Genomic DNA, 54,202 nt, shown 5'->3' with positions numbered 1-54,202 from the left:
GTACCCCGAAGGGCCTTACCGCTCGACTTGCATGTGTTAAGCACGCCGCCAGCGTTCGTCCTGAGCCAGGATCAAACTCTCCGTTGAAGACTCTCGAAACACTCCCGAAGGAGCGAATCAGAATAATCTAAAGACTAGAGTCCGAAAACCTAGCAATGCCGAACACCAGCAAAAGTTTGCTGACATTCAAAATGTCCACTCCTCAACCGGGGGGTATGAGAAGCGGAACCAATAATAATATTGGCACTGACATTCATCGACACACTATTGAGTTCTCAAAGAACACACGCACAAGCATCCACCCGCAACATTTTCGTAGGGGCTTCAGCGAGGCAGGGTTCAAACTTAGCCCACGCAAGTGCCCGGACGCAAATCCGGGCTAAGTGAGCTGTCTTACTTGTTGTTGTCGGCGCTCATCGTCCAACCTCGTTTCCCTGGTACTCGGTACCGGGTCGGTGTCCGTGTCGCTCTGACTTGAATAAAGTTACGTGTCGACAATTGCAATGTCAAATTCCCTAGTCAGGGGTTGTTTCGCGTGTTCTTACCGGCGCGACATAGGCGGATCGGGCGAAACACGCCGGTGTGCGGCCGCGTGTGTCCGTGGCGAATCCGATTGCCGCGCTGGTAGGTCGACGGCCGGTACCGTGGCGCGGACAAGCCGAGGGCACGGAAGGGTCTGCGATGGCGGGGCGGAACGCGAGGCGACGGTGGGTTCGGCGGGTGGTGGGCGTCGGTGTCGTCGTCGCCAGTGGCGTGGTGGTGGTGACGGCCGCGGCGAATATGGCTACCTGGGCGCTGTCGTCGGGGCATCGCAGTGATGTGGCGGGAGCGCCGATCGTTCCCGTGGTGATCGTGCCCGGGGCGAAGGTCGCGGAAGACGGGACGCCGATGGCCTATCTCCGGGGTCGACTCGATGTGGCTATCGAGTTGGTGGCAGCGGGGAAGGCTGGGGAGATCCTGTTGTCGGGTGACGCCGGTGGAGCGTCTGGGGACGAGATCGCCTCGATGACGCGGTATCTGCTCGAGCGCGGGATCGATCCGTCGATCGTGAAGGCCGATGGGGAGGGACTGTCGACGCGGGAGACGTGTGAGCGGGCGCGGTCGATGTTCGGGGTCGAGCGGGCGATCATCGTCAGTCAGTATCAGCATCTGCCGCGGGCGGTGGCGTTGTGCCGGGCGGCGGGGATCGAGGCCGACGGGGTGGTCGCGTATTGCGATTGCCGGCGGAGTACCGAGGTGCGTAACAACGTCAGGGAGTGGCTGGCCGCGCCCAAGGCTGTCGCGGAGATGGTGCTGCGCTGAGGCCGAGTTGCGAATCTGCTCATCCGTGGCCGGGCGGTTCGTCGAGCCGCTGGTTCGCATCCTCTCGAGCGCGCTCTACTTCGTCCAGCCAGCTGGACTCTCCGAACCAACGTTCCTGGCCGGGGCCGGCGACCTCTGCACGTTGGAAGTCCTGGATTGGATCACCGTGCCGCCACTGTGCACGGTCGACGAGAGCGGAATCGACCTGCGGATAGCGGATGACGTCGGGTGTTCCGATTGCTGGGACCTCGGTCCGACTCACAGCATCTGCGCGGAGAAGAGTCTCCTGCCATGTTCCGCAATCGTCGATTCGGAACCCGACCTTGCTTCGGCAACGTACACAAGCGATGTTGGCTCCCCCCGAGCCTGTGATGCCGAGGCAGCCGAGATCGTCATCTGAGTTGACGAGCACCATCGTGTCGCAGGTATCGCCGGGATTCAGCACGTACTGCGCGCCGCCCGGCCCCCGATAGCGCCGTCCGTCCGGCCGGACGGAATCGATCGGCGGATATGTATGTACGGCGAAGGTGCCCGCCATCTGCCGCGCTGGTAGGAACTTCCAGATCAGGTGCGGAAGTTTGGGCAACTCCGCATCGCTCCGCCACGGGACTTCGCGGAGCGGGACGCTGACCGGCCCGTCACACACGGCGCAAACGAAGACCCACACCCTCTCACCATCTGCCAACGTCCTCAGCCGCGCAACTACAGCCACCTGGTGGGGGCGGGTTCCCGCTATCAGATGCGACGGCCGCCATCTGCCGCTCGCCGGAGGAGGTAGGAGCCGGTGGCGGCAACGGAAATTCGGTCGGGACGTTTCCTCGGCGAAAGATCGGTCAACCCTGTCGGTCGGTCCGGGAGGTGTGCGGACCGATTCCGATCATCGCGCTGATCAGCGCTTTTCAGGAGGACATTGTGCGAATCGTCAAGGCGGTAGCGGTTGGGCTGGCTGTTGCGGCCGCCACAGTCGCGGGGGTGGGTTCGGCTGCCGCGGAGCCGGAGCAGAAGGAGAACATCTATATCGATGTGTCGGTGCTGGGGTGTTCGGTGGGTGCCGGGCTGGGTGGGGACGTGCTCGTCGCGCTGGGTGGTGGGAGTGGGTCGAGTGCGCTGGTGAATTCGTCGCTGGCGGCGCGGCTGCGGGCCGCGGGGTGCCTGCCGCGGCTGTAGGACCTGCGCCGATGGTCTCGCCACGCGCGGCGGGACCATCGGGGTGCCGTGCTCGGGGAATCGCGATCGCGTACCGTGATCGGGGTTGTCATGATGGCCGACGGAATGGGGTGCATCGTGGGCGGATCCGAGCACGCCGCGCGGCTCGTACGTTTCTGGCAGACCGTGGAGTTGTTCGGTCCGCAGCGCGTTCCGGAGGTCGGGGCGCTGCCCGAAGACGGACTCGTGGTCGAGCCGGCGGCCGACGATCTCGCGCCGTGGGAAGACCTGGCCGCGCTTCCGCCGCTGCGGGCGGGACGGGTGTGGCAGTTCGTCGTGTACGGCGGGCTTTTCGGGATCGGGCGTGCGCGCGAAGCGCTGGTCCGGGCGTTCGGGGAGGACCGGCTCGAAGCCGATGCCCGACGTGCCGGGACCACTGCCGCTTTCGCGGTGACGTTGACCGAGGACGGGGTGGTCGTCGGCGGTTCGGCGAGCCTGTCGGGGTTGGCCTGGGCGGTGAATCGGTTGCGGTCGCCCGGGCCGGCGGACAGTGGGTGGGCCGAGGGGTTCGATCATGATTCGGCCGCGTTCACGGCGGCCTTCGATACGTTGACGCGCGAAGCCGCGGCCGCCGATCCCGAAGAGGTGCAGCACTCGCCCCGGTGGCGGGCGCTGGATGTGGCGGGGCGCGGTGTCGGCGCTTCGCTGATCGCGGCGGGCGCGGACGGGGTCATCTCCCCCGGGCTCGCCGGGATGTCCGCGCTGGCCTTCGCCGAGCGGCTCCTACCCCAGGACCCGGAGGAACCGGCCGAAGCGCCGCACCTCAGCGGGCGCGATCTCCAGACGTTCACCGGCGAACTGTGTGGGGCGCTGGGGATTCGGTCGGAATTGCGCGCGGGCGGGGTGCGTGTCGCGTGTGTGCAGGTCGCGGCGCGCGACACGGTCGCCGGCGAGGATCGGCTGAACAGTGGTCTGCGTGCGGACCTCGCCACGCTGGCGGCGGCGATCGAGCGCGGCGATGTCGGCGCGGCGATGCAGGACTATCTCGCGGCCACCGAGACGCTGCCGGTGCACGAGCGCATCGATGTGCGGGAGCGCCAGGACGTGGTCGTCGAAGGGCTGCTCCCCCATCTCGTTCCGGACGGACGCTGGCCGGGTGACCCGCTGGTGTCGGGTCAGCAGTTCGCGGTCGACAGCGCGCTGGCCGGATTGCGGGACGGCGCGGGGATTTTCGCGGTGCACGGCGCGCCGGGGACCGGCACGACGACGATGCTGCGCGATCTGCTGGCGGGGATCGTGGTGGAGCGGGCCGCGCAGCTGGCCTCGTTCGACAATCCCCTAGACGTGTTCACCGGGGTCACCGAGCAGGTGCAGGTCGCGAAGAACTACACGGTGGGCGCGCATCGGCTGGCGTCGAATGTCACCGGGTTCGAGGTGGTGCTGACGACGGGGAGCGAGGAGGCCGCTGCCGACGTCGTCACCGAGATCCAGCGACGTGACGCCATCGATCGCGAGTTCGACCATTTCACCGAGCTGGCCGACCTCGTCGGCGACGAGCCCGCGTGGGGTTTGGTCGCCGCGGCGCTCGGCGCGGAGCGGCGGACCTTCGGGGAGCGGTTCTGGTTCGGCGACCGGTTCGCCACCGAACGGTTCTCCGGCTCGACCGCGGGCGGCATGCTCGACATTCTCAAACAGGCCGAGGCCGATCCGGATTCGATCCCGGACTGGTCGACGGCGGTGCAGGATTTCGCGAGTCGGCGCGCCGAGGTGCGCAGGCTCGCGCAGGAGCGGCAGGACGTCGCCGACGCGGTGGCCGAGCTGCCCGGGATGCACGAGCAGCTGCGGTCGATCGCCGCGGATATCGCCAATGCCGATACCGCGCACGCGCATTGGCGGGAACGGCATCAGCTGGCGACCGAGCATCTGCGGGCGGCGCAGGCCACCCAGCATCGGGTCGGCAAGTTGCTCGGGGAGCACGGTGGGCAGAAGCCGGGGTTCGCGGCGTCGGCGTCGACCGGGTTCAGCGCGGGTCGGCGCTGGAGTACCCGGAGCAACGAGTTGCTGCGCGAGCGGCATATCGCCGAGTCGGAGATGCGGCGGCGGCAGACCGAGGTCGAGTACACGCGGGGGCAGTGGGCGGAGGCGGCCGAGCACGGGCGCGCGCTCATCCAGGCGCATCGGGAACTGACCGCGCGGCGCGAGGCGGCGCTGGAGATCATCGAGCGGGCGCGGGAGAACTGGGCCGACACCATCCCGTTCGGTGACGCCTCCGGGGACGACGAGCGGTTCCAGCTGTGCAATCCGTGGGCCGACGAGCAGTACTCGACCGCGCGGCGGGAGCTGTTCCTGTCGGCGTTGCGGCTGCATCGGGCGTTCCTGCTCGACGCGGCGCCGCGGGTGCGCGACAACCTGATCGTGGCGATCGCGCTGATCCGGGGTGAGCTGGCCGAGGAGCCGAAGCCGGAAACCGTGGCCGCGGCATGGCAGACGCTGTTCCTGGCGGTGCCGCTGGTGGTCACGACATTCACGGCCGCGCCGCAGTTGTTCGAGGGGCTCGGGCGGGAGGCGCTGGGCTGGTTGTTCGTCGATGATGCCGGGCAGGCCGCGCCACAGTCGGTGGCCGGCGGACTGTGGCGGGCGCGGCGGGCGGTGATCGTCGGTGATCATCGTCAGCTGGGGCCGATGGAGACGTTGCCGACCTCGGCGCAGGAGGCGCTGGTGCGGCAGTTCGGGCTCGACGCGGAGTGGATGCCGGATCTGGCGTCGGCGCGGCGGGCGGCCGATCGCGGGGTGCGGCACGGGACATGGCTGACGCCGGCCGATGCCGCCGAGCCGGTGTGGGTCGGTGCGCCGTTGCGGGTGCATCGGCGCAGTGACCTGCCGATTTTCGAGCTGACGCATCGAATCGCCTACGACGACGATCTGCTGATCTTCGGAACGCCGGAGCGGGCGGAGTTCCCCGGTCAGGATCGGTGGATCGATGTGCGATCGGCGCGGGCGGAAGGGAATTGGATTCCCGGTGAGGGTGAGGCGCTGGCCGAGTTGCTGGCGCAGCTGACCGAGGACGGTGTGTCGCCCGGGGATATTCGGGTGGTCAGTCCGTTCCGGGATGTCGCGCGCGGGGCGCGGGAGGTCGCGCGGGAGGTGCTCGGGGCGGAGTTCGCGGCGCATCAGGTGGGGACTGTTCATGCGATGCACGGGAATTCGGCCGAGGTCGTGGTGCTGATCCTAGGGACCTCGCCCGCCGCGGGTGGGTCGCGGCGGTGGGCGGCGACGAATCCGAATGTGCTCAATGCCGCGGTGTCGCGGGCGCGGCGGCGGGTGTATGTGATCGGCAACTACCGGTTGTGGAGCAGCCAGCGGTATTTCGAGGAGCTGGCCGCGCAGTGGACGGTGCAGGACGAGCCGGCGCGTCAGACGGTCAGCCGGTAGAAGCGCCAGAAACCGAAGTCCTCGATGGGGAGGACGTCGACGGCGGTGAAGCCCGCGTCCACGGCGTACTCGGCCAGTTTGGCGGTGCGCATGACGGTGCCGGTGCCCGCCGAGCCGGGGTGGGCCATGCCGTCGGGCAGGCAGATCAGCAGGCTGAAGCCGTACATCAGGCGATCGACATCGCTTGCCGGTGCGGTGAATTCGGCGTCGACGGCTTCGTCCATGACGATCACGACGCCGCCGGGACGCAGTGCCTTGCGCATGGCGGTGAGGATCTCGACGGGGTGGGGCATGTCGTGCAGGCATTCGAAGGCGAACACGGCGTCGAAGGTGGCTTCGGGCAGGTCGGTGGCGGCGTCGCCGTGGTGGAAGCGGACGCGGTCGCCGAGGTCGGCGGCATTGTCGCGGGCCATCGCGACCGAGGGCCCGTCGATGTCGTAGCCGTCGACCCGCAGTTCCGGGTAGGCGCGGGCCAGCGCGATGGACGACCAGCCGCCGCCCGAGCCGACATCGGCGGCGCGGGCGTCCTGGCCCGCGAGTTTCGCGTGTATGTCGGGCACGCCGGCCAGGTCGACGGCGAGGCGGTGCTCGAACCAGGGGCGGTTCATGTCGGACTGTGATTCGCGCATGTCCACGCCGTATTCGGACCAGCCGACGCCGCCGCCGTCGCGATAGGCGCGGACCAGGCCGGGCAGCTGGACCGCGGCGCCGGCCAGCATCCTGGCCAGGGGCGCGAGGTAGTTCAGACTGGTGGGGTCGGTGAGGACTTCCGCGGGACCGGCGGGGAGGGTGAAGCGGCCGTCATCGACGGTCAGCACACCGGTCGCGGCCTGCTGCTCGAGCCATTCCCTGGCGTAGCGCAGGTCGCCGCCGGCGCGCGCGGTCAGTTCGACGGCGTCGGCGGGGCCGTGCTCGGCCAGTGCGCGGTACCAGCCGAGCCGGTCGCCGAGGTGCACCGCGAGGATGTCGACGGCGCCGAGTGCCGCGCCGAACAGCCGGTCGGCGAACTGCTCACTGGTCTGCTCCGCTGCGGTCACGTCGATCCTCCTGGCTCGATCGCGGACCGGTCGGCCCGCTGTAGCGAAGTACGTGGTCGCGCGCCCCGTGGTTCATTCGAAGTCAACGATTCGGTCTCCGACCGGCCGGTTGCGGCGTGATTGCGGGACACTGGCCGGTGCTTGTGTCGAATGATCGGAGTAGTCATGCGAACAGCCGTCCTCGGATCGACCGCTTGCGCCGCGATCGCGATCGTCCTCGCGCTGCCGGTGGAAGCCGGTGCCGATCCGGTCACCGATTTCCTGTGCAACAGCGGGTCGAGCCAGTTCTGTCTGCCCGCGCCGCCACCACCTGGTAGCGACTGCCATCCGTCGTATGACCCGTGTGTGCCGATCGCCAGCGATGTCGACTGCGAGGGCGGTAACGGGAACGGTCCCGTGTACACCGGACGGGTCCGGGTGATCGGGCCGGACGAGTACGGGCTCGACAGCAACAACGACGGGATTGGCTGCGAGACCAGCTGACGCGCGGCGCGGACGTCGTGCCGCCAGCCGATAGCTGCTGCCCACGCATCAGCCGGGCCGGTTACGGCGAATCGAACAGCAGGGCGCCGGGGTCGACGTCGGTGCCGATGGCGGCGCTGGTGATCGAGTCCTTCGGGGAGTCCATGACGACGATCGGGCAGACCGGGGAGTTGCCGGTGGCGGCGATCTCGGTGGGGTCGAAGGTGACGATCGGGGCGCCTGCCTCGACTTCGTCGCCTTCGGCGGCCAGGAGGCCGAAGCCTTCGCCCTTGAGTTTCACCGTGTCGATGCCCAGGTGGACCAGGACGCCGACGCCGCTACCCAGGATGACGAAGGCGTGCGGGTGGAGTTTGAGGATCTTGCCCGCGAGGGGGGCGGTGACCGTGAGGGTGCCGCGGGTGCGGTCGGGGTCGATGGCGACGCCCGAACCGACGATCTGACCGGCGAAGACCGGGTCGGGGACGTCGGCGAGGGGGATGACCTTGCCTGCCAGCGGAGCGAGGACGGGCACGCTCACAGGATGTCCTCGATGTCCTCGGCGAGGGTGTCGGCCTCGGGGCCGACGACGACCTGGACGACCGAGCCCGCCTTGAGGACGCCGTGCGCGCCGGCGGCCTTGAGGGCGGCTTCGTCGACTTTGCTGCCGTCCTTCACCTCGGTGCGCAACCGGGTGATGCAGGCCTCGATCTCGACGATGTTGTCCGCGCCACCCAGACCCTTGACGATCGCTTCCGCTTTGGACATGTGTTCTCCCTTTCCGCGGTGGTTGCCGGTTCCAGTATGGGAGCCTCGAATGTGCGCCACGTCATATTTCGCGGTTGACATCCGGCAGCCACCTGGTCAAACTTACAACTGGTTATGACCGGACAGTACCCGTCAGGGTCACCGGTTCACAACAGTTAACCCGGACAGACTCGCAAGTCCGTTCGGCTCGCCGAGACCGCCGGGAACCCGGCACGAAGAAGGTCGACATGTCTGCCGTTACCGACAGTCCCAAGCAAGAATCGAAGGTGTTCGCGGGTTTGCAGCGCCTGGGTCGCAGCCTCATGCTGCCGATCGCGGTGCTCCCCGCGGCGGGCATCCTGTTGCGTCTCGGGCAGGACGATCTGCTCGGCCGGTTCTCCGCGCTGGAGAGCACGGCGGCGGTCATCTCGGCGGCCGGTCAAGCGGTCTTCACCTGGTTGCCGCTGATCTTCGCCGTCGGTATCGCGATCGGCTGGGCGAAGAAGGCCGACGGGTCGACGGCGCTGGCGGCGGTGGTCGGTTACATGGTGATCGACGGCGTGTTCAAGGCGATGTCACCGATCGTGCTGGAAGGCAAGACCGATCCGAAGGGCGCGCAGGCGCTGATCAACTACGGCGTGCTCGGCGGCATCGTGATGGGCTTGCTGTCGGCGATCCTGTGGCAGCGGTTCTATCGCACGAAACTGCCGGACTTCCTCGGCTTCTTCAACGGTCGGCGGTTGGTGCCGATCCTGACCGCGATCACCGGCCTGGTGGTCGGCGTCGGCATGGCGTTCATCTATCCGGCCTTCAACTCCGCGCTCACCTGGGTGGGTGAGACGGTCGCCGACAACACCGTCGTCGGCGGCGGTATCTACGGCGCGGCCAACCGTCTGCTCATCCCGACCGGCCTGCACCACATCCTGAACTCGACCGTGTGGTTCCTCGTCGGCGACTACACCGACGCCTCCGGCCAGCTCGTGCGCGGCGACCTCAACCGGTTCTTCGCAGGCGACCCGACCGCGGGCACCTTCATGACCGGCTTCTTCCCGATCATGATGTTCGCGCTGCCCGCCGCGGCGCTGGCGATCTGGCACAACGCGCGGCCCTCGCAGAAGAAGCTGGTCGGCGGCATCATGCTCTCCACCGGTCTGACCGCGTTCGTCACCGGCATCACCGAGCCGCTGGAGTTCTCGTTCATGTTCGTGGCGTGGCCGCTGTACGTGGTGCACGCGATCCTGACCGGCACCTCGATGGCGCTGGTGAACGCGCTGGGCATCCACGACGGATTCACGTTCTCGGCGGGCGCGATCGACTATCTGCTGAACTTCGGCAAGGCCACCGACGCGTGGCTGCTGATCCCGATCGGCCTCGGCTACGCGGTGATCTACTACGTGCTCTTCAGTTTCGTGATCAAGAAGTGGAACCTGCGCACGCCCGGTCGCGAGGAGGAGACCGATGTCGAGGCCGGCGTGCCCGATGTCGCCGCGGTCGAAGCCGAGGCGGCGCTCGAGGCGACCGGCGATACTCGGACCGACGCGCCGCTGGTCGCCGAAGTCGAATCGAAGCTGGACAAGAAATTGGAAGGTGAGTGAGGACATGACCACCCGCACAGTCGTCGTCGGATCCCAGGTGGGGCTGCATGCCCGGCCCGCAGCGAAATTCACCCAGGCCGTGCAGGCCACCGGCGTGCCGGTCCGGATCTCCATCGGAGACGGCGAACCGGTCGACGCGGCCAGCGTGCTCGCGGTGATGACCCTGGGTGCGGGCCACGGCACCGAGGTGACCCTGCACGCCGACGACGACGCCGTGCTGGACACCCTGGCCGCGCTGGTGGCCTCGGATCTGGACGCCGCCTGATGGGCGAACAGGTGATCCGCGGCCTCGGCGTGAGTCCCGGGGTGGTCGTCGCGCCGTGGTTGCGGTTCGGTTCGCAGCTGGCGACTTCCGCGCAGGATCCGGTCGGCGGCTCGGTCGAGGACGAGATGGTCCGGGTCAAGGCGGCGCTCGGCGGGGTGGCCGACGAGATGCAGGCCAGGGCCGGTCGGGTGAGCGGCGTCGCCGCGGAGATCCTGTCGATGTCGGCGACGATGGCCCGCGACCCGGGCATCGTCGCCGCCACCGAGAAACAGCTGGCCGACGGGATGCCGACCGCGCACGCGGTGCACCTGGCGTTCGAGGGATTCTGCGCCAAGCTCGAGGCGCTCGGCGGGTACATGGCCGAGCGCGCGACCGACCTGCGCGATATCGGCGGGCGCACCGTCGCGGTGCTGCTCGGCGAACCGATGCCGGGCATTCCCGAGCCGGGGTATCCGTTCGTCCTGGTCGCCCGTGATCTCGCGCCCGCCGATACCGCGATGCTCGGTGACAGCGATGTGGTCGGGCTGCTGACCACCGAGGGCGGGCCGACCAGTCACACCGCGATTCTCGCGAAGTCGCTGGGACTGCCCGCGGTGGTGAACTGTCCCGACACCGACCGGCTGGTCGAGGACGCGCCGGTGCTGCTGGACGGCGGCACCGGCGATGTCGTGATCGATCCGAGTCCGCTGCGGCAGCAGGCCGCGATCGAGCAGGCCGCCGCCGACGCGGCCCGGCTGGCGGCGGCGAGCGGGCCGGGGCACACCGCCGACGGGACGCCGGTGCAGATCCTGGTGAACATCGGCACCGTCGACGACGCGGAGAAGGCGGGACCGGTCGACAGCGAAGGTGTCGGGCTGTTCCGCACCGAGTTCATGTATCTCGGCAAGGCGACCGCGCCGAGCCTGGACGAGCAGATCGCTTCGTACACCACGGTTCTCGAACAGTTCGCCGGGCGCAAGGTGGTGGTCCGCACGCTCGACGCGGGCTCGGACAAGCCGCTGCCGTTCCTCGATCTCGGGACCGAGGAGAACCCGGCGCTGGGTGTGCGCGGGCTGCGGATCGGGACGGTGTTCCCGGACACTCTGGCCACCCAGCTCACCGCGCTGGCCAGGGCGGGCGAGGCCACCGGGGCGGATCTGTGGGTGATGGCGCCGATGGTCGCCACCGCCGACGAGGCCGCCGGATTCGCCGCGCTCGCCAGGGAATCGGGGCTACGCAAGGTCGGGGCGATGATCGAGATTCCGGCGGCGGCGTTGCGGGCGGCCGATCTGCTGGCGCATCTGGATTTCGTCAGCATCGGGACCAACGATCTGAGCCAGTACACGTGCGCGGTCGATCGGATGGCGGGTGGGCTCGCGCATCTGCTCGATCCGTGGCAGCCCGCGGTGCTCGATCTGATCGCGATGGTCGGTGCGGCGGGGACGGCGGCCGGGAAGCCGGTCGGGGTGTGTGGTGAGGCGGCGTCGGATCCGACATTGGCGCCGGTGCTGGTCGGGCTCGGGGTGACGAGCCTGTCGATGTCGGTGCCCGCGTTGCCCGGGGTGCGGGCGGCGTTGTCGGCGGTGGATATCGAGACGTGCCGGGACGCTGCCGATGCCGCCTGTGCGGCGCGGAATCCGCAGGTGGCGCGTGAGGCGGTCGCGGCGATCGTCGGGCGGGCATGAATCGGAGGAGGGTACGGGTGGTCGGGCCGCTGCACAGTGGGTGTGGCCGGGCTTCGTTCGCGCGTAGCACGAGGGTTCGCCCGGTGCGCGATGCCGGGCACAACCGCTCCCCCGCCTCCTGCCGACCAGCTTCTGAAATCACCTGCGCCACCGATGAGCGACCGGTCGATCGCAGCGAGGTCGTACGGGATACGGCGCGCGGTAGTTCGGCGACGCGGCCGAACCGGCAGAAGGTGGCGTGGTGACGGCACGGGGTGTCGTGCGTGGGCGGCTCGTGGGAACGCCCACCGGTGAGATCGCCGATGGGGTGGTCGAATTCACGGACGGGCGCATCTCCTGGGTGGGTGCGGCAGCGGGTTATCCTGCGGCTGAGCGGCTTCCGTCGGCGAGTGACGAGCTGGTGCTGCCGGGGCTGATCGACGTGCACTGCCACGGTGGTGGTGGGTTCGGATTCCCCAATGCCGAGGGGGCGGGTGCGCGGGTCGCCGCGGCGAATCATCGTGGTCAGGGCACGACCGGGTTGCTCGGGAGTCTCGTGTCCGCGCAGCCGGAGGTGTTGATTCGGCAGGCGGAACTGCTCGCCGATCTCGTGGATGACGGCGTGCTGCTCGGGGTCCATTTGGAAGGGCCGTTCATCAACGCCTGCCGGTGTGGTGCGCAGGATCCCGCTGCGATCATCCCCGGTGATCCCGCGTTGTTCGAGCGGATCTACGCGGCGTCGCGGGGCACAGTCCGGTCCATGACCCTGGCGCCGGAGACCGCGCACTTCGCCGAATTGCTCGCGGCTATGCGCCACCACGGTGTGCTGCCGAGTCTCGGGCACACCGATGCCGATGCCGCCACCACGGCGGCGCGGATCGCGGACGCGGCCGGTGGGCCGATCACCGCGACGCATCTGTTCAACGGCATGCCCGCCCTGCACCACCGCTCCCCCGGGCCGGTCGGTGCCTGCCTGGCCGCCGCTGGTCGGGGCGACATGGTGCTCGAATTGATCGCCGACGGTGTGCATCTGGCGCCCGAGACCGTGGCGATGGTGTTCGACACCGTGGGGCCCGAGCAGATCGCGCTGGTGTCCGATGCGATGGCGGCTGCCGGTCTCGGTGACGGTGACTATCAACTGGGCGCGCTCGATGTGCGCGTGCGCGATGGGGTCGCCCGGCTCGCCACCGGGGACGGCACGCCGGGGGCGATCGCGGGTGGGACCGCGCGGTTGCTCGATGTGCTGCGCTGGACCGTGCGGAACGCGGGAGTCCCGCTGGTCAACGCTGTCACCGCCGCCACCCGCACGCCCGCACGGGTTCTCGGTCTCGACGACCGCGGTGTTCTCGCCGTCGGCCTGCGGGCCGACCTTCTCGTCACCGACCAGTCATTGCAGCCGCGGCGGGTGTTCCTCGCCGGAACGGAAGGAATCTGATGGAAATCGTGATCCGGGCGGACGAGCACGAGGTGGCCACCACGGTCGCCGATATCGTCGGCGGCTATGTGGAGCGCGGCAACGCGATCCTCGGTCTGGCCACCGGGTCGTCGCCGCTGGGCAGCTACCAGGAGCTGGCGCGGCGGTATCGCGACGGCGCGATCGACTTCTCCACTGCGAGCGCGTTCCTGCTCGACGAGTACGTCGGGCTGCCGAAAGAGCATCCGCAGTCGTACTTCTCGGTGATCCGCTCCGAGTTCGTCGACCACGTGAACCTCGATCCGGCGCGGGTGCTGAGCCCGAACGGTGAAGCGGGTGACATCGCGGGCGAGGGCAGGCGCTACGACGCCGCCATCGCCGCGGCCGGCGGAGTCGACGTGCAGTTGCTCGGCATCGGCACCGACGGGCACATCGGCTTCAACGAGCCCGGCTCGGCGCTCACCTCGCGTACCCGGGTGAAGACGCTGACCGAGCAGACCCGGCAAGACAACGCCCGCTTCTTCGACGGGCCGCAGGACGTGCCGCACCACGTGCTCACCCAGGGGCTCGGCACCATCGGCGAGGCCGGTCATCTGGTGATGATCGCGCTCGGCGCGGGCAAGGCCGACGCCATCGCCGCCGCGGCGGAAGGCCCGCTCTCCGCGTTCTGCCCGGCCTCGGTCATGCAGTGGCACCGGCACGTCACCGTGGTGATCGACGAAGCCGCCGCGAGCAAGCTGAAGCTGGCCGACTACTACCGGTACGCGCTGGCGAACAAGCCCGCCTGGCAGTCGTTCTGAGATGACCGCGCTCGAGTTCGCGGTACAGGACGTGGCGGGCGCGATCGGCGCCCACCGAGTCGGCGCGGATCGGGTGGAACTGTGCGCGGCGCTGGGCAGTACAGGTGGGCTGACTCCGAGTATCGGGATGATCGAGGCGGTGGTGTCGACCGGGATGCCGGTGCACGCCCTGATCCGCTGTCGCGCGGGCGGTTTCGTGTACGCCGAGGACGACGAGATCGCGGTGATGAACGCCGATGCGAAGGCGGCGGCATCGGCCGGGGCGGCCGGACTCGTCGTCGGCGCACTCACCCCGGACCATCGGGTCGACGTCGACGCGCTGGAGCGGGTACTCGACGGGGTTCCGGTCGACGACATCGAACTCACCTTTCATCGGGCCATCGATCAGATCGCTGACCGAGCGGCGGCGATCGAGACCTTGATCGACCAGGGCATGACCAGAGTCCTCACTTCCGGCGGCGCGGCTCGCTGCTCCGCCGGCCTCGACGAGCTGGCCGCCATGGTCGAACAGGCAGCGGGCCAGCTCCAGATCATGGCCGGTGGCGGCGTCACCCCTGCCGACATCCCCGCGCTGCACCACCTCGGCGTCGACGCGATCCACCTCTCCGCTCGCCGCGTGGTCGCCGACGACGGCGGGCCAGGCGGCGGCACCGCCCACCATGAGCAACTGAATGACGAACTCGCCGCAGCGGTCGCGGCACAACTACGCACCGCGGCGGCCAGCTGATCAGCACCCGGGGTCGTCCACGATGAAGGCGACGACGGGTGGCGGCCACGGCACGGATCTCGCTCGCCGATCCGATGACAGTGAGCGGCGCTCGGGAGTCGACAGCCGATCAACGGTGGAGGCGACCGTTGATCAGCCGCCAGCGACGCCGCGACTACAGCGGACCCGGTGGTAACGGGCTTGATCACGAGCGCTGGACAACGCGCTCGCAACCCTCATCTCCGCGAGAGAGAGACATCCATTGACCGGCTTCTCGACGGTCCGGGGCGGGTACGGCCACTGCGCTGGAACGCGCGCTGTAGCCGGGCTTCGTTCCCGGTTCGCACCAAGGCTCCGGCGCCGTCCACCAGCGCATCGTGGTCAACCAGCCGTCGGCGAATGCGTTGGCGGGCTTGCCCCAGTGCTCTAAGGCCACGGGCTGCGCAGCAGGACCTCGCCGTAACAGCCCGTGGCCGACGTTCAAGAACGTTCGGCGAGAATGAGTTCCGCTTCGCCGGGGTTGCAGTCGAATGCCGCCTGGACCGCTGCGAGGGCTTGGGCGTGCTCCCCCGCCGCGACCAGACGATCGATCTCCGCCCACTGATCGGTGGGAGCGGCGACCGACAGGTCGAGCCGGCGTTCGAGGCGTTCCCACATGCGGGCCACTGTCGGGTCGCCCGCGAGCAGGGCGCCCAGGTGGGCTTTGAAGGTGGGGTGTTCGGTGCGGTACATGCCCATCCAGCTGCTGTCGGGTGGGCTGGCCTCGGCGTTGGCGGTGCGGTCGGCGAGCTTGAGGATGACGGCGGGTGGGTGGGCGGCGATCTTGGTGTAGGCGTCGAGGTTGCGGGCCTTGCGGTTCGGGCCGACACCGGTGACGGCCCAGACCAGGTCGAGAACCTCACGGCCGAAACGGGATTCGACATCCTCAGCGGTGACCGGGGTGTCCTCGATGACGTCGTGCAGCCAGGCGGCGGTGCCGACCGCGCCGTCGTAGCCGAAGTCGTCGAGCACGGCCCGGACCGCCGCCAGGTGCTTCACATAGGGATGGTCACCGTAGCGTTGGTCGCCGTGGGACTCGAGGGCGAACGCCCGCGCCTCGGATTCCCGCTGATCGAACTCCATACCGCACCCCCGTGCTCGATTCGGATCGTGACGAGATCGACCCTAGCCGAGGCCACCGACAATCAGCGCGGCTTCCGGGCGGTGAGGATGCCGGTCTGGTACTTGCTCTGGGTGAAGTCGAGCTCGGTGAAACCGGTCGCGCGCAGCTGATCGTTGTAGTGGCGGATATCGGCGTCGGCGAAAGGGTTGCCGCCGCCGAAGAACGGGGACAACACACGGCGCGCTCGCGGCGTGAGCGACGCGTCGGCCAGCAGCAACCGGCCGCCGGGGCGCAGGACCCGCCACATCTCGGCGATCGCGGCCGTGCGGTGCTGCTCGGGAATGTGGTGCATGACGAAAGTGCACGTGACGACGTCGAATTCGCCGTCGCCGAAAGGGAGTTCCTGGGCGGGTGCCTGCTCGTAGCGGTGGTGCGCCGCGCGATCGCGCCGGCGATTGTCGTCGACGGCGATCGCGGACGGGTCGACCCCGACCGCCGCGCCGGAAGACCCGGTCGCCTCGCCCGAGGCGCGCACGAGTTTGCCCGGCCCGCAGCCGATATCGAGCGTGCGCTGTCCCGGTGCGATCCCGGCGGCCGCGACGAACTCGGCGAGCAGCCGACGCTGCCTGCCGAGGAAGAACACCGTGGTGAACAGGTTGTAGCGGCGCAGGCCCGCGATGACGATGCCGGTGTCGCTGTCCTCGACGAACATGGGGGTGAGAAGCTGGTTTCTTGACATGGGTCCATGGTCGGGCGCGGCCACGGCGGCGACCAGGACCAGAACCGCCGGATCTGTCCGTTTCCGGACACATCCGGGGAAACCGTCCCGTGGAGGAACGATGGCCGAGCACACCGATCGACGGGTCCGCCGGACCAGGGACAACCTGCACCGCGCGCTGATCGAGCTGATGATCGAGCGCGGCTACGACCGGGTGACGGTCAGCGACGTCATCGAACGCGCCGATGTCGGGCGCTCCACCTTCTACGCGCACTATCGCGACAAGGACGACCTGCTGCTGGTCAGCTGCACCGAGTACCTGCGCCGCGAGATCACCCGCACCACCGTGCCCGGCTCCCCGCTCGCGCCGCTGCGGGTGATGTTCGCGCTCGCCGCGCAATATCCGGAGGTCTACAAGCCGCTGATCGGGCCGAAGGCGACCACGACGGTGCTGCACGCCTATCGGCAGTGCGTGGCCGAGCTGATCGGCGAACTCGCCGCGGAGCTGCCCGGCGACACCGTCGCCTTCCTGTCCTGGGGACTGCTCGGGTTCCTGGGTGGCGTGATCGACCCGGGCGACCCGGTGCCGCCCGCGACCGCGTGGCAGCGCTTCGAAACGCTCGCGCTGTACGGGCTCAGCGGCGACGCAGGTCGGGCCACGGTGGCCGGCGCAGCAGCGCCAGCGCCGCGATCACGCCCGTGAGCAGGCCGACCCATTCGCCGAGCTGAGCGATCCGGTTGGTGTCGACGGCGGGTGTCCAGTGCGCGCGGCCGTCGTGGATGACGAACACACCGACCGGACGCGCGGGCCTGCCGAATCCGCCACCGCGGGCGACGGTGATCACGGTCGCGCCGTCGGCGGCGGGCACCGGGTCGCCGAAGATGGTCGGCGGCGTGGTGACCGCCTGCTCGAGCCGTTCCCTGATCGTCATCCGAATCCCCGTCGGTCGTCGCGGCACTGCTGTCGAACATACGCGCCGGGAGGTGTGCTGCCCCGCCGTTCGCGAGCAGATCGCCCGAGACCGTGGGTGGGCTTGGCATGATGGGTGGGCCCAGCCACGACGAGAGGTGTTGCGCCCATGACCACCGCACCGGAGCTCGACATCCTGGCGACACCGTGGTCGCGTTCGCTCGGCCTGCGCGTGCCGGTGGTGAACGCGCCGATGGGCGGGGCGGCGGGCGGTCGGCTCGCGGCGGCGGTGACCACGGCGGGCGGGCTCGGCATGATCGGGATGGGCAGCGCCGGATCCGTGGCCGCGCTGGAGCGCGAGCTCGCGCTCGCCGGGGACGCGGTGTTCGGGATCGGGCTGGTCGACTGGGTGCGACAGCGCGAGAGCGGACTCCTCGACGCCGCGATCGCCGCCGGGCCGCGGGCGCTGTCGATCAGCTTCGGTTCCGATTTCTCGTGGGTGCCGGTGGTGCAGGACGCGGGAATTCTCGCGATCACCCAGGTCTACGACGTGCCGGGGGCGCATCGCGCGCAGGAGGCCGGGATCGATGTGCTGGTCGCGCGCGGGTGCGAAGGCGGCGGTCACGGGGCCGACCGGCTCGCGCTGCTGCCACTGCTCGACGCGGTCCTGGATACCGCGACCGTGCCGGTACTGGCGGCGGGCGGGATCGGTTCCGGGCGAACGCTGGCCGCGGTGCTGGCGGCGGGCGCGGCCGGAGCCTGGCTGGGGACATCGCTGGCCGCGGCGGAGGAATCCCTGCTGCCCGAGAACGCGCGCCGGGCGATGCTCGCGGCCGATTCGACACACACGGTGGTGACGACGGCGTTCGACGAAACCCTCGACCTGCCGTGGCCGCCGATCTATCCGGCGCGCGTGCTGCGCAACGACTTCACCGATCCGTGGTCGCGGCCGGAACCCGACGAAGCGCGGCCCGACGCCGACCTGCTGCGCACGGCCATCGCCGCCGACGACGCGACCATCGCGCCCGTCGACGCAGGACAGGGCGTCGGGCTGATCACCCACATCGAGCCCGCGGCGGCGATCGTCGACCGGCTGTGCCGGGACGCGGCGACGTTATTGCGGCGCTGAGGCGCGGCTCAGCGGACAGGATTGCGCAGGTCGACGGCGCGGGCGGGGTCGGTCAGCAGGCTCTGATCGAGCTGGATCGTTTCCTCGGTGCGCCAGCGGGCGTGCCAGATCGGTACGCCGCCGGGCAGATTCGTTGCGCGGGCGGTGGTGAGCAGCGGGAGTTCCAGGCGGGCCGAGGTCACCGTGACCGCCGCGTTGGCCGGGGTGTGTGACCAGACGTCGTCGACCACGTCGGTGATCCGGATGCCGAGGCGATGGCCGGCGGCCAGGCGGGCGTCCTGCCAGAGCAGGCGGATCGCGGCTTCCTGGCGGACCGGGGCGATGCCGCGGGTGAGCACGGTGGCGCGGCCGTCGGGGGCGATGTCGTAGAGCTCCAGGGCGACGGTCGCTTCCGGCGGTCCGGACAGGTTCACGGTCGCTGTCGCCCGGCCCGCCACGTGCAGTGCGTCGGTGACGGGTGCCGAGATCGACCAGATCTCGCGGTCGGGGCCGGGGAGCAGGCCGCGATCGGTGAAGGTGCCGGTGCGCAGGTCGACGGTCACGCGCTCGGAATCGACCGGCGGCCAGACGGTCTCGCCGCGCCAGCCGCCGTCGAACTGGCCGACGGTGACCGGCGGGCCGGGTACCTCGACGGCGGCCCCGGCGACGTGCCGATCCAGGAACGCGGCCAGTTCGTCGGTGAAATGCGGGGTACCGCAGCGGCTGCGGCAGTCGGAGTGTCCCCACTGGCCGAACCAGGCCCGATGCTCGCCGGGGCCCATCGCCTGCCAGGCGTCCAGGACGCGGTCGGCGCGGGTGTTGGAGTCGAGGAAGCTCTGGCCGAGGAACAGCGGGGTGGTGTTGCCGCGCAGGTCGTCGACGAGGTCGCGGTCGCGCCAGCCCGGGTTGGCGGCGTTGTGGTCGGTGGTGAGGGCGAGGTAGTTGTCCGTGCATTCCTTGGTCAGCGCGACGGCGTTGGCCTGGTATTCGGGTGAGTCGTCCCAGCGGCCGGGAGTGTGGGCGATGGCGAGGTGTTCGGGGCCGGCGAGGTCGGCGGGGCGAAGTCCGTCCTCGGTCAGCGGTTTTCCGCCGAACTTCCACGAGATGCCCTGCATGTACAGGTAGGTGTACGGATCGACGACCGGTTCGAACGCCGCGACGGCGGCCAGGCCCTGCGGTTTCGCGGCCAGCGCGAGCATGCCGGTCCAGCCCTCGTAGGAGGTGCCGACGACCCCGACGCGACCGGTCGACCATGGCTTGCGCGCCGCCCATTCGACGGCGGCGGCCACGTCGGACTGCTCCCCCGGGCCACCGAAATCCGGGCAGCCGTTGGAGCCGCCGTAGCCGCGCAGATCCACGATCACGTAGGTGTAGCCGGCCTTCAGCGCCCATTCAACCGGCAGATTGTCGGTCGACGGGCCGCCCTCGGGGCGCGGTTGGGTGAGGTAGGCGAGGTGCGCGCGGTACGGGCTGACCGTCAGCAGCACCGGGGTGCGCACGTCGTCGGCCAGGCCCTGCGGCCGCAGGATATCGGCGTGCAGGCGGGTGCCGTCGGGGGCGGTCAGGTACTCCTGCGTCCACTGGAACGCCACATTCACCGGCTCGGCTGACACCGGCGCCGCAGTCCCCAGCACCAACGCCACACCGGCGGCGACCCTTGCCACCATCACACCCCATCGCACGGATGGACTATGGCCGGTCGCGTCGTGCGAGTCCAGCCCCGAGATCCGGGGGCCGCGGCCTAGGGCTGGGGTTGCGGGCGGACGGTGAGGATCTGCTGGGCCACGCCGACCGGTCCGCGGACGTCGTGCAGCACGGTGCTGGTCAGGCCCTGACCGGTGTGGCCGAAGGTGACGCTGGTGTCGAGGCCGGTCCACTCGCCCTCGGGCTGCCGATACAGGTGGATCGTCAGGTCGACATTGGGGAACATCCACTTGGTCGGCTCCTGGCGGACCGCGATGCCGTTGGCGGTGTCGACCAGCGCGATGAACGACGCCAAGGGCTCGCTCGGTTCGCCGGACACCAGGTCCACGGGCGAATGGATCCACGCGGCGGTGCGCCCCGGCTGTGGGAGCCCGACGGGGCGGGTGTCGATGGTGGCGATGTAACCGCCGGGCCAGACCGAGCTCAGCGCCCACGAGGACAGGGTGTCCGGGGCGGGCAGCCGATCGGGTTCGCCGCCCGCGACGCTGTCGGTGTCCTGATCGCTCAGCAGCCAGGCGCGGGCGCTCACGACGTCGCGACCGGCGATGACGACCGTGGCCTCGACCAGTTCGATCGTGCGGCCGGGCCGGACCGTGCGGACCTCGATGTCGAACTCCTCGAAGCCGATGCGGCCGAGGATGTCGAAGCTGATCCGGCTCAGCGCCAGCGCGGGGCGTTGCTCGCGCGCTCGCGTGCGCAGGATCTCGTGCACGATCAGCCCGCCGAGGGGGCTGAAGTGCTGTTCGTCGCGGGCCCAGGCGCCGCCCGCGTTGGCGGTGGGCACGAAGCGGTGCGTGCCGACGCGCTGGAAGTAGCTGGGGGCGATCGTCTCCGTCACAAAACTCAACCTACGGGTCGAATTTTCATCTTTCCAGTCGATTCACCATCCTTGTGGTCGACTTCACAGCGCCACGGGCCCGCCGACGGCGCCCGATATGATCGGCCGATGACTTCGATGGCGGACGAGAGCGTCGCGCCCGCCGGGCGCGCGGCCAGACGCCGCGATCGCCGCAAGGCGGAGATGATCGATGCCGCGTTGCAGATCCTGTCGAGCAGCGGCTACCAGGGGATGCGGTTCGAGGACGTCGCCGAGCGCTCCGATATCGCGAAAGCGACCCTCTACCACTACTTCCCGAGCAAGGACGCGCTGGTCTCGGCCGCACTGGAGAAGCTGACCTCCGATGTCCTGACCCACCTGGGCGCCGCGCTCGACGCGGCGGCGGATCGACCCGCCGCCGATCGACTGCGCGCGCTCGTCGCCGAGCAGCTGCGGGTCCTCACGGCGCTGTATCCCGAAGTGGGGAAACTCTTCTCGTTCCCGGCGCCGTGGCCCGCCGAGCACACCGAGTCGATCAAGACCATGCGCAGGCGGCACGACCGGATCTTCCGCGAGGTCGTCGACGCGGGCATCGCGTCCGGCGAATTCGATTGCCCCGACCCGTCGGTCGCGCTGCACTGCCTGCACGGCATCCTCAACCACGCGTCGATCTGGCTCCGCCCCGAGGCCGACCCGGACGGGCGGACCCGCGATGCCGTGGTCGAGGAGTCGCTGCGCCTGTTCGTCCGGGCCTGAAACCTCGCAGATCGGGCACTGCACGGACCCGCGGGTCAGGTGTCGGAGCGAAGGGGTAGTTTCTCGGGCACGAGCGGGGAATTCTCGCTCGGCACGGGAGGGACCCACTGTGGCTGAGCCGAGAACCCATCACTATCAATTCGCCCATCGGGTCCTGCCCGATCTAGCGCAGCGGCTCGGCGCGCGCATGGTCACCGACGAACCGCCGTTCGGCTACACCGAACAGCTGAAGTACCTGTGGGACACCGTCGGTGAGCAGCTCGCCCCCGACGATCGCCTGCCCTGCGACGACATCAGCGGCCGCCGCCTCGATGGCGACGGATTCCGGCTCCTGCTGGTCCAGCTCCCGACACCGGCCGCCCCCGCGGAAGCGCATTTCGTCGCCGTCGTTCTCCCCGACGAGTCCGAGAACGTGCGGATCTTCACCCTCGAACGCGCCGCCCTCCAACCTCCGGACCGTTCCGACGCGACCATGCTCGGCTCCTGGGCCGACCACAGCCACTTCAACCTGGGGCCCGGCCCCCACCCCGACGCGACCGCCTTCGTCGCCGCCATCCACTCGAAGCTCGCCGCACCTTAGGTCCCGACAGGCGGTGCCGAACGGCTCAGCGCGCTGAGCGTGCGCGAGTCAGGCCGTCCTGGCATCCAATTCGTCGAGCAGCTCGATGCTGTCGCGATACAGGGCCGCCTGTAGCTTCTCGTCGTAGGACACCTTCGACGACCGAACCGGCCTGCGACCCACCAGATATTCGCCGGTGTCGCCCGCGCGCTCGGGTGCCGCGACCAACCACGCGAGATCGGCGCCGGACCTGCGCGGGGTTCGCACACCGGGGAGCACGAGCAGCGTTCGAGCGATGGTTCGCCACGCCGCGCGCTGGAAAGTACCTGCGTTCCTGGCCAATCCGGTGCCGGGCATGAGGCCGGGATCGTAGGCGTTGACGGTGATGCCACGCGGCGCGAGTTCGCGGGCGAGGTAGTAGGCCGTCTGCAGGTTCGCCAGCTTCGATGTCGAATACCGACGCCGGGCATCACGCTGGGGCGATTCGGCGGACTCGGGCGGATAGGCGAGTTCGCGGGCGGTCGCGTGGAGCGGGTGTGGCATGCCGGTGAACTGATCGGGATCGTGCGTCCCCGACGACACCAGGACGATCCGCGCCGGGGCGACCAAGTGGTCGACCAGTTCGCGAATGAGGCCGACATGGCCGAGGTGGTTGATGGCGAAGGTCGCTTCCATGCCGTCGGCGGTGAGCACGCGGCTGGTGAATTGCAGGCCGGCGTTGCAGACGAGGCCACGCAGGGGCGGCAGGTCGGCCGCCACGAGGTCGGTCGCGAACCCGAGAACCGATGCGCGCGAGGATAAGTCGAGCGGCAGCCCGTGCGCGTTGACGGCCGCTGCCGATGCGCGCGTGCGGGCGCCGTCGCGGCCGGTGATCACGACGTGATTGCGCGGGTCCAGCGCGAGCGTGCGGGCGCATTCGTAGCCGAGGCCGCTGGTGCCACCGGTCACCACGATCGTTCTGTCACCTGATGTCATATGGCACAGTCTGCCACATGACACTGTCGTGCGACACTGTTCCGATGTCGCTGCGGGATCTCAAACGGGAACGGACCAGGCAATCCATCGTCGACACGGCGTTCACGCTCTTCGCCGAACGGGGATTCGACGACGTCACCGTCGCCGAGATCGCGGCCGCCGCCGAAGTCGGTACCAGGACCCTGCATCGCTACTTCACCAGCAAGGAAGAGCTGGTCTTCCCCGAGGACGAGGAACTGCGCGCCGACCTGACCCGGCTGCTCGCCGAACGCCCCGCGGGCGAACGCCCCGAGACCACGCTCGCCGTGGTCATCGCCCCCCTGGTCGGCCGATTCGGCAGCGAAAATCTTGTCAAGGCCCGTACCCGTGACGCGCTGATCGCGAGCTCGCCTGCCCTGCGGGCCCGCGATCTCGCCAAACAGGCCGCTGTCGAGCACCTCGTCGAACACCACCTGGCCGGGCAGCTCGGCGTCGCGGTCGGCACCGATGTCCGCCCATCGCTGTGGGCGAAGGTCGGCATGGCCTGTTTCTTCTCCGCCTATCGGGTGTGGCTCAGCCAGGGCGGCGACCTCGCCGATCACGTCGCCGCCGCCCGCGCGGCCCTGTCCGAGACGCTGCCGTCACTCGGCACCTAGCGAACGCGAATCGCCCGCCCACGGAATCCGTGGACGGGCGATTCAGGCACTGCTACCGACGAATCGGCTGGTACGACTTACACGTCGTAGTACAGCTCGAACTCGTAGGGGTGCGGGCGCAGGTTGACCGGCGCGATTTCGCTGTCGCGCTTGATCTGGATCCAGGTCTCGATCAGGTCCTCGGTGAAGACGTTGCCCTCGGTGAGGTAGTCGTGGTCCGCCTCGAGGCGGTCGATGACCGTGGCCAGGCTGGTGGGGGCCTGCGGGATGTTCTTGGCCTCCTCGGGCGGCAGCTCGTAGAGGTCCTTGTCGACCGGAGCCAGCGGCTCGATCTTGTTCTTGATGCCGTCCAGGCCGGCCATCATCATGGCGGCGAAGGCCAGGTACGGGTTGCCCGAGGAGTCCGGCGCGCGGAACTCGATGCGCTTGGCCTTCGGGTTGTTGCCCGTCACCGGGATACGCACGGCAGCCGAGCGGTTGCGCTGCGAGTACACCAGGTTGATGGGGGCCTCGTAGCCCGGCACCAGACGGTGGTAGGAGTTGACGGTCGGGTTGGTGAACGCCAGCAGCGACGGGGCGTGGTGCAGGATGCCGCCGATGTAGTGACGCGCCAGATCCGAGAGGCCACCGTAGCCGGCCTCGTCGTGGAACAGCGGCTTGCCGTCCTTCCACAGCGACTGGTGCACGTGCATGCCCGAGCCGTTGTCACCGAAGAGGGGCTTCGGCATGAAGGTGACAGACTTGCCTTCCTGCCACGCGGTGTTCTTCACGATGTACTTGAACAGCTGCAGGTCGTCCGCGGCGGAGAGCAGCGTGCCGAACTTGTAGTTGATCTCGGCCTGACCGGCGGTGCCGACCTCGTGGTGGCCGCGCTCCAGCTCGAAGCCCGCGTTCTGCAGGTTGGTCGAGATCTTGTCGCGCAGGTCGACGTAGTGGTCGTACGGGGCGACGGGGAAGTAGCCACCCTTGTTGCGGACCTTGTAGCCCAGGTTGCGGCTGCCGTCCGGGTTGAACTCGTTGCCGGTGTTCCACGAGCCCGAGACCGACTCGATCTCGTAGAACGAGCCGTTCATGCCCGAGCCGTAGCGGATGCCGTCGAAGATGTAGAACTCGGCCTCGGCACCGAAGTAGGCGGTGTCGGCGATGCCGGTCGAACGCAGGTACTCCTCCGCCTTGCGCGCGATGTTGCGCGGGTCGCGGGAGTAGGCCTCACGGGTGAACGGGTCGTGCACGAAGAAGTTCAGGTTCAGGGTCTTCGCGGCACGGAAGGGGTCGATCCGCGCGGTGCTGAAGTCGGGGAGCAGGAGCATGTCCGACTCGTCGATCGACTGGAAGCCACGCACCGAGGAGCCGTCGAACGCCAGACCCTCTTCGGCCAGGTCGGCGGTGAACGCCTTGGCCGGGATCGAGAAGTGCTGCTGGACGCCGGGAAGGTCGGAGAAGCGGATATCGACGTATTCGATGTCCTCTTCCTTGATGTACTGGATGACCTCTTCGGCCGTGCTGAACGTCACTTGTTCTCCTTACGGATCGGTTCCCAGCCAGTCGCGATGCATGGGTTCGTCGCCAGCTGACGCTATGGACGCGGTGTTTCCCTACAGTCAAGGCTGTGTTTCGCCAGTGTTACGCGTGCCGGATATCTGGTGATGTCTGCCATCCGGGCGCGACCTGCATCGTAATCCTGCCATCCGCTCCGCCGCGCGGTGACGTGACCTCCACTAATGCGGTCGTGAGCGGGCGATAGCCGGCCACTATCCTGGGACCCATGGCGCGTATCACCGGCACATGGCTTTCCGGCAATCCGGCGGAACCGGGCGACCCGGAAACATCCGGCTACCCCGGCGAGCTGTACGGGCTGCCACGCGCGGGCGCGGGCTCGCTCGCCCCGACCTGGCGCCGGGTCGTGGCGCTGTTCGTCGACTGGTTCATCGCGGTCGGCATCGCCGCCGTGATCACCCGCAGCTTCGCCTCCTCCTCGATGCCGCTGCTGGTGTGGTTCGTGATCGGCGTGGCCGCGGTGACGCTGTTCGGGTTCACCCCCGGCCAGTACTTCCTGAAGCTGCGGGTGCTGCGGATCGACGCCCCGGTGGCGGTCGGGTTCGTGCGGGCGCTGGCGCGGCAGGTGCTGCTGGTGTTCGTCATCCCGGCGCTGTTCACCGACGCCGACGGGCGCGGCATGCACGATCGCGCCACGGGCACGGCCCTGGTCAACGCGCGCTGACCCGTCGCGGCGGGCCGGGGGCGGCCTTTACGCTGTGGCCGTGTCACTGAATCCGGCCCTGCTGGCCGTGCGTTTCCTGCTCGAGCTCGTCGCCATCACCTCGTTCGGGGTGTTCGGCTGGCGGGCGTTCGACTCGCCCTGGCGATACCTGCTCGTCGTCGTGCTGCCGATCGCGGCCGCGCTGCTGTGGGGGACGTTCGCGCTCGCGAACGATCCGAGCCGCGGCGGCGGCGCGCCGGTGCCCGTCTCGGGCCCGGTCCGGCTGCTGATCGAGGTCGCCGTGCTCTTCGGTGGCGCCGCGGCGCTGTGGGGCGCTGGACTGCCCCGGCTCGCGCTGATCTCGACGGCGGTGCTGGTCGGCTACCACCTGCTGGCCTACGACCGGATCCTGTGGCTGCTCACCGGACGGGCGCCGAACTCCTGACATGACACGAGCCCGGCACCTGAGATCAGGTGCCGGGCTCGTGGTGGTAGGCGGGCTCAGCGGCGACGGATCGCGCGCTGCATGCCCTTCATCTTCGCGCCGGGGGGCATCGGGCCCTTCGGCATCGCCGGGCCGCTGCGCGAACTCAGCGCGGTCAGCCTGCCCTCGATCTGGTCGATCCGCTTGACGTCGATATTGCGCGGCAGCTTGGTGAGGAACTTCTGCAGATCCTTGAGCGGGGTCTGGCCCTCGTCGTTGCCGACGATCACTTCGTAGATGGGGGTGTCACCGATGAGGCGGGCGGTGCGCTTCTTCTCCTGCGCGATGAGCGACTTCACCCGCTGCGGGGAGCCCTCGGCGACGAAGACCACGCCCGGCAGCCCGATGACGCGGTGCACCGCGTCGAGCTGGGTGGTGGCCGCGACGCCGTTGGCGACCCGCCACTTGCCCTGCAGGTTCTCCAGCACCCACGCCGCCGCGCCCGCCTGGCCCTCGGCCTTGCGGTAGACGTTCTTCTGCACGCGACGTCCGAAGATGATGAACGCGAACAGCACACCGAGCAGCAGACCCAGCGGCAGCAGGAACCACTGCATGTCGAAGATCAGACCGACGAGGAAGAAGACCACCGCGGTGCCGACGAGTGCGCCGATCATCAGCGGCAGCAGCGCCTTGTCTTCCTTGCGCTGCATGTTGAACGCCTGCCACAACTGCTGACGCCGTTCGCGTGATGCCTGCTTACGGGCCGCTTTAGCCGCGGCCTTGGCTTCCTTCGACGGCTTGCCGCCCTTGCCTCCTGCCATGGTCTCAGCTTAGATGGCCCCCCGCGGGGGCGTCGGACCGCATGACGCAGCGACCTCGAACACGGCGATTCGGACGTCTTTCACGGCGAATCCGCCGGGCACGGGCAACAATGGCGAGGGTGCGCCCGATGATCGAGAAACCGACCGGATCCCCCGTCACCACCGGGGTCGACGACGCGGTCGCCGAGCGGCTGGCCGCGGCGCTGCGGTGCGCGACGGTGTCGACCGAGGACCCCACCCAGACCGCCGACGCGGAGTTCGCCCGGCTCGCCGAGCACCTCGAGACGTCGTTCCCGCGCGTGCACGCCGAGCTGACCGTGACCACCTTCGGCCGCAGCAGGCTCTACCGCTGGGACGGCGCCGAGCCGGGACCGGTCGCGGCGATCCTGCTGGCCCACCAGGACGTCGTCCCGGTCGACGATCCGCGGCGCTGGACCCATCCCCCGTTCGCCGGCGTCGTCGACGCGGAGTTCATCTGGGGCCGGGGCGCGATCGACGACAAGAGCCGGGTGCTGGCCGTGCTCGAGGCCGTCGAGCAGTCGCTGACGGCCGGTGTGCGTCCCCGGCACACCGTCTACCTCGCCTTCGGCCACGACGAAGAGGTCTTCGGCGACGGCGGCGCGGTCCGGATGGCCGAGCACCTGCGGAACGAGAAGGTCAGGGCCGAGCTGTTGCTCGACGAGGGCGGGGTGATCACCGAGGGCGTCGCCGACGGGGTCGAGCGGCCGGTCGCGAGCATCATGCTGGGCGAGAAGGGGTACGCGACGGTGCGGCTGTCGGTCAGCGAGACCGGCGGGCACTCGTCCATGCCCGGCAAGCAGACCGCGGTCGGTCGCCTGGCCCGCGCCGTGGCCCGGGTGCAGGACCATCCGATGCCGCTGCGGTTGACGCCGGTGATCACCGACATGCTCGCCCGGATGCGGGTGGCGCTGCCGGAACCGCGCCGCAAGCTGCTCGAACTCGCCGATAAGCGCGGGCTGGCCACGCTGACGGGGCCGCTGGTCACCCGGATCCTGGCGGCGGGCCCCACCACCGAGGCGCTGGTCCGCACGACGACGGCGCCGACGGTGATCCATGGTGGGGTGAAGGCCAATGTGCTGCCGCAGAGCGCCGAGGCGCTGGTGAATTTCCGTATCCTGCCCGGCGATTCGGTGTCGACGGTGCTCGCGCACTGCCGCCGGGTGATCCGCGACATCGGGGTGGCGATCGAGCTGGTCGGGCCCGCGTCGGAGCCCTCGCGCGTCACCGGGCCCGGCCCGGCCTACGCGCTGATCGCCGAGCTCGCCGCCGAGATCGTCCCCGGCATCGTGACCACCACCGGACTGGTGCCCGGCGCCACCGATTCCCGGCACTACGACGGGCTCGCCGCCACCCGCTGCAACTTCGCGCCGATCGTATTGACCGCGGCGGACCTGGAACGGATCCACGGAACCGACGAGCGGATCTCCCGGCTCAACTACGCTCGACTGATCGAGTTCAATCGGCGCCTGATCGAGCGGCTCGCGGTGGCGCCCGGCGACGAAGGAGCAGCGCAGCGATGACGACGGACACGGGCGAATTCGCCGGCAACGGCGGCCGGATCGCCTGGCGCGCTTGGCAACCCACCTCCGACCCGCGTGCGGTGGTGGTGCTGGTGCACGGTGTCGCCGAGCATTCGGGACGCTACGAGTACGTGGGCGACGCGCTGGCCGCGCAGGGCTTCGCGGTGTACGCGCTCGATCACATCGGGCACGGTCTGTCGGAGGGCGCGGCGGCCAATATCGGCTCGATGCACGCCGCCGCCGACAATGTGGCCGCACTGCTCGACCTGGCGGGCAAGGCCCATCCCGGCGTCCCCCGGTTCCTGCTCGGTCATTCGATGGGCAGCCTGGTGGTGCTGCACCTGGCGACCCGCGGCCCGGTCGACGTGGCCGGGGTCGTGGTGTCGGCGCCGCCGCTGGACATCCCGCTGGGCAATCCGGTGCAGCGCCTGGCCGCTCCCCTGCTCACCCGGATCGCGCCGAATCTCGGTGTGCTGACGCTGGATTCGTCGACGATCAGCCGCGATCCCGCGGTGGTGCGCGCCTACGACGACGATCCGCTGGTGTTCCGCGGCAAGCTGCCCGCCCGCACCGCGGTGGAGATCCTGCAGCACACCGCGCTGGTGAAGCAGCGCCTCGACGCGCTCACCCCGCCGCTGCTGGTGGTGCACGGCACCGCCGACACCATCGCCGCGCCGTCGAGCGCCGACGTGCTCGAACGCGACGCCGGATCGTCCGACGTGACGGTGCTGCGCTACCCGGGGCTGTTCCACGAGGTGTTCAACGAACCCGAGCGCGACCAGGTGATCGCGGACGTCGTCGACTGGCTCTCGCGGCATATTACCGACGAGTAACTTAGAACCTAGTAGACTCCGCGCATGGGAACCACGTCTACCGGCGCCGTCGCCTTCATCCGCGCCAGCTGGCACAGCTCCATCGTCACCAAGGCCCACGAGGGCTTCGTCGCCGAATACGCCGGCCTGGGCTTCGACCCGGCCGCCGTCGAGGTGTTCGACGTCCCCGGCGCCTTCGAGATCCCGCTGCACGCGCAGCGCCTGGCCCGCACCGGCCGCTACGAGGCGATCGTCGCCGCCGCGCTGGTCGTCGACGGCGGTATCTACCGCCACGACTTCGTCGCCACCGCGGTGATCGACGGCCTGATGCGCGTGCAGCTCGACAACGACGTCCCCGTGTTCTCGGTGGTGCTCACCCCGCACCACTTCCACGAGCACAGCGAGCACGTCGACTACTACACCAACCATTTCGTGACGAAGGGAGCCGAGGCCGCCCGCGCGGTGGCGAACACCCTCAGCTCCCTGCGATCACTGCCTGCGGCCCGCTGACTACTTGAACTGGGTCAGGCAGGCCTGTTCGCCGTCGAGGACGCCGGTGCGGAACGCCTCGAGGCGCTGATAGCCGCTCGGCACCACCTTGCCGTTGACGTCGGCGGCCGCGAGGCCGTCGGCGAGCAGGCCCGACACCGCCTCGTCGAGGTCGCCGGCCGACAGGCGCGGATCACTGCCCGGCTCACTGAGTTTCGTGGTCAGCGCCCCGGACAGGCACGCGGTGCGCAGGCCCGCCGACTCGGCGCCGGTCAGTGACAGCTTGCGGTCCTGCTGCACCGCCAGGGCGTAGCGGGACACGAAGACCACCGCGGCGTTGTAATCGCCGGTGACCATCGCCGAGAGCGGTTCCTCCTTGCCGGTGGTTCCCTCCCCCGCGCGCTTGGCCATGGCGGGCAGGTCGGTGCCGATGGTGTTGCTGCCCGGGCAGTACGACACCGGCTCGGTGGTGGTGGTCGAGGCGCAGTTGCGGGTGACACCCGCGTAGTCGAACTTCGGCGCGTTCTTCACCGGCATCGACTTGCCCAGCTGGGTGGCCAGCAAACTCAGGTTCTCTTTGTTCACCGGCAGCTGCAAGTCGCGCTCGCCGTCCTCGAAGGTGACCGGCAGGCCCGCGCGGCGCTTCTCGATCTCGTCCTTGTTGATCCCCTTGCAGGACCCGGCACCCTCGGTGTAGCCCATCTGCACCGCGGTGACCCGCTCGAAGGCCGAACCGTGCACGGCGTCGGGATCATTGGGGTCGCGGTCGCGCACGGCGACGGTGGCGCCGAGCACACCGTTGAGGCCGTCGGTGGTGTTGAGGGTGAAGTGCTTGGACCTGCCCTCGGCGACGTGGCGCAGGAAGACCCCGGCCAGGCAGTCGGCCTGCTGCTCCTTCACCAGCGCGTCGGTGAGGAAGCCGCGCAGCAGGTCGGCCTGGGACTGGATGGCGTGGCCGTACTCGTGGGCCAGCACCATCACCACCGACATCTCCTTGTACTTGTCGACCAGCAGCGGCAGCAGGACCGAGCGGTCCCAGCCGATGGTGTGGTCGAGCGGGCAGTACGCGGCGTTGACCAGCTTGTAGGTGCTGCTCTTGCAGAACTGCACCGATTCCGATTCCGGCGCCTTCGCCGACCACGAGATGTACTTCGAGGCGGGCTTGAAGTTGCCCCGGAACGTCTTGGAATACTCGGTCTGCCAATACTCTTCGATATCGGCGATGGCGTTGAGCGCGAGCTTGTCGATCTTGCCGTTGTCGCCGTTCTCCGCCTTCTTGTCGGTGTCGGGCACCCCCGGACGGGTGCCGCTTGGCCCGGTGTTCGACGTCGCGCCCGCCACCTCCCACGGGTTGTCCATCGCAGGCATCGCCTGGTCACTGGCGACGGTCGTCGCCGAGCAACCGGTGGCGAGCAGGCCGACGCTCACCAGTGCCGCCACAGCCATGGCGAACCGATGTTTGATCATCCGCTGTTTCCTCCCCGGGGAATGACACGGACGCCGAGCGGTCCGATGTCGAGCGCTCACATGGTAATCGACGCCGTCAATCCCGCATCCGGACCGTGGCGAGCAGCGCGCGGTGATCGGACCCCGGAATGGTCAGCGTGCGGACCTCTTCGGCAACGCCACCTGCGACGAGGATGTGGTCGATGCCGATCACCGGGCCCCAGCGACGATCGGCGGGGTAGGTCAGCAGGACGCCGTCGCCGGTCTGGTCGGCGGCGGCCGCGAACGGACCGTCCAGCAGCGCGCGGTAGGCCGAATGGTTCTGCGTCGCATTGAAATCCGCGCCGACGATCGCGGGCGTCGGTGCCGTCGCGAGGATCTCGTCCACGCGGCGCAGCTCGGCGGTCCACGCGGCGAAGTCGATATTGGGCGGGATCGGGTGGAAGGCGAACACCGAGATCGGGCCGCGCTGTGGATGATCCATCGTCGCGGAGATATTGCTCATGATGAAGCCGTCGTACTTGGTGTTCTCGCGCAACGGGTATCGGCTATAGATGCCGGTGCCGCCACCGCCGGACTGCGCGGGTTCCAGGTAGAAGTAGGGCAGCCGCTCCTCCAGTCCAGCCGCGCGCAGCCGGGTGATCGAGTCGGTGGTCAGTTCGTCGGCGGTGAGCACGTCGACGTCGTTGTCGCGCACCGCCGCGACCACGGCGGCCGGATCGGCCTGTCCGAAGAGCAGATTCGATTGCAGCACCCGCAGCTGCGGTCCGTCGGCCGCGCCGGCCGCCGGAATGTAGCCCGGCACCACCAGCCAGGCCGCGCCCGCCAGCACCACGCCCCCGGCGATCGCGCTGCGCCAGCCGCGCGCGAGGAGAACGAGGATCAGCCCGAGCACCGCGCCCAGCATCAGCCACATCGCCCCCGACGCCAGCAGCACCAGGGACTGCTGCCGCCAGCTGCCCAGATGCAACACGATCCCGGCCACCGCCGCGATCAGCGCGCCCCACCCCAGGACCAGCAACGCCCGGTCCAACCATTTCCGCATCATGAGGCCCGAGCCTAGGCTGGCGTCCTTGTCGCGCCCTTATGGCGGCGCTAAAGGTTCTCTGAGGTGCCGGTGGCGGCCTACACTGGCGCCGCAGAAGGAGGTAGCCGGTGTACATCGAGGAATTCCCCGCCGCGGGCCCGCTCACCGAGGACGCCGTCGACGCGCTGATGACCGTCGCGGGCCGCTACACCTCGGCGCTGACCCTCACCGTGGCCGATCGCACCGTCCAGCTCCCGGTCCTGCCGGTCTGCTGGACCGAACTCCCCATCCGCGCGGGCACCCCGATCACCGTCGAAGCGGCCCGTGGCTACCGCCCCGCCGACACCGAGGACCGCACCGCCCTGCGCGATTTCGTCGCGACCTTCCAGCGCGCCACCGGAGCGTCCCGCTGAGGCGCGCCCGTCCGGCTGGTCTTCGCCCATGACCGTGCGCGCGAAGATCTGCGGAATCCGCTCGGAAGCCGACCTGCGGATCGCCCTCGCGGCGGGCGCGGACGCGGTCGGCTTCATCAGCGGCATCACCCATGTCAGCGAGGACGCGCTCGACGCCGCGACGGCACGCGGACTGGCCGCGCTGGTCCCGCCGTTCGTCAACCGGGTGCTGGTGACCCATCTCGAGGCGGCGGACGAGATCATCGAACTGGCCGATCAGCTCGGCGTGGACACCATCCAGGTGCACGGGCTCGTCTCGGCGGAGACACTGCGCCAGGTCAAGGCCGCCGCCCGGGGCCGGATGATCCTGCGCGCCGTCCATGTCGCCGGCGCGGACGCGATCCTGGACGCGAAGGCCGCCGCCGCCGATTGTGACGCGGTGCTGCTGGATTCCCGCACCCCCGATCGGCTGGGCGGCACCGGCCGCACCCACGACTGGACGGTCAGCGCGCGCATCGTCACGGAACTGGCCGCGCTCGGCTGCCCGGTCGTGCTCGCCGGTGGGCTCACCGCGGCCAATGTCGGCGCGGCGATCAGCGCGGTGAAGCCGTTCGGGGTCGACGTCAACAGCGGTGTCGAGAACGCCTCGGGCGACAAGTCACAGCAGGCGTGCGACCGCTTCGTCGCCGCCGCGCACGGCGCGCGGCACGGCTGAACCGCGCCGCGTCGGTCAGAGCGGCAGACCCGCCTCGATCCAGTTGTAGGCCTGGATCTTCCGGGACGCCGGGTCGTTGACGACCTGGTTGATGAGGTCGTTGATCTGGTCGGTGGACAGGGGGTAGCCGTAGTGTTCGGCGGCACCCGCCGACGCCCACAGCGAGGCGAACAGGCCGGGGCCGCCGAGCAGGTGGGACAGGGCGGTGGCGACGTCCTCGACCACCTCGAGCACACCGTGCACCATGGCGATGGCGATGTCCTCGTCGCCGGGGGTGGCGCCGGGGGCCAGGGCACCGGAGGCGACGGCGCGGCGGGCCAGCCAGTCGCGCGGGACCAGTGGATTCGGGCCGATCGCGTCGCCCAGGTAGTACCGCCACTCCCCCGGATTGCCCTGATCGAACGCGTGGATGTAGAAGGTGCGGGTCAGCGCCCACAGGGCGATGTAGCGCAGCGCGACCTGCTCGGGTTCGAGTGCCGCGTCGGGGCCGTCGGCGCGGTCGCGCTCGAGCTGGTTCCAGGCGAAGCGGAACCAGACCTGCTCGGAGTTGCCGACCCAGGTCGCGGGCAGGCGATCGGCCAGCGTCGCCACGTCGGCGGCGGGGCCGTAGAGGCCGGTGTCGCCGGACACCTCGACGCGCAGGTTGTCGACATAGCCGCGCAGCGCGTCGACGGAGGTGAACACGGCGTAGCCGAGCTGAGCCAGCCGGGTGAGGTCGGCGCTGGCCGGCGCGAGCACCAGCACCACCGGCATGCCGACGCCGGGTTGCAGGCCCTCGGGCCAGAACGCCTCGGCGACAGCGAGTTCGCGGCCGGTCACCGGGTCGGAGACCTCGCTGTCGAGCAGCGGGAAGCCGAAGCCGTCGGCGACGAGGTCGTCCACCAGCGCGTTGACCAGGTCGACGGCCGGGTCACCGAGGCTCACCCCGGCGACGCCGACGGACAGCAGCGTCGGCCGGTGCAGCGTGCCGGTGCGCAGCTGCTCGAGGAACGCGTCGGCCGCCGTGGACAGCAGTTTGCGGCGCGCGCGCAGGAATTCGCGGTAGTTCTCGACCCGCCACAGCGCCGGGTCGGTCGGAATCCACTGCGAGGCGAGCACACCCGGGTGCCGTCGCTCCACCTCGGCGAGGTAGTCGGCCGGTTCGCGTTCGCCCAGTTCGGCTTCCGAGCCGGGGCTGAGGAAGCAGAAGTTGGCGATGGCGTTGATCTCGTTGCGCTCGTAGCCCGCGTCGCGCAGCGTGGTCTTCGGGAACAGGTAGTGCACCTGCACCGGGGTGCGCTCGCCGAACTGCTCGATGCCGAGTTCGTCGCCGGTGCCCAGGTCGCGCGAACCGTCGACGCGGGTCAGCAGGTAGAGCAGCGGATAGAACCGCGAGCCGCGGGTCGCGCCGCCGAAGTCGTCGGCACACAGGTCGAGGGAGCCGCCGCGCAGCCGCTCCAGCGAGCCGATGAGGCCGTTGATGCCGCCGCGTTCGAGCGTCTCGTAGTCCTGCTGCAGGAAGGTCTCGGTGGACCCGCTGAACCGGCCCCACAGCGCCGAGTGGATGTACCAGTACAGCACCCGGTCGCGGTGCAGGTCGTCGTCGAAGCGGCCGCCGTTGAGGAACAGCAGCCGGGTGACCACCGGAATCGCGTAGCGCCCCATCAGGACTCGGTCGTGATCGAGGCCGAGGCGGCCGGCCACGGTGTCGAGGAAGGTGTCGACCTGGGTCGAGGTGTCGCTGAGCGCCTGCTCGAACTCCGCGGGCGAGAGATCACCCAGCGCGTCGAAGTGCGCGCGCCCGTTGCCGACGGCGATCACATTGCGCAGCAACCAGTCCAGGGTGAAGGTGTAGCCGTCCTTGTCCCAGCGGATCAGGTGATCGCGCAGGTTGCCGCGGGCCTGCGGCCACTGCGCGCACAGCGTCGCCAGCGCCAGGTCGCCCTTGGACAGTTTGGTGCCACCGGAGTTGACACGGTTGAAGATGTCGACGACCTCGTCGACGGTGCGGTCCGAGCCGGTGATGGTCTCGACGTTGAACTCGCGATGGGTGATCTCGCGCAGCTTGTTGAGCCGGTCGAGGTAGACCGCCAGCGTCTCCGGCGGCACCTCGGTGAACCGGGGCAGGTAGTGCACGGGCCCCAGAGCGAACAGCTCGGTGACATCGATCCAGGTCGGGGCGGTCTCGCGACCTGGCACCTGGAACTCGAAAACCTCACGGTCGACGTCGAAGTGGAGCCCGGTGAACGCGACGGCGTCGCCCTCGAAGAACGACGGCGCGGTGCCGCGCAGGATGCCGTAGAGGGTGGTGATGCGCTGCTGGCCGTCGAGCAGCAGCTGGCGCAGCCCCGAGCCGCCGCCCTGGCCGCGCACGGCGATGTCCTCGGATCCGGTCTCCCACACCAGGAGCCCGCCGACCGGATAACCGAGGTACAGCGACCGCATCAGTCCGCGCACCTGATCCCGGTTCCAGACGTAACCGCGCTGGAATTCGGGCAGCAGCACCGCTCCGGAGTCGATCTGGTCGAGCAGGGAGGACAGACGTGTCACGGCAGCCTTTCATCGCGATCCGGTAGCGCAAGCGCTCCATCGTTGCACGGATCGTACCGACAAACACCGACGCGCCAGCGGCCGAACAGAACTCGCGGTCCGCGGGCTCGCGGGTCCTATGTTCCGGCCACCGCCGCGCGGAACGCCTCGGAGGCGTAGAACGGCGCCAGCCTGCGCCGGACCACGGTGTCGAGATAGCCGCGCTCGTCCAGTTCGGCGAGCACCGAGGGGCCGAACCGCAGCGCCTCCTCGATCATGTCCGCGCGCCCGATGCCCAGCTCGGTGAGCAATTCGGCCAGCGGGGTGTCGCCGTACTTGTCGAAGACGTGATCGATGCCCTCGTCGAGCAGCGCGTGGAAGTAGTCGGTGTCGCGGAAGGTGCGCCAGAACTCGAAGGTGAGCACGACCGCGTCCTCCACGTCGTTGGCCGAGACCAGTTCCCGGAACGAGCCGATCGAATCGCCGGTGTGCTTGCGCCAGGTCTCGCGGGCGGCGTCGAGCAGCACGTCGTCGGCGTCGTCGCGGTTGCCGCGCAAGACGAATCGCGCGCCGGTGCGGGTGATCCGGCCGACGCCGTTCTCGATCACCGGCAGCGCGGGCTCGGCCAGCCGGGCCAGCGCGCCGCGCAGCGACCGCGCCAGACCGCCGCCGTCGGCGTGCTTGCCCTCGTCGACGGCGGTGACGACCGCGCGCTGCACCGCTTCGACACAGGCGTCGACGGTGACCGGGCTGTTGAGCACCAGCCGCACCAGCCGGTGCGCGACCTCCATATCGGCCACGGCCGAGACCAGTTCGTCGAAGCGGCGGTTGTCGACCACCGCGCCGACCGGGATCTCGTCCTGGGCGCGGTGGTTGTAGAGCCGGGCGGCGATCTCGCCGACGAGTTCGGGAATGGCGCCCTCGACCGGGATCTGCACCGCGTATTTGTGCGCGACGCCCTTGATCTGCTCGCGGGTGACGGCCTCGGCCAGGGTCAGCACGGCGCATTCGGCGAGCAGGCCGTCGACCTCCTCGGTGACCAGCTCGAGGAACCCGGTGGGCGTGCGCAGCTGCTCCTTGGTGAAGGCCACGTGCGCGTCGAGCACCCGCAGTGCCAGGTCGACGTGTCCGGAGTCCGCATCGTTGGTCTCACCCATGTCGCCCAGATTGGCACATCGCGCGCGCCGGTGTGACCTCGGCGCACCCGGGGATGATCTTCGATGCCGACACGCCGGGCGTGGCACGCAGACTCCGCCCAGATCACGGTCCGGCGACCCCGTACGCGCAGTTTGTCGGCGAGTATGGCATACTTGGCTGCTGAGACTGGGCTGATCACAGAGATCGCCATGGCTCACCGACTGAAAAGACTTGTAAAACACATGACTCAAGGCACTGTTAAGTGGTTCAACGGCGAGAAGGGCTTCGGCTTCATCGCCCAAGACGGAGGCGGCCCCGACGTCTTCGTGCATTACTCGGCCATCAGCGGCTCCGGCTTCAAGTCCCTCGAAGAGGGCCAGCGGGTCGAGTTCGAGGTCGGCCAGGGCCAGAAGGGCCCCCAGGCTCAGGACGTCCGCGCCATCTGATTCCGGCGTGAACGAGAAAGGCCCCGCACCCATGGTGCGGGGCCTTTCTCGTCTCCGCTACCCCCCGAACACCCGCTCCACGACCGCCTTGGCGCGGCGGGTGATGCGCATGTAGTTGTCGAGGAACTCGCTGCCGTCGTCGGTGGGCCAGCCCGCCACCCGCGCGACCGCCGATAGTAGGCGGCCCGGGCCGGGCAGCTGGTCGGTCGGCTTGCCCTTGACCAGTACGAGCGCGTTGCGGGCCGCGGTCGCGGTGATCCACGATTCCCGCAGCAGGGCGACGTCGTCGGGTTCCAGGATGCCCTCGGCCTCGATGACGTCGAGCGATTCCAGCGTCGAGGTGTTGTGCAGCGCGGGCACCTCGTGGGCGTGCCGCAGTTGCAGCAGCTGCACGGTCCACTCGATGTCGGCCAGCCCGCCGCGCCCCAGCTTGGTGTGGGTGGCGGGGTTGGCCCCGCGCGGCAGGCGCTCGGCGTCGACGCGGGCCTTGATCCGGCGGATCTCGCGCACCGACTCGGCGGACACGCCGCCCGCCGGGTAGCGGATCGGGTCGATGACGTGCAGGAACCGCACGCCCAGCTGCTGATCGCCCGCCACCTGGTGCGCGCGCAGCAGTGCCTGCACCTCCCACGGCTGGGCCCACTGGTCGTAGTAGGCCTGATAGGCGGCCAGGGTACGCACCAGCGCGCCGTTGCGGCCCTCCGGGCGCAGGCCGGCGTCGACCTGCAGCGGCGGATCGGTGCTCGGGGCGCCGAGCAGGCGCTGGACCTTCTCCGCGACGCCGATCGCCCACTTCACCGCGGTGGTCTCGTCCTCGCCGGGGCGCGGATCGCAGACGAACAGCACGTCGGCGTCGGAACCGTAGCCCAGTTCCATCCCGCCGAGCCTGCCCATGCCGATCACCGCGAAGTCGGCGGGCGCCGGCGCGCCCCGCTCGGCCTCGGAGGCCCGGATGACGGCGGCGAGCGCGGCCTCGAGCACCGCGACCCAGACCGAGGACAGCGCCGCGCACACCTGCGGGACGTCGAGCATGCCCAGCAGATCGGCCGAGGCCACCCGGGCGAGCTCGTGCCTGCGCAGCGACCGGGCCGCGGCGACGGCACGCGCGGGGTCGTCGTAGCGGGCCGCGGCGGTCTGGATGCCGCGCGCGACGTCCTCGGGCTGCGGGCCGAGCAGCTGCGGGCCCGCCGGTCCGTCGGCGTACATGCGGATCGTCTCGGGGGCGTTGATCAGCAGATCGGGCAGGTACTCCGAGGAGCCGAGCACGATCATCAGCCGCTGGGCGATGGCGCCCTCGTCGCGCAGTTCGCGCAGGAACCAGATCTGATCGTCGAGACCTTCCGAGACCCGGCGATACGCGAGCAGGCCCGCGTCGGGATTCGGTGTGTCACCGAGCCATTCGAGCAGGGTCGGCAGCAGCAGCGCCTGGATGCGGCCCTTGCGCGAGACGCCGCCGGTGAGCGCCTTGAGGTGGCCGAGCGCGTTGGCGGGCGCGCCGTAGCCGAGCGCGGCGAGCTGACGCACGGCGGCGTCGGGACTCAGCCGCAGCGCGTCGGAGTCGAGCCGGGCGACCGACTCGAGCAGCGGCCGGTAGAACAGCTTGGCGTGCAGCCTGCGCACCCGCATGGAGTTGCGCCGGATGTCGGTCTCGAGCACCCCGACCGCGTCCTGACGGCCGTCGGGCCGGATGTGGGCCGCGCGGGCGAGCCAGCGCATGCCCTCCTCGTCGTCGGCGGCGGGCAGGGTGTGGGTGCGCTTGAGCCGCTGCAGTTGCAGCCGGTGCTCGAGCAGGCGCAGGAACTCGTAGGAGGCGGTGAGGTTGGCCGCGTCGTCGCGGCCGACGTACCCGCCCGCGGCCAGCGCGGTGAGCGCCTCGACGGTGTTGGTGACGTGCAGCGCGTCGTCGACCCGGCCGTGCACCAATTGCAGCAGCTGCACGGCGAATTCGACGTCGCGCAGGCTGCCCGCGCCGAGCTTGAGCTCACGCTCGCGCAGGTCGGCGGGGACCAGGTCCTCCACCCGGCGGCGCATGGCCTGCACGTCGGCGACGAAGTCGGGGCGCTCGGAGGCGGCCCACACCATCGGCATGAGCGCGTCGCGGTACTGCTGTCCGAGTTCGAGATCGCCGGTCATCGGCCGGTTCTTCAGCAGCGCCTGGAACTCCCAGGTGCGGGCCCAGCGCTTGTAGTAGGCGAGGTGGGAGTCGAGCGTGCGCACCAGCGCGCCCGCCTTGCCCTCGGGCCGCAGCGCCGCGTCGACCTCGAAGAACGCCGAACTGGCGACGCTCATCATCTCCGCGGCCAGCCTGGTCGCGGTGGCGTCGGCCGGTTCGGCGACGAACACCACGTCGACATCGCTGACGTAGTTCAGTTCGCGCGCACCGCATTTGCCCATCGCGATGACCGCCAGCCGCACCGGCACCGGGCCGTTCTTGCACACCCGCGCCACGGCCACCGACAGCGCGGCGGTGAGCGCGGCGTCGGCCAGATCCGACAGGTGCCTGCCGACCACCAGATACGGCGGCACCGGCTCGTTCTCGACGGTGGAGGCCAGGTCGAACGCGGCCAGCAGCATCAGCTGATCGCGATACCGGCTGCGCAGCACCGCGATCGCCTCCGGACCGGCGATCTCGGCCCGGAACAGCATCGGCCCCGCGTTGGGTCCGTCCTCGGGTTTCGCCTCGACCGCGTCGAGCAGGTCGGCGAGCAGTTCCTCGCGCTCGGGAAGCCGGTTCGCGCGCAGCAGCTTCCACGCGGCGGGCGCGGCCACCAGATGATCACCGAAGGCCGTGGACGAACCGAGCAGCCCGAACAACCTGCCGCGCAACGTGCTATCGGTGCGCAGCGCCGAATCCAGTTCGGCCCAATCGGTTCCGAGCGACTCGTGCAACCGGATCAGCGTGGACAACGCCAGATCGGCGTCGGGCGCGCGCGACAGCGCCCACAGCACGGGCACCCCGTCGACGTTGTCCCAGCCGAGCTGGTGCAGGGAATCCGCTGCGGTGGGCTCGAGCAAGCCGAGCCGGCCGACGCCGGGGACAGCGGAGCGGGCAGTCGGTGGCCGGACCATGCCCTCAAAGTACATGGTCCGCGCGTCGACCGTGTCACGCCCGGTATGCCGGGCGCGGTGTCACAGGCTGAGGTATTCCTCGAGCTCCCACGGGGTCACCTGGCTGCGGTAGGCGGCCCACTCCCGGCGCTTGTTGCGCAGGAAGAAGTCGAAGACGTGCTCGCCGAGGGTCTCGGCGACGAGCTCCGAGCGCTCCATCACCTGCAGGGCCTCGTCGAGGGTGCCGGGCAGCGAGCGGAAGCCCATGGCGCGACGTTCGGCGTCGGTCAGCGACCACACGTCGTCCTCGGCCTCCGGCGGGAGCGTGTAGCCCTTCTCGATGCCGCGCAGACCGGCCGCGAGCAGCACCGCGAAGGTCAGGTACGGGTTGCAGGCCGAGTCTGGGCTGCGGATCTCGACACGACGCGAGGACGACTTGTTCGGCGTGTACATCGGCACGCGAACCAGCGCGGAGCGGTTGGACCGGCCCCACGACGCCGCCGTCGGCGCCTCGCCGCCGTGGATCAGGCGCTTGTAGGAGTTCACCCACTGGTTGGTGATCGCGCTGATCTCGGGGGCGTGCTCGAGGATGCCCGCGATGAACGAGCGCGCCGTCGCGGACAGGTTCTCCGGATCGTCGGGGTCGGCGAAGGCGTTGGACTCGCCCTCGAACAGGCTCATGTGGGTGTGCATGGCCGAGCCCGGGTACTGGGCGAACGGCTTGGGCATGAACGTCGCGCGCACGCCCTCGTCGATCGCGACCTCCTTGATGAGGTAGCGGAAGGTCATCACGTTGTCGGCCATCGAGAGCGCGTCGGCGTAGCGCAGGTCGATCTCCTGCTGGCCGGGGGCGCCCTCGTGGTGGCTGAACTCGACCGAGATGCCCATCGACTCGAGCGCGTCGATGGCGTGGCGGCGGAAGTTCGGGGCCGAGTCGTGCACGGCCTGGTCGAAGAAGCCGCCGTTGTCGGCGGGCACCGGCGCGCCGTTCTTCAGGCCGTTCTCCAGCAGGAAGAACTCGATCTCGGGGTGCACGTAGCAGCTGAAGCCCACGTCGGCGGCCTTGTTGAGCTGACGCCGCAGCACGTGGCGCGGGTCGGCCCAGGACGGCGAGCCGTCGGGCATGGTGATGTCGCAGAACATGCGGGCGGAGTGCTGGTGGCCCTTGGAGGTGGCCCAGGGCAGCACCTGGAAGGTCGACGGATCGGGCCGCGCGACCATGTCCGCCTCGGACACGCGCGCGAAGCCCTCGATGGCCGAGCCGTCGAACCCGATGCCCTCCTCGAAGGCGCCCTCGAGCTCGGCGGGTGCGATGGCGACGGACTTCAGGTAACCCAGCACGTCGGTGAACCAGAGACGCACGAAGCGGATGTCCCGCTCTTCGAGCGTCCGCAGCACGAATTCCTTCTGGCGATCCATACCGGCGAGCGTAAGCACCCGGCGTTAAATCCGTGTTACATACGCGCTCGCGTTTGCTATCTCGTCACCTCGTCCGCACATCTCACCCGCCGTGACGGGGCGCGGTGCGCGCCGATCCGGTTCAGCAGGTGAGACCGGCGCCGGGCGCGGCGAGGTCGACCAGGTAGTCGATGACGGCCTCGTCGAGGCAGCGGTCGCCCGCCACCAGGGCGGCGGTGTGCCGGTTGCCACGGAAGGTGATCAGGTCGGCGCCCAGCTGCGCGGCCAGATCGACCCCGGCCTGGTACGGCGTCGCCGGGTCGTCGGTGGTCGAGACCACGACGGTCTTCGGCACGCCGGGCGCGGACACCCGGTGCGGGGTGCTGGTGTTGGGCACCGGCCAGGAGGCGCACAGTTCCAGCGGGGCGGCGCCGGTGCCCTTGCCGTCGTCGAGGAAGGGCGCGGCCTTGCGGTACTCGCTGTCCTGGCGGCCGGTGATGGCCGGATCGGTGATACGCGGATCGTCGACGCAGCGGATGGCGTTGAACGCGTCCTGGGTGTTGGCGTAGGTGCCGTCCTCACGGCGGCCGTCGTACATGTCGGCCAGTTGCAGCAGGGTGTCGCCCTGGCCGTCGCGCAGTTCGGTCAGGCCCTGGGTGAGCACGTTCCACAGGTCGTCGGTGTAGAGGGCCTGCTGGACGCCGGTGATGGCGTCGCCGTAGCTGAGCCCGCGCGGGTCGGCGGTGGCGGCGGGCTTGCTCTCCAGCGGGGCGACCAGCGCGCGGAACCGGGCCACGGACTGGGCCGGATCGGTGCCGAGCGGGCAGTCGGCGTTCTTCGCGCAGTCGGCGGCGTAGGCGTTGAACACGCCCTGGAAGCCCGCGGCCTGGCGCAGCGACTCCTGGACGGGGTCCTGGGAGGAGTCCACCGCGCCGTCGAGGACGAGGGCGCGCACGTTCTGCGGGTACTTCTCGGCGTAGGCCGAGCCGAGCCGGGTGCCGTAGGAGTAGCCGAGGTAGCTCAGCTGCGCGTCGCCGAGCACCGCGCGCAGGACGTCCATGTCCTGGATCACCTCGCGGGTGCCGACGTGGGCGAGCAGGTCGGTGCCGGTGCGCTGGGCACAGCGGTCGGCGTACTCGCGGTTGTCGGCCTCGGCGTCGGCGATGCCGGCCGGGGTGTTGTCGGTGGGCGGCTCGGCGCGCTCGGCGTCGGCCTGCTGCGGGGTCAGGCACACGATCGCGGGCAGCGAGGAGCCGACGCCGCGCGGGTCGAAACCGACCCGGTCGAACTTCTCGGCCAGCTCGGTGCGGTTGCCGACGGTGACCATCGACAGCCCGGAGACGCCGGGCCCGCCGGGGTTCATCAGCAGCGAGCCGATCTTGTCGCCGGAGGCCGGGATCCGCGACAGCGCGATCTGGGCGGTCGGGCCGTCCGGGCGCGCGTAGTCGACGGGCACGGTGACGCGCGCGCATTCGGTCTTGGGCGGCAGCCGGTCCTCGGGGCTGCCGAAGCCCTCGCACGAACCCCAGTCGAGCTGCTGGTCGTAGAACTTCTCCAGCCCGGGCGGCGGTGGCGGCAGCTGCGCGCGCGGGGTGCTGGTCTCGGCGCTGGTGCAGCCGGACACGATCAGCGCCGCGAGAGCGCCCCAGAGCACGACGAGCCTGCCACGCTGCACAGTGGGCCCACCTTTCCGCGCCGCACGGCGCACAACACGATGCGCCCGATCCGCGCGAAGGGGCTCGCCCTCACGGTAGCCGAACCACCGCTGTGACCGATCACACCGGCACCGGCCCTTAAATCGGCTCGGCCCGAGGTGGCACACTGGATCCGTCAGAAAAACCCGGGGACCCGGTACGGGCCTCGAGGAACCAGACGAAAGGGACGATGATGTCCGTATCCGATGAGCAGACCCCTGCCTACGGTGCCGCTCCCGAAGCCGTTGCCAAGCCCCGCCGCAAGACCCGCGTCCAGCATCTGCAGCAGATGAAGGCCGAGGGCGAGCGCTGGTCGATGCTGACGGCCTACGACTACTCCTCCGCGCGCCTCTTCGAGGAAGCGGGCATTCCGGTCCTGCTGGTCGGCGATTCCGCCGCCAACGTGGTGTACGGCTACGACACCACCGTGCCGATCACCGTCGACGAGCTGATCCCGCTGGTGCGCGGCGTCGTCCGGGGCGCGCCGCACGCGCTGGTCGTGGCCGACCTGCCGTTCGGCACCTACGAGTCCTCGCCGCAGCAGGCGCTGGCCACCGCCACCCGGTTCATGAAGGAGGGCGGCGCGCACGCGGTCAAGCTCGAGGGCGGCGAACGCGTCGCCGAGCAGATCGCGCTGATCACCGCCGCGGGCATCCCGGTGATGGCCCACATCGGCTTCACCCCGCAGAGCGTGAACACCCTCGGCGGATTCCGGGTGCAGGGTCGTGGCGACGGCGCCGAGCAGCTCATCGCCGACGCCATCGCCGTGCAGGAGGCGGGCGCGTTCTCCGTCGTCATGGAGATGGTCCCGGCCGAGCTGGCCGGCCAGGTCACCCACAAGCTGACCATCCCGACCGTCGGCATCGGCGCGGGCGCCGACTGCGACGCCCAGGTGCTGGTCTGGCAGGACATGGCCGGCTACACCAGCGGCAAGACCGCGAAGTTCGTCAAGCGCTTCGGCAATGTCGGCGACGAACTGCGCTCCGCCGCAGCCGCCTACGCCGACGAGGTCCGCCGGGGCACCTTCCCCGGCCCCGAGCACAGCTTCTGAGCCACCACCGACCCGGCCCGTCGCCACGAGCGGCGGGCCGTTCTCAGGGTTCGGCCGGATGTGCGGGGTCGCGCCGGGTGGCAGACTCGATACCGACATAGTCGACACGAGTAGAGGTATCGATGCCGCACCGCCGTTGGAAGACCCGTCCCGTGCTGCTGCTCGCGGGCGCGCTCGCCGTCGCGAGCCTGAGCGCTTGCGGCAGTGTGGAAACCACACCGACCGGTAGCTCCGGCACCACGACCTCGACGACCAGCGCGGCCAAGCCGACCACCACCGCCCCGGCGGGCAGCCCGACGATCACCGACGCCGCGGCCGCGCAGCTGTGCGACATGATCCGGCCCGAGCTGTCCAACTTCCGGGTGCAGGGGCCGACCCTCGGGCGCTTCGCGCTCAACGCGATGGTGCACGAGTGGGCACTGCGCAACGGCGGGATCAACGCCCAGGTGCTGGCCGACAAGGCGATCGTCGACCGCGTCACCACCGGGGCCTGCGCCGACGTGCGCACCGAGGCGATGACCGCCCTGGATCTGCCGAATCTCGCGGCGGGACTGGCGTTCTGATGCGCGCCCTGTACCCGGAGATCGAGCCGTTCGAGCACGGCCTGCTCGACGTCGGCGACGGCCAGTCGGTGTACTGGGAGGTCAGCGGCAATCCCGACGGCAAGCCGGTGGTGTTCGTGCACGGCGGACCCGGCGGCGGCACCGGACCGCTGCAACGACGCTTCTTCGATCCCGCCGTGTACCGCATCGTGCTGTTCGATCAGCGCGGGTGCGGACGGTCGGTGCCGCACATCGCCGACGGCGCGAACCTCGACGTCAACACCACCGCGCACCTGATCGCCGACATGGAGCTGCTGCGCGCGCACCTCGGCGTCGACCGGTGGCAGGTGTTCGGCGGTTCGTGGGGCTCCACGCTGGGCCTGGCCTACGCCCAGGCCCATCCCGAGCGGGTCACCGAGCTGGTGCTGCGCGGGATCTTCCTGCTGCGGCGCAAGGAGATCGACTGGTACTACAACGGCGCGGCGGGCAACGTCTACCCGGCCGAGTGGGCGAAGTTCCTGGCCCCGGTGCCCGTCGCGGAGCGCGGCGAGGACCTGGTCGAGGTGTACCACCGGCTGCTGCACTCCCCCGACCCGCAGGTGGCGCTCGACGCCGCCGTGGCCTGGTCGACGTGGGAAGGCGCGACGAGTTCGCTGCTGCCGCAACCGGATCGGATCGCCGAGACCGGCGAGGCGCGCTTCGCGCTGGCCTTCGCCCGGATCGAAAACCACTATTTCCGGCACGGCGGATTCCTCGACGAGGGACAGTTGCTGCGTGACATGGACCGGATCGCCGACATCCCCGGAGTGATCGTGCAGGGCCGCCACGACATCGTGTGCCCCGCGGTGAGCGCCTGGGACCTGCACACCGCGTGGCCGGGCTCGACCCTGCACATCGTCGAGGACGCCGGGCACACCGCCCACGAGCCCGGCATCACCCACCACCTGGTCGAGGCGACCGACCTGTTCGGGAAGCGAGGCTGAATCATGGCGCCCAAGGCCGGAAAAGCCGTCGTCGCGGCACTGCGGGACGACATCGACCGGCTGCTGGCCGCCGAACCCGACGTGCGCGCCGACGCCTACGACTCGGTGCACCAGATGCGGGTGGCCACCCGCCGCCTGCGCAGCGTGCTGCGGTCCTACCGCAGGCTCTTCGACGCGGACGCGGCGGCGGCCACCGAGGCCGAGCTCAAGTGGCTGGCCGATCTGCTCGGCGTCGCCCGCGACGCCGAGGTCCGCGCCGAGCGCTTCACCGATCTGCTCGCCGCGCACGAGCAGGTCCCGGACGAGGTGACCCGGGCGCTGGTCGGCGCCTCCCGCGACGCCTACACCAGCGCCCACGCCGAGGTGCTGACCGCGCTCGACGGCAAGCGCTACCGGCGCCTGACGAAGACCCTGACCGCCTGGCGCACCGATCCCCCACTGGATCGCGACCTGGCCCGCACGCCCGCGAGCGCGGCCTTCGACGACGTCCTGCGCCGCGACCGCAAGCGCCTGCGCAAATTGGTCTTCGCCGAACCCACCGCGGCCCCCGCCGACCGCGTCGAACTGCTGCACGATATCCGCAAGGGCGCCAAGCGCTTACGCTATTCCTGCGAGGCGGCGGGTGAGGTCCTCGGCACCGACGCCACCGACCTCGGCACCCGCGCCAAACGCCTGCAAACCGTCCTCGGCGACCACCGCGACGCCGTCGAATCCCGCGAGGCCATTCTCGCGGCCGCCGCCACCGCCCCCGGCTCCACCGCCACCCTCTACGAACTCCTCGCCGACACCGAAGAGGTCGCCGCGGGGCAAGCCATCGCCCGCTATCCTGCCGCCGCCGCGTTCGTCTCCGCCGCCGACTAGTTCTCGGTGGTTACCCGCGTCCGCCGGGTTCGTCACGAACACCTGTCCGCTCACCGCGGTCCCGGAGCGCCTGGTCGAACAGCTGCCAGCCGTCGAGCTCCGTGGTGCGGTAGAAATCCGCGCCGCCGGGCAGCGCGAGGTCGATCAGAGTCCGGACCACGCCCGGCGGGTGCAGGTCGAGGTAGGTCTACTGCCGCGCGCGACCCGGGTATGCCCGCCCGCGTCGGGTCAGTGTGCGGCGTAGTCGAATCCGATGGTGCGGGTCGCCACGTCGGCGGTCACCAGGCGGACGGAGACGTGTTTCCCTTCCGGAGGCTTGCCCTCGCAGCGGCCCAGGATCGGGGGCTCGGTGACGAAGATTTCGGCGTCGCGGGTGCCGTTGGCCTCGCGCAGGACCAGGGCCGAGAACTCGGTGCCGATCCGGGGCGCCAGGACGGTCGCCTCGGTCAGGTCGACGCAGGCGCGGTCGACCTTGCTCGCCACCGAGTCGGTGCGGCGCAGGGCGTCGGCGGCGGGGCCGAGACCGTCGACCACCCAGGCGGGGACCTCGGTGCCCGCGCAATGGGCCAGGCAGATCTCGGTGGTGAAGCGGTCGGCCAGGCGGCGCAGCGGGGCGGTGACGTGGGCGTAGGGTGCCCCGATCGCGCTGTGCGTGAGCTGGCCGTCGGTGGGCCGGTCGAGGTCGCCGAGCATCGTGTAGCCGGCGCCGCGCAGCAGGCTCGTCGCCTCCGACATCAGGACCAGCGCGGCGGGGGTGTTCGCGTCGAGCCCGGCCAGCAGCCGGCCGACGGGCAGGTCGGCGGGCCAGTCGACGCCGAGGGCGGCCGCGGTGCGCCGCATCGAGGCGATGGCGCTGTCGGGCGGCGGTGGCATGGTGCGCAGCAGGCCGATGGGAGTTCCCTTGTGCGCCAGCATGATCCGCGCCGCGCACATGCCGGTGAGCAGCGAGACCTGCTCGTTCCAGTCGTCGGCGGCGGTGCGGGGTTCCAGCTCGAGGCGCCAGTTGTCGCCGTCGCGCACCACGTCCTGGGCGGGCAGCCGCAGCGAGATCGCGCCCTGGTCGAGCCCGGCCTCGATCCGCAGCCTGCCGAACTCGGGCAGCGCGGCCAGCGAGGGGTGCAGCGTGCCCGCGTCGGCGGCGGCCTGGACCTGCGCGTAGTCGAAGCGCTCCCGGGAGCGCACCAGGGCGCGCGTCACCGAGAAGTCGCGCGGGACAGCGCGATCGTCGAGTTCGATGGTCCACAGGGCCGCGGGCCGGTCGACGCCGGGCAGCAGGCTGGCGGTGCCCTCCGACAGCACCGTCGGGTGCAGCGGGACATTGCCGTCGGGCAGGTAGAAGGTCTGGCCGCGGGATTCCGATTCCCGGGCGAGCGCACCGCCCGGCACGATCACGGCGCCGAGATCGGCGATCGCGTAATGCAGGGTGAAGCCGGTGGGGGTGCGTTCGATGTGCAGCGCCTGGTCCAGATCCATGGCGCTGGGCGGGTCGATGGTGACGAACTCGATGTCGGTCCGGTCGACCCGGGTACCCGCGAACGCGTCGACCGCGTCGCGGGCCTCCGAGACGGCCTCGGCAGGATAGTCCGAGGCCAGCCCGAATTCGGAACGGATGGCGCCGAAGTCGACCGGCGCCGAGACGATCCGCTGATGGAGTTCCATCCTGGCAGGTTAGCGACTACCTACTGCAGTGCCAGCATGGTGCCGTTGAGCTGGTCGAACGGGCCGTACACGGTGAAGGTGACCCGACCGTTGGGGACCGCCGAGGAGACGGTCGCCGCGGCGTCGAGCGCCTGGCCGAACGAGGCCGCCGAGGGGTGCGGCAGACCGGCGACGGTCAGACCGAACCGGGTCTGGTGCACCCAGGCGGTATCGGCCGGGCTGAGGTCGACCTGGACCCCGCCCGCCAGCGGGGTCACCGCGACCGCGCTCGCCGATCCGGCACCCAGCGAGGTGAAAACCGCAGCGGCTCCGGCGATCAGTGCACCGGCGACAATGGAACGAACTACCCGCATGTAAATGTGACCTGCTTCCGCGATCGAATTGTGTTGGGCTCACCACCCGGGCAGCGAGCCCTGCCGACGGCGAACACTCTATGACCTCGCTCACGTTTCCGGCGACTTCCAGCGCATTTTCACGCAGGCGACACACTTTTCCCGCCGCCGCCGCGACAGTTGTTACTGTGGCGTCGGCACACCCGGCAAACGCCGGGCAGTGCGCCACCCACGTCGATAAATGGGAGTTCCGAGCGTATGTCGTCGCTGATTTTCGATTACCTGTTGCCGATCCTCGGCCCGGACCAGGCGTCCTACTGGGCCCAGCTGCTGGTGATCAACCCCGCCTAGCTCACCGATCGGATCGAGCAACTGTCGCCTCCCGTTAACCTCACGGGAGGCGGCTTGTTTTCTGGGGCGCTAGCATCCCGCGCGTGAGTAGAACTACCGCCGCTCTCGCGGCCAGCGCCACCGTCTTCGCCCTGCTTCTGGCCGGCTGCGGCGACGACTCCTCTTCCGCCGCCGCCGGCGGCTCCTCGGCCGCCGCCACGCCCGAATACAAGGTCGATCCGAGCAAGGCGGGCATGTTCGTGGTGAGCTACCGCAACGCCTTCCCGAAGCTGTCCGCGGGGCGTGACGACGCCGCCGTCGCGACCGTGCTGAACCAGTCCTGTGGCGACATCAAGGCCGGGAAGTCCGAGGCCGACACCATCGCCGGGATCATCAAGGCCACCAAGAACGGTGCCGACGCCGCGACCGAAGACGAGGCCAGGGCGATCTACCAGATGTCCACCCTGATGTGCTGAGCCGGCTACCGGCCCGACCGGGCGGCGGCTCCCCCACGGGAGCCGCCGCCTCGTCGTTCGAAGGCGGACGAGCCGGCCTGTAAGCCGGATCCTGTCCCCGGTTCGCACCGGGGGACGACCATCCATCTGGACACACCGTCGCCGGGTGCCTCGAGCGGTCCACCCGCAGGCTCGGGCGAGCAGCCCTCGAACACCTGCGCAGCCGCACCGCGAGGTGCGACCTTCGACCTTGCTCCGGGCGGGGTTTACCGAGCCGCCCCGGTCACCCGGGGCGCTGGTGCGCTCTTACCGCACCGTTTCACCCTTACCGCGCAAATGCGCGGCGGTTTGTTTTCTGTGGCACTGTCCCGCGGGTCGCCCCGGGTTGCCGTTAGCAACCGCCCTGCTCTGTGGAGTCCGGACTTTCCTCGGTACCGAGCGGCGGCGCTCGCGCGCCCGTTCTCGTCACCGCGGTCGCCCGGCCGACTCGTCCGCTCGTACAGAGTACTCGGTACGGTTACGAGCCATGGAACGTGTCGACGTCAGTTTCCCCTCGGGTGACCAGCAGTGCGCTGCCTGGCTCTACCTGCCCGACGGTGCGCCCCGGCCGCGCCCGCTGGTGATCATGGGACACGGGCTGGGGGCAACCCGCGAAATGGGGTTGGATCGATATGCGCGGCGGTTCGTCGCGGCGGGGATGGGGGTGCTGGCGTTCGACTACCGGCATTTCGGCGCCAGCGAGGGTGATCCCCGCCAGGTGCTCAACATCGCCAGGCAGCGGCAGGACTGGAAGGCCGCAATCGCCTACGCGCGCAGCATCCGGGGGTTCGACGCGACCCGGATCGCGTTGTGGGGCACCTCGTTCGGCGGCGGGCACGTGTTATCCGTGGCGCCCGACGACGACTATCTCGCCGCGGTCGTCGCGCAGGTGCCGTTCACCAGCGGGTGGGCCTCGGCGATGGCGAAGGGACCGATCAGCATCACCAAGGTCGCCACCATCGCCGCCACCGACCTGCTGATCGGCCCGATCCGGCGCAAGCCGGTGCGGATCCGGCTGGCGGGCCGCAAGCGGGCCGCGGCGCTGATGAGCGCGCCGGATGTGCCGGAGGGCTTCGGCAGGCTCGCCGAGGAGAGCGAGACCTACCGGCCGAAAGTCGGTGCGCGGGTGGCCCTGTCGACCCTGTTCGACGCGCCGGGCCGCCGCGCGAAGGCGCTGAAGGTGCCGGTGTTCTACGCGATCGCCGAGAACGATTCGGTCGCCCCGGCCGGCCCGACCCGCAAGGCGGCCGCGCGCACCAAGCACGCGGTGGTCAAGCAGTACCCGGTCGGCCACTTCGACGTGTACTTCGACGATGTCTTCGAGCAGGTCGTGCGCGATCAGACCGATTTCCTGGTCTCGGTGCTGCGTCCGTGACCGCCGCCGCCTGATCCGCCCGGCTGGGCGGTGCCGGTGGGGCACGATGGGGAGATGGAACAGCTCAGCTCGCGCACGATCTACACCAATCCGTGGATGCGGCTGCGGGAGGACACCATTCGCCGCGCCGACGGGTCCGTCGGGATCTACGCCGTGGTCGACAAGGTCGACTGGGCGATGGTGATCCCGTTCGACGGCGAGGGATTCCATCTCGTCGAGCAGTACCGGTACCCGCTGGGCGCGCGGTGCTGGGAGTTCCCCGCTGGCACCCCGCCGCCCGGCACGGCGCCGTCGCCGGTCGAGCTGGCGCACAACGAGTTGCGGGAGGAAACCGGCCTGCGCGCCGACCGGATGACGCTGCTCGGCACCCTGGCCACCGCGCCCGCGTCGAGCAACCAGCGCGGCCACTGCTTCCTGGCCACCGGCCTCACCCCCGGTGAGCCCCAGCGCGAGCCCGAGGAACAGGACATGCGCACCGCCTGGTTCTCCCGCGCCCGCTTCGAGGCGATGATCCTGCGCGGCGAGATCACCGCCTCCCACGCGGTCGCCGCCTACGGTCTGCTGCTCATGCACGAACGCGGCCTCAGCACACCGTGACCGGCGATCGCGCACCGCGGTCAGCGGACGACCACACGCAGCGCCGCCCCTTCGAGCGCGGCGTACATCGCGACCAGGGCGGCTCCGGTGAGCAGGAAGCCGACGCCGAGGCCGGTGAGGGGTAGCAGACCGGAGCAGGCCAGCGCGGTCATGCCGAGCGCCGAGGCGGCGTTGACGGCCACGACGGGGCGGGCGTAGCGGTGGGGACCGCGCCGCGCGATGGCCAGCAGTGCGGCACCACCGGCGACCAGGACGACACCGAAGAGCAGCGACAGGGGGGTCGGCAGGCCGAGCGGCTCGCGCAGCAGCGGCGCCGACACGGTCAATACGACCCCGAACAGCGCTGTGCTCCAGCCATCTACGCGCAGGACGGTGGTGAGCGGACCGGGGCGGGGGTCGGTGATCGTGGTCATCGTCGGCTCCTGTTCTCGAGGTGACGAGCCCACTGTGCGGCGGCGCTGGTCATCGTCGCAATGACCTCCGAGGTCATGGCGGGACGTCTGTCCAGGTGGATACGCTGGGCCGATGACGGACGCCCGGATCGGGCCGCTGCTGCGGGAATGGCGGCAGCGGCGCAAGCTCAGCCAGCTCGAGCTCGCCCTGGCCGCCGACACCTCCTCGCGGCACCTGTCCTACCTCGAGACCGGGCGATCCAAGCCGAGCCGGGCGATGGTGCTGCGGCTGTGCGAAACCCTCGATGTGCCGCTGCGGGAACGCAATACGCTGCTGCTGGCCGCCGATTTCGCGCCCGCGTTCCGGGAGTCGGCGCTCGACGACGTCGCACTGTCGCCCGCGCGGGCCGCGATCGAGACGATGCTCGCCGCGCACGAGCCCTATCCGGCGGTGGTGGTCGATCGCTGGTGGGATGTGGTGGCGGGCAATGCCGCGATGCCCGTGCTGATGACCGGGGTACCCGAGCACCTGCGCACGCCGCGCCCCAATGTCTTCCGGCTGGTCCTGCATCCCGACGGACTCGCGCGGCGGCTGGAGAACCTGCACCAGGTGCGCGAACTGTTCCTGGAACGACTGCTGCGCCAGCTCGGCGCGACCGGTGACGCGCGGCTGCGCGCCCTCTACGACGAGGTACGAAGCTATCCTGTCCATGCGGATCCGCCCGGCGAACCCGAACCGACCGGGCCGTTCCAGGTCCCGATCCGGATCAGCTCACCGCTCGGCCCGCTCACCATGTTCTCCACCATGGCGACCTTCGGCGCACCGGCGGACGTCACCCTCTCGGAGCTCGCCATCGAGTTCTTCTACCCCCTCGACGACACCACCGCCACCGCCCTGCGCGCCATGGCCGCCGCGGCGCGCTGAGCAGATCAGAGCGGGCGGCGCATCTCGAACTCCGTGCGCGGGTCGCCCGGTTCCACCGGCCCGCGCCGGCCGGTCGGCACGAAACCGTGGCGCCGGTAAAGCTTCTCGGCGGCGGCGTTGCCTTCGGTGACTTCCAGACACACCGCGGTGCAGCCGTGCCCGGCCGCCCAGGACAGCGCGGTGGTGATCAGCTGATCGGAGATTCCACGACCGCGAGCGCGGGGCGCCACCCACATCGAGATCAGGTGCGCGGCAGGCGAATCCGTGGTCACGCCGACGGTCCCCATCGTCACCTCGGAGATCGTTGCCACGAACTGGGCACGGGTCCGCAACACCGCGCGCCAGTCTTCGGGGGTGCGCGCCAGGGCCTGCTCGACGGTCTGGCCGAACGCGCTCGGGGCGTCGCGCAGCGCGCACAGCCGCACCTCGCGGAACACCGCCCACTGCGTGGGCTCCAGCCGCCGGATCACGACCGTGCCGCCGCGCGTCTCCCCCATGCCGGTGATTGCAGCATGCCCGCGGCGGTGGGGCAACGGGTTTCGGGTGGAGACAGCGACAGGGGCGCATCGCCGGATCGGTGATGCGCCCCTGTCGGGTGGAGCCGGGATCAGATGGGCTGGAAGCCCGCGCCGACGCCGCCCGCCCGGTTCAGCACGTCCAGGATGACCTGGATCGGCTGGAAGTAGGCGGGCGAGTGGATCGGGTTGGCGCCACCGGTGCACGGGACGTCGAA

At 70.0% G+C, this 54,202-nt stretch carries 56 protein-coding genes, 1 rRNA gene and 1 other RNA gene (1 of these 58 cut by a window edge); 31 read left to right on the top strand and 27 right to left on the bottom strand.

Features of this window, described 5'->3' with window-relative positions; all coding sequences use genetic code 11:
- Positions 1-87: ribosomal RNA gene (locus tag ACFVW6_RS16345) — 16S ribosomal RNA — on the bottom strand; the annotation flags it as partial.
- Between the two features lie 633 nt (positions 88-720).
- Between ACFVW6_RS16345 and ACFVW6_RS16340 the strand changes: the two genes are divergently transcribed.
- Positions 721-1,302 carry a vancomycin high temperature exclusion protein gene (locus tag ACFVW6_RS16340; RefSeq protein WP_378827061.1) on the top strand — a complete coding sequence of 194 codons (582 nt, stop codon included), beginning with the start codon at positions 721-723 and terminating at the stop codon, positions 1,300-1,302.
- A 19-nt stretch (positions 1,303-1,321) separates the two neighbouring features.
- Here the strand turns inward: ACFVW6_RS16340 and ACFVW6_RS16335 are convergent, their stop codons facing one another.
- Positions 1,322-1,888, bottom strand: a complete 567-nt coding sequence (locus ACFVW6_RS16335) for a hypothetical protein (RefSeq protein WP_378827063.1) — start codon at positions 1,886-1,888, stop codon at positions 1,322-1,324.
- A 386-nt stretch (positions 1,889-2,274) separates the two neighbouring features.
- Between ACFVW6_RS16335 and ACFVW6_RS16330 the strand changes: the two genes are divergently transcribed.
- Positions 2,275-2,469 (top strand): hypothetical protein, encoded by a 195-nt coding sequence (locus ACFVW6_RS16330; protein ID WP_355279243.1) that lies wholly within the window; start codon positions 2,275-2,277, stop codon positions 2,467-2,469.
- A 90-nt stretch (positions 2,470-2,559) separates the two neighbouring features.
- The gene (locus ACFVW6_RS16325) at positions 2,560-5,880 is read left to right on the top strand and encodes a DEAD/DEAH box helicase (protein ID WP_378827065.1); all 3,321 of its coding nucleotides are present in this window, start codon (positions 2,560-2,562) and stop codon (positions 5,878-5,880) included.
- On the opposite strand, the gene ACFVW6_RS16320 is transcribed toward ACFVW6_RS16325, so the two are convergent.
- Positions 5,862-6,917, bottom strand: coding sequence for a class I SAM-dependent methyltransferase (locus ACFVW6_RS16320; protein ID WP_378827067.1), 1,056 nt, complete (start codon positions 6,915-6,917; stop codon positions 5,862-5,864). The two genes, ACFVW6_RS16325 and ACFVW6_RS16320, sit on opposite strands and share 19 nt — an antisense overlap.
- A 165-nt stretch (positions 6,918-7,082) precedes the next feature.
- On the opposite strand from ACFVW6_RS16320, the gene ACFVW6_RS16315 reads away from it, so the two are divergent.
- Entirely contained in the window at positions 7,083-7,400 is a 318-nt protein-coding gene (locus ACFVW6_RS16315; RefSeq protein ID WP_378827069.1) for a hypothetical protein, read from the top strand.
- A gap of 61 nt (positions 7,401-7,461) precedes the next feature.
- Here the strand turns inward: ACFVW6_RS16315 and ACFVW6_RS16310 are convergent, their stop codons facing one another.
- Entirely contained in the window at positions 7,462-7,917 is a 456-nt protein-coding gene (locus ACFVW6_RS16310) for a PTS glucose transporter subunit IIA (RefSeq protein WP_378827071.1), read from the bottom strand.
- Positions 7,914-8,144 (bottom strand): glucose PTS transporter subunit EIIB, encoded by a 231-nt coding sequence (locus ACFVW6_RS16305; RefSeq protein WP_218721810.1) that lies wholly within the window; start codon positions 8,142-8,144, stop codon positions 7,914-7,916. Before ACFVW6_RS16305 ends, ACFVW6_RS16310 begins: the two co-directional genes overlap by 4 nt.
- A 227-nt stretch (positions 8,145-8,371) precedes the next feature.
- Between ACFVW6_RS16305 and ACFVW6_RS16300 the strand changes: the two genes are divergently transcribed.
- From ACFVW6_RS16300 to ACFVW6_RS16275, 6 genes are all read left to right on the top strand, one after another.
- Positions 8,372-9,718, top strand: a complete 1,347-nt coding sequence (locus ACFVW6_RS16300; RefSeq protein WP_355279233.1) for a PTS transporter subunit EIIC — start codon at positions 8,372-8,374, stop codon at positions 9,716-9,718.
- A 4-nt stretch (positions 9,719-9,722) separates the two neighbouring features.
- A complete protein-coding gene (locus ACFVW6_RS16295) occupies positions 9,723-9,983 on the top strand; it encodes an HPr family phosphocarrier protein (protein WP_378827074.1) in 261 nt (86 codons plus the stop codon).
- Positions 9,983-11,647, top strand: a complete 1,665-nt coding sequence (ptsP, locus tag ACFVW6_RS16290) for a phosphoenolpyruvate--protein phosphotransferase (protein WP_378827076.1) — start codon at positions 9,983-9,985, stop codon at positions 11,645-11,647. The genes ACFVW6_RS16295 and ptsP overlap by 1 nt, the downstream gene beginning before the upstream one ends.
- A gap of 241 nt (positions 11,648-11,888) precedes the next feature.
- Complete coding sequence (locus ACFVW6_RS16285) at positions 11,889-13,061, top strand: N-acetylglucosamine-6-phosphate deacetylase (RefSeq protein WP_378827078.1); 1,173 nt, start codon at positions 11,889-11,891, stop codon at positions 13,059-13,061.
- Complete coding sequence (gene nagB, locus ACFVW6_RS16280) at positions 13,061-13,840, top strand: glucosamine-6-phosphate deaminase (RefSeq protein ID WP_378827080.1); 780 nt, start codon at positions 13,061-13,063, stop codon at positions 13,838-13,840. Before ACFVW6_RS16285 ends, nagB begins: the two co-directional genes overlap by 1 nt.
- Before the next feature lies 1 nt (position 13,841).
- Positions 13,842-14,567, top strand: a complete 726-nt coding sequence (locus ACFVW6_RS16275; protein ID WP_378827082.1) for a copper homeostasis protein CutC — start codon at positions 13,842-13,844, stop codon at positions 14,565-14,567.
- Positions 14,568-15,026: 459 nt separating this feature from the next.
- Here the strand turns inward: ACFVW6_RS16275 and ACFVW6_RS16270 are convergent, their stop codons facing one another.
- Entirely contained in the window at positions 15,027-15,668 is a 642-nt protein-coding gene (locus ACFVW6_RS16270; RefSeq protein ID WP_378827085.1) for an HD domain-containing protein, read from the bottom strand.
- 62 nt (positions 15,669-15,730) lie between these two features.
- A complete protein-coding gene (locus ACFVW6_RS16265) occupies positions 15,731-16,387 on the bottom strand; it encodes a class I SAM-dependent methyltransferase (protein ID WP_378827087.1) in 657 nt (218 codons plus the stop codon).
- Between the two features lie 100 nt (positions 16,388-16,487).
- On the opposite strand from ACFVW6_RS16265, the gene ACFVW6_RS16260 reads away from it, so the two are divergent.
- A complete protein-coding gene (locus ACFVW6_RS16260) occupies positions 16,488-17,069 on the top strand; it encodes a TetR/AcrR family transcriptional regulator (RefSeq protein WP_378827089.1) in 582 nt (193 codons plus the stop codon).
- Here ACFVW6_RS16260 and ACFVW6_RS16255 read toward each other — a convergent pair.
- Positions 17,002-17,298, bottom strand: coding sequence for a hypothetical protein (locus ACFVW6_RS16255; protein ID WP_355279213.1), 297 nt, complete (start codon positions 17,296-17,298; stop codon positions 17,002-17,004). The two genes, ACFVW6_RS16260 and ACFVW6_RS16255, sit on opposite strands and share 68 nt — an antisense overlap.
- Before the next feature lie 171 nt (positions 17,299-17,469).
- Between ACFVW6_RS16255 and ACFVW6_RS16250 the strand changes: the two genes are divergently transcribed.
- The gene (locus ACFVW6_RS16250; RefSeq protein WP_378828155.1) at positions 17,470-18,405 is read left to right on the top strand and encodes an NAD(P)H-dependent flavin oxidoreductase; all 936 of its coding nucleotides are present in this window, start codon (positions 17,470-17,472) and stop codon (positions 18,403-18,405) included.
- An 8-nt stretch (positions 18,406-18,413) separates the two neighbouring features.
- Here ACFVW6_RS16250 and ACFVW6_RS16245 read toward each other — a convergent pair whose 3' ends face one another.
- Both ACFVW6_RS16245 and ACFVW6_RS16240 read right to left on the bottom strand, forming a co-directional pair.
- The gene (locus ACFVW6_RS16245) at positions 18,414-20,066 is read right to left on the bottom strand and encodes a CocE/NonD family hydrolase (protein ID WP_378827092.1); all 1,653 of its coding nucleotides are present in this window, start codon (positions 20,064-20,066) and stop codon (positions 18,414-18,416) included.
- A 59-nt stretch (positions 20,067-20,125) separates the two neighbouring features.
- Positions 20,126-20,926: a thioesterase family protein gene (locus ACFVW6_RS16240; RefSeq protein ID WP_378827094.1), complete on the bottom strand. Its 801-nt coding sequence runs from the start codon at positions 20,924-20,926 to the stop codon at positions 20,126-20,128.
- A 108-nt stretch (positions 20,927-21,034) separates the two neighbouring features.
- Between ACFVW6_RS16240 and ACFVW6_RS16235 the strand changes: the two genes are divergently transcribed.
- Together ACFVW6_RS16235 and ACFVW6_RS16230 are read left to right on the top strand one after the other, a co-directional pair.
- On the top strand, positions 21,035-21,661 hold the full coding sequence (locus ACFVW6_RS16235) for a TetR/AcrR family transcriptional regulator (protein WP_355279208.1): 627 nt from the start codon (positions 21,035-21,037) through the stop codon (positions 21,659-21,661).
- Between the two features lie 109 nt (positions 21,662-21,770).
- On the top strand, positions 21,771-22,241 hold the full coding sequence (locus tag ACFVW6_RS16230; protein ID WP_357347615.1) for a hypothetical protein: 471 nt from the start codon (positions 21,771-21,773) through the stop codon (positions 22,239-22,241).
- Between the two features lie 48 nt (positions 22,242-22,289).
- On the opposite strand, the gene ACFVW6_RS16225 is transcribed toward ACFVW6_RS16230, so the two are convergent.
- Positions 22,290-23,195, bottom strand: a complete 906-nt coding sequence (locus ACFVW6_RS16225) for an SDR family NAD(P)-dependent oxidoreductase (protein ID WP_378827097.1) — start codon at positions 23,193-23,195, stop codon at positions 22,290-22,292.
- A 44-nt stretch (positions 23,196-23,239) separates the two neighbouring features.
- Here ACFVW6_RS16225 and ACFVW6_RS16220 point away from each other — a divergent pair, with 44 nt between their 5' ends.
- On the top strand, positions 23,240-23,830 hold the full coding sequence (locus tag ACFVW6_RS16220) for a TetR family transcriptional regulator (RefSeq protein WP_378827100.1): 591 nt from the start codon (positions 23,240-23,242) through the stop codon (positions 23,828-23,830).
- A 77-nt stretch (positions 23,831-23,907) separates the two neighbouring features.
- On the opposite strand, the gene glnA (ACFVW6_RS16215) is transcribed toward ACFVW6_RS16220, so the two are convergent.
- On the bottom strand, positions 23,908-25,344 hold the full coding sequence (gene glnA, locus ACFVW6_RS16215) for a type I glutamate--ammonia ligase (RefSeq protein WP_019046063.1): 1,437 nt from the start codon (positions 25,342-25,344) through the stop codon (positions 23,908-23,910).
- A gap of 251 nt (positions 25,345-25,595) precedes the next feature.
- Here glnA (ACFVW6_RS16215) and ACFVW6_RS16210 point away from each other — a divergent pair, with 251 nt between their 5' ends.
- On the top strand, positions 25,596-26,051 hold the full coding sequence (locus ACFVW6_RS16210) for an RDD family protein (protein WP_355279196.1): 456 nt from the start codon (positions 25,596-25,598) through the stop codon (positions 26,049-26,051).
- A gap of 40 nt (positions 26,052-26,091) precedes the next feature.
- Complete coding sequence (locus ACFVW6_RS16205) at positions 26,092-26,475, top strand: YrdB family protein (RefSeq protein WP_357347625.1); 384 nt, start codon at positions 26,092-26,094, stop codon at positions 26,473-26,475.
- Positions 26,476-26,531: 56 nt separating this feature from the next.
- On the opposite strand, the gene ACFVW6_RS16200 is transcribed toward ACFVW6_RS16205, so the two are convergent.
- Positions 26,532-27,275: a DUF4191 domain-containing protein gene (locus ACFVW6_RS16200; RefSeq protein WP_355279190.1), complete on the bottom strand. Its 744-nt coding sequence runs from the start codon at positions 27,273-27,275 to the stop codon at positions 26,532-26,534.
- 128 nt (positions 27,276-27,403) lie between these two features.
- On the opposite strand from ACFVW6_RS16200, the gene ACFVW6_RS16195 reads away from it, so the two are divergent.
- The 3 genes from ACFVW6_RS16195 to ACFVW6_RS16185 are packed head-to-tail and all read left to right on the top strand — an operon-like array spanning position 27,404 to position 30,138.
- Positions 27,404-28,816: a M20/M25/M40 family metallo-hydrolase gene (locus ACFVW6_RS16195; RefSeq protein WP_378827103.1), complete on the top strand. Its 1,413-nt coding sequence runs from the start codon at positions 27,404-27,406 to the stop codon at positions 28,814-28,816.
- Entirely contained in the window at positions 28,813-29,649 is an 837-nt protein-coding gene (locus ACFVW6_RS16190) for an alpha/beta hydrolase (protein WP_378827106.1), read from the top strand. The genes ACFVW6_RS16195 and ACFVW6_RS16190 overlap by 4 nt, the downstream gene beginning before the upstream one ends.
- 24 nt (positions 29,650-29,673) lie before the next feature.
- Positions 29,674-30,138: a 6,7-dimethyl-8-ribityllumazine synthase gene (locus ACFVW6_RS16185; RefSeq protein WP_355279183.1), complete on the top strand. Its 465-nt coding sequence runs from the start codon at positions 29,674-29,676 to the stop codon at positions 30,136-30,138.
- Here ACFVW6_RS16185 and ACFVW6_RS16180 read toward each other — a convergent pair whose 3' ends face one another.
- The gene (locus ACFVW6_RS16180) at positions 30,139-31,584 is read right to left on the bottom strand and encodes a metallopeptidase (protein WP_378827108.1); all 1,446 of its coding nucleotides are present in this window, start codon (positions 31,582-31,584) and stop codon (positions 30,139-30,141) included.
- 76 nt (positions 31,585-31,660) lie between these two features.
- Positions 31,661-32,611, bottom strand: coding sequence for an endonuclease/exonuclease/phosphatase family protein (locus ACFVW6_RS16175; RefSeq protein WP_387791942.1), 951 nt, complete (start codon positions 32,609-32,611; stop codon positions 31,661-31,663).
- 107 nt (positions 32,612-32,718) lie between these two features.
- Here ACFVW6_RS16175 and ACFVW6_RS16170 point away from each other — a divergent pair, with 107 nt between their 5' ends.
- Together ACFVW6_RS16170 and ACFVW6_RS16165 are read left to right on the top strand one after the other, a co-directional pair.
- Positions 32,719-33,003 (top strand): hypothetical protein, encoded by a 285-nt coding sequence (locus ACFVW6_RS16170; RefSeq protein ID WP_378827112.1) that lies wholly within the window; start codon positions 32,719-32,721, stop codon positions 33,001-33,003.
- A gap of 28 nt (positions 33,004-33,031) precedes the next feature.
- Positions 33,032-33,697: a phosphoribosylanthranilate isomerase gene (locus tag ACFVW6_RS16165; RefSeq protein WP_378827114.1), complete on the top strand. Its 666-nt coding sequence runs from the start codon at positions 33,032-33,034 to the stop codon at positions 33,695-33,697.
- A gap of 15 nt (positions 33,698-33,712) precedes the next feature.
- On the opposite strand, the gene ACFVW6_RS16160 is transcribed toward ACFVW6_RS16165, so the two are convergent.
- Positions 33,713-36,226, bottom strand: a complete 2,514-nt coding sequence (locus tag ACFVW6_RS16160; protein ID WP_378827116.1) for a DUF262 domain-containing protein — start codon at positions 36,224-36,226, stop codon at positions 33,713-33,715.
- Positions 36,227-36,342: 116 nt separating this feature from the next.
- On the bottom strand, positions 36,343-37,362 hold the full coding sequence (locus tag ACFVW6_RS16155; protein ID WP_378827119.1) for a hypothetical protein: 1,020 nt from the start codon (positions 37,360-37,362) through the stop codon (positions 36,343-36,345).
- Between the two features lie 222 nt (positions 37,363-37,584).
- Between ACFVW6_RS16155 and ACFVW6_RS16150 the strand changes: the two genes are divergently transcribed.
- Positions 37,585-37,788: a cold-shock protein gene (locus ACFVW6_RS16150; RefSeq protein ID WP_218721900.1), complete on the top strand. Its 204-nt coding sequence runs from the start codon at positions 37,585-37,587 to the stop codon at positions 37,786-37,788.
- Between the two features lie 57 nt (positions 37,789-37,845).
- Here ACFVW6_RS16150 and ACFVW6_RS16145 read toward each other — a convergent pair whose 3' ends face one another.
- From ACFVW6_RS16145 to ACFVW6_RS16135, 3 genes are all read right to left on the bottom strand, one after another.
- On the bottom strand, positions 37,846-40,857 hold the full coding sequence (locus tag ACFVW6_RS16145; RefSeq protein WP_378827121.1) for a bifunctional [glutamine synthetase] adenylyltransferase/[glutamine synthetase]-adenylyl-L-tyrosine phosphorylase: 3,012 nt from the start codon (positions 40,855-40,857) through the stop codon (positions 37,846-37,848).
- Positions 40,858-40,917: 60 nt separating this feature from the next.
- The gene (gene glnA, locus ACFVW6_RS16140; protein WP_218721857.1) at positions 40,918-42,255 is read right to left on the bottom strand and encodes a type I glutamate--ammonia ligase; all 1,338 of its coding nucleotides are present in this window, start codon (positions 42,253-42,255) and stop codon (positions 40,918-40,920) included.
- A 121-nt stretch (positions 42,256-42,376) separates the two neighbouring features.
- On the bottom strand, positions 42,377-43,909 hold the full coding sequence (locus tag ACFVW6_RS16135; RefSeq protein WP_378827123.1) for an alpha/beta hydrolase: 1,533 nt from the start codon (positions 43,907-43,909) through the stop codon (positions 42,377-42,379).
- Positions 43,910-44,121: 212 nt separating this feature from the next.
- On the opposite strand from ACFVW6_RS16135, the gene panB reads away from it, so the two are divergent.
- The 4 genes from panB to ACFVW6_RS16115 all read left to right on the top strand — a co-directional run bounded on the left by panB (position 44,122) and on the right by ACFVW6_RS16115 (position 47,365).
- Positions 44,122-44,979, top strand: coding sequence for a 3-methyl-2-oxobutanoate hydroxymethyltransferase (panB, locus tag ACFVW6_RS16130; RefSeq protein ID WP_357347647.1), 858 nt, complete (start codon positions 44,122-44,124; stop codon positions 44,977-44,979).
- 122 nt (positions 44,980-45,101) lie between these two features.
- Entirely contained in the window at positions 45,102-45,542 is a 441-nt protein-coding gene (locus ACFVW6_RS16125) for a hypothetical protein (protein WP_355279160.1), read from the top strand.
- Entirely contained in the window at positions 45,542-46,504 is a 963-nt protein-coding gene (gene pip, locus ACFVW6_RS16120; protein ID WP_365016797.1) for a prolyl aminopeptidase, read from the top strand. Before ACFVW6_RS16125 ends, pip begins: the two co-directional genes overlap by 1 nt.
- A 3-nt stretch (positions 46,505-46,507) precedes the next feature.
- A complete protein-coding gene (locus tag ACFVW6_RS16115; RefSeq protein WP_378827128.1) occupies positions 46,508-47,365 on the top strand; it encodes a CHAD domain-containing protein in 858 nt (285 codons plus the stop codon).
- A 10-nt stretch (positions 47,366-47,375) separates the two neighbouring features.
- Here ACFVW6_RS16115 and ACFVW6_RS16110 read toward each other — a convergent pair whose 3' ends face one another.
- The 3 genes from ACFVW6_RS16110 to ACFVW6_RS16100 all read right to left on the bottom strand — a co-directional run bounded on the left by ACFVW6_RS16110 (position 47,376) and on the right by ACFVW6_RS16100 (position 49,377).
- A complete protein-coding gene (locus ACFVW6_RS16110) occupies positions 47,376-47,525 on the bottom strand; it encodes a hypothetical protein (RefSeq protein WP_378827130.1) in 150 nt (49 codons plus the stop codon).
- A gap of 68 nt (positions 47,526-47,593) precedes the next feature.
- Positions 47,594-49,024, bottom strand: a complete 1,431-nt coding sequence (locus tag ACFVW6_RS16105) for an RNB domain-containing ribonuclease (protein WP_378827132.1) — start codon at positions 49,022-49,024, stop codon at positions 47,594-47,596.
- 20 nt (positions 49,025-49,044) lie between these two features.
- Positions 49,045-49,377: a hypothetical protein gene (locus tag ACFVW6_RS16100; RefSeq protein ID WP_019046039.1), complete on the bottom strand. Its 333-nt coding sequence runs from the start codon at positions 49,375-49,377 to the stop codon at positions 49,045-49,047.
- A 413-nt stretch (positions 49,378-49,790) separates the two neighbouring features.
- Here ACFVW6_RS16100 and ACFVW6_RS16095 point away from each other — a divergent pair, with 413 nt between their 5' ends.
- Positions 49,791-50,162 carry a hypothetical protein gene (locus ACFVW6_RS16095; protein ID WP_378827136.1) on the top strand — a complete coding sequence of 124 codons (372 nt, stop codon included), beginning with the start codon at positions 49,791-49,793 and terminating at the stop codon, positions 50,160-50,162.
- Positions 50,163-50,226: 64 nt separating this feature from the next.
- Here the strand turns inward: ACFVW6_RS16095 and rnpB are convergent.
- Positions 50,227-50,631: RNase P RNA component class A (gene rnpB / locus ACFVW6_RS16090), an RNA gene on the bottom strand.
- 36 nt (positions 50,632-50,667) lie between these two features.
- On the opposite strand from rnpB, the gene ACFVW6_RS16085 reads away from it, so the two are divergent.
- Both ACFVW6_RS16085 and ACFVW6_RS16080 read left to right on the top strand, forming a co-directional pair.
- Entirely contained in the window at positions 50,668-51,555 is an 888-nt protein-coding gene (locus ACFVW6_RS16085) for an alpha/beta hydrolase (protein ID WP_378827138.1), read from the top strand.
- 54 nt (positions 51,556-51,609) lie between these two features.
- A complete protein-coding gene (locus tag ACFVW6_RS16080; RefSeq protein ID WP_378827140.1) occupies positions 51,610-52,152 on the top strand; it encodes an NUDIX domain-containing protein in 543 nt (180 codons plus the stop codon).
- Between the two features lie 20 nt (positions 52,153-52,172).
- Here the strand turns inward: ACFVW6_RS16080 and ACFVW6_RS16075 are convergent, their stop codons facing one another.
- The gene (locus ACFVW6_RS16075) at positions 52,173-52,565 is read right to left on the bottom strand and encodes a hypothetical protein (RefSeq protein ID WP_378827142.1); all 393 of its coding nucleotides are present in this window, start codon (positions 52,563-52,565) and stop codon (positions 52,173-52,175) included.
- Positions 52,566-52,677: 112 nt separating this feature from the next.
- On the opposite strand from ACFVW6_RS16075, the gene ACFVW6_RS16070 reads away from it, so the two are divergent.
- Entirely contained in the window at positions 52,678-53,469 is a 792-nt protein-coding gene (locus ACFVW6_RS16070; protein WP_378827144.1) for a helix-turn-helix domain-containing protein, read from the top strand.
- A 5-nt stretch (positions 53,470-53,474) separates the two neighbouring features.
- Here the strand turns inward: ACFVW6_RS16070 and ACFVW6_RS16065 are convergent, their stop codons facing one another.
- Positions 53,475-53,966 carry a GNAT family N-acetyltransferase gene (locus ACFVW6_RS16065; protein WP_378827146.1) on the bottom strand — a complete coding sequence of 164 codons (492 nt, stop codon included), beginning with the start codon at positions 53,964-53,966 and terminating at the stop codon, positions 53,475-53,477.
- A gap of 110 nt (positions 53,967-54,076) precedes the next feature.
- Positions 54,077-54,202, bottom strand: partial view of a S1 family peptidase gene (locus ACFVW6_RS16060; protein WP_378827148.1) — the 3' portion only. The gene runs 579 nt beyond the window's last position; 126 of the gene's 705 nt are visible here — the last part of the coding sequence; its start codon lies beyond the right edge, outside the window; it ends in the stop codon at positions 54,077-54,079.

Source organism: Nocardia sp. NPDC058244 (genome assembly GCF_042882065.1).
Taxonomy (GTDB): Bacteria; Actinomycetota; Actinomycetes; order Mycobacteriales; family Mycobacteriaceae; genus Nocardia.
The sequence above is the reverse complement of the archived record's forward strand: the minus strand, read 5'-3'. Positions and strand labels throughout refer to the sequence as shown.

Excerpts from the sequence above, each read along its gene's own strand:
- ACFVW6_RS16325 (WP_378827065.1), top strand. The coding sequence starts at position 2,560 with ATGATGGCCGACGGAATGGGGTGCATCGTGGGCGGATCCGAGCACGCC.
- ACFVW6_RS16315 (WP_378827069.1), top strand. The coding sequence starts at position 7,083 with ATGCGAACAGCCGTCCTCGGATCGACCGCTTGCGCCGCGATCGCGATC.
- ACFVW6_RS16305 (WP_218721810.1), bottom strand. The coding sequence starts at position 8,144 with ATGTCCAAAGCGGAAGCGATCGTCAAGGGTCTGGGTGGCGCGGACAAC.
- ACFVW6_RS16300 (WP_355279233.1), top strand. The coding sequence starts at position 8,372 with ATGTCTGCCGTTACCGACAGTCCCAAGCAAGAATCGAAGGTGTTCGCG.
- ACFVW6_RS16295 (WP_378827074.1), top strand. The coding sequence starts at position 9,723 with ATGACCACCCGCACAGTCGTCGTCGGATCCCAGGTGGGGCTGCATGCC.
- ptsP (WP_378827076.1), top strand. The coding sequence starts at position 9,983 with ATGGGCGAACAGGTGATCCGCGGCCTCGGCGTGAGTCCCGGGGTGGTC.
- nagB (WP_378827080.1), top strand. The coding sequence starts at position 13,061 with ATGGAAATCGTGATCCGGGCGGACGAGCACGAGGTGGCCACCACGGTC.
- ACFVW6_RS16275 (WP_378827082.1), top strand. The coding sequence starts at position 13,842 with ATGACCGCGCTCGAGTTCGCGGTACAGGACGTGGCGGGCGCGATCGGC.
- ACFVW6_RS16270 (WP_378827085.1), bottom strand. The coding sequence starts at position 15,668 with ATGGAGTTCGATCAGCGGGAATCCGAGGCGCGGGCGTTCGCCCTCGAG.
- ACFVW6_RS16265 (WP_378827087.1), bottom strand. The coding sequence starts at position 16,387 with ATGTCAAGAAACCAGCTTCTCACCCCCATGTTCGTCGAGGACAGCGAC.
- ACFVW6_RS16260 (WP_378827089.1), top strand. The coding sequence starts at position 16,488 with ATGGCCGAGCACACCGATCGACGGGTCCGCCGGACCAGGGACAACCTG.
- ACFVW6_RS16255 (WP_355279213.1), bottom strand. The coding sequence starts at position 17,298 with ATGACGATCAGGGAACGGCTCGAGCAGGCGGTCACCACGCCGCCGACC.
- ACFVW6_RS16235 (WP_355279208.1), top strand. The coding sequence starts at position 21,035 with ATGACTTCGATGGCGGACGAGAGCGTCGCGCCCGCCGGGCGCGCGGCC.
- ACFVW6_RS16225 (WP_378827097.1), bottom strand. The coding sequence starts at position 23,195 with ATGACATCAGGTGACAGAACGATCGTGGTGACCGGTGGCACCAGCGGC.
- ACFVW6_RS16220 (WP_378827100.1), top strand. The coding sequence starts at position 23,240 with ATGTCGCTGCGGGATCTCAAACGGGAACGGACCAGGCAATCCATCGTC.
- ACFVW6_RS16210 (WP_355279196.1), top strand. The coding sequence starts at position 25,596 with ATGGCGCGTATCACCGGCACATGGCTTTCCGGCAATCCGGCGGAACCG.
- ACFVW6_RS16200 (WP_355279190.1), bottom strand. The coding sequence starts at position 27,275 with ATGGCAGGAGGCAAGGGCGGCAAGCCGTCGAAGGAAGCCAAGGCCGCG.
- ACFVW6_RS16195 (WP_378827103.1), top strand. The coding sequence starts at position 27,404 with ATGATCGAGAAACCGACCGGATCCCCCGTCACCACCGGGGTCGACGAC.
- ACFVW6_RS16190 (WP_378827106.1), top strand. The coding sequence starts at position 28,813 with ATGACGACGGACACGGGCGAATTCGCCGGCAACGGCGGCCGGATCGCC.
- ACFVW6_RS16185 (WP_355279183.1), top strand. The coding sequence starts at position 29,674 with ATGGGAACCACGTCTACCGGCGCCGTCGCCTTCATCCGCGCCAGCTGG.
- ACFVW6_RS16180 (WP_378827108.1), bottom strand. The coding sequence starts at position 31,584 with ATGATCAAACATCGGTTCGCCATGGCTGTGGCGGCACTGGTGAGCGTC.
- ACFVW6_RS16175 (WP_387791942.1), bottom strand. The coding sequence starts at position 32,611 with ATGATGCGGAAATGGTTGGACCGGGCGTTGCTGGTCCTGGGGTGGGGC.
- ACFVW6_RS16165 (WP_378827114.1), top strand. The coding sequence starts at position 33,032 with ATGACCGTGCGCGCGAAGATCTGCGGAATCCGCTCGGAAGCCGACCTG.
- ACFVW6_RS16155 (WP_378827119.1), bottom strand. The coding sequence starts at position 37,362 with ATGGGTGAGACCAACGATGCGGACTCCGGACACGTCGACCTGGCACTG.
- ACFVW6_RS16150 (WP_218721900.1), top strand. The coding sequence starts at position 37,585 with ATGACTCAAGGCACTGTTAAGTGGTTCAACGGCGAGAAGGGCTTCGGC.
- ACFVW6_RS16145 (WP_378827121.1), bottom strand. The coding sequence starts at position 40,857 with ATGGTCCGGCCACCGACTGCCCGCTCCGCTGTCCCCGGCGTCGGCCGG.
- glnA (WP_218721857.1), bottom strand. The coding sequence starts at position 42,255 with ATGGATCGCCAGAAGGAATTCGTGCTGCGGACGCTCGAAGAGCGGGAC.
- panB (WP_357347647.1), top strand. The coding sequence starts at position 44,122 with ATGTCCGTATCCGATGAGCAGACCCCTGCCTACGGTGCCGCTCCCGAA.
- ACFVW6_RS16125 (WP_355279160.1), top strand. The coding sequence starts at position 45,102 with ATGCCGCACCGCCGTTGGAAGACCCGTCCCGTGCTGCTGCTCGCGGGC.
- pip (WP_365016797.1), top strand. The coding sequence starts at position 45,542 with ATGCGCGCCCTGTACCCGGAGATCGAGCCGTTCGAGCACGGCCTGCTC.
- ACFVW6_RS16115 (WP_378827128.1), top strand. The coding sequence starts at position 46,508 with ATGGCGCCCAAGGCCGGAAAAGCCGTCGTCGCGGCACTGCGGGACGAC.
- ACFVW6_RS16105 (WP_378827132.1), bottom strand. The coding sequence starts at position 49,024 with ATGGAACTCCATCAGCGGATCGTCTCGGCGCCGGTCGACTTCGGCGCC.
- ACFVW6_RS16100 (WP_019046039.1), bottom strand. The coding sequence starts at position 49,377 with ATGCGGGTAGTTCGTTCCATTGTCGCCGGTGCACTGATCGCCGGAGCC.
- ACFVW6_RS16085 (WP_378827138.1), top strand. The coding sequence starts at position 50,668 with ATGGAACGTGTCGACGTCAGTTTCCCCTCGGGTGACCAGCAGTGCGCT.
- ACFVW6_RS16080 (WP_378827140.1), top strand. The coding sequence starts at position 51,610 with ATGGAACAGCTCAGCTCGCGCACGATCTACACCAATCCGTGGATGCGG.
- ACFVW6_RS16075 (WP_378827142.1), bottom strand. The coding sequence starts at position 52,565 with ATGACCACGATCACCGACCCCCGCCCCGGTCCGCTCACCACCGTCCTG.
- ACFVW6_RS16070 (WP_378827144.1), top strand. The coding sequence starts at position 52,678 with ATGACGGACGCCCGGATCGGGCCGCTGCTGCGGGAATGGCGGCAGCGG.
- ACFVW6_RS16065 (WP_378827146.1), bottom strand. The coding sequence starts at position 53,966 with ATGGGGGAGACGCGCGGCGGCACGGTCGTGATCCGGCGGCTGGAGCCC.